Genomic DNA, 57,671 nt, shown 5'->3' on the forward strand with positions numbered 1-57,671 from the left:
TATTGGCGATACGATGGAAACGGACATACAGGGCGGCGTTCAAATGGGTTATAAAACCATTCTGGTACTCTCGGGCATATCAAGCAAAGATATTTTAGGGCATTATGCCTTTAAACCCGATATGATTGCAAGCTCTGTTGATGAAATAAAATTTCCGCTAAGCTGGTGGGAGAATAAATAATTTGGAGTTGGCCGTTAGGAGTCCTAAGTCGTTAGTCCAGAGTCATTAGTCCAGACTCTTTAAGTTAGTCTGGTTACTTGTTAATGTTAAAACATTGATTGGAATTTGAATGCAGGGGCTTAGCAAAACTTAAGTGATAATCAGTTGTGGCTATAAACGGTATCAAATTAAAATTAGCAGCCATTCCGCTTTGATTAAACCAGGCAGATGTAGCTGAATCATTTGCAGGCTCCTGACGTACTGGTGTAGCTGGTATTTTTTTATCCTTAAATTTATTCTCATTGGTTAAAAGCCCAATTGCTGGTATAACCATCAAAAGCGCCACGCAAGAAATCAGTCTCATATTATCGTGCTTAATCGTCTTATTATTTGGTCCGCCTCTCTAAACAAATATGAACCTATATTATTAGCAAGATAATTAGCCAGCATTATTAAATTGTTAAAATTATTCTACAGTTTTAATTCATTATTAAGCAGTTCCGATTTAAACATTCGCCAAAAGTTTGCAACCTTTTCCTGTAACCTGGGGTCTCGCCAAACTGCATTGATTAATCCAGCACAGAGAATCATATGATCTGCCAAATGGTAACACCTGACAGCACATTTTCTTATCGGTTGGTGTCTCACCGACCGAAATTAATTTTAATACGCAAAGCTTGATCATTCAACAGATGGCAATATCTAAAAGCACATTAAATCCTTTCGTTTGGTCATCCTAAACGGAGTCGGAGGAGCATACCCATCTAAACTATTATTTGCGAACACCTTAAGCATGGCATCTATTTCGGTCTTAAAAATAGAATGGTATTTCAACAGCAAAAAGCCCATTTGTAACAGCTATTTAGCATCCTTTAAAACTTTTAACATTTCAATATGTTTAATTAAAAAAAGAAACGAACATGGGAATTTTAAAAACAGCCATTATTGGCGCAGCAGTATATGCAGGCGTGAAATATATCACCAAGAAAGATCCAATTACCGGACAATCAATTGTTGACGAACTATTAGATCGTGCACCACAATGGGCCGATAAAGCAAAAGGTTATACCGAAGACTTGAAAAGCAGAGTGAGCAATGCTGCTGAAGATTTGGCCAGATGAATACCTGGAGAAAATAAGGAGCCTGAAGAGGCTAAATTTTTATTTCTCTGAACAAAAAGCGTCCTGATTAAAAATCCAGACGCTTTTTGTTTTAGTGTTAGATGGTAACATCCGACACCACAGATAAATTAGGGTGAAAGTTGGGCATTAAAAAGCGTCAAACCAAAGCTTAGTCGTTAACAAGTCTGCCCCCTGGTTGCCTACCGCATTTTTATAATTTTGTCCGTTTAACGATTGTTCGGTGCCAGGATAAATAAAACGCACCGGAATTTTACCATTCAACACGGTATTTACAGAGGCTGTTAACTGTGGATAATCTAATCTTCGCTGTTCCGCCCAGGCCTCTAAACCCTGTCCAAACAAGGCGATCCATTTTTGTTCACCGATTGATTTTTTATAATTGGCGGCATTATAAGCTACTCCAGATTGCTTGATGTAATCTTCCACTACAGTTCCACTAATATTATACTGCGAAAAAGATGCCCTGATGGCTTGCTTGTATAGATCTTCAGCATCTTCAGCCGTAAAACCTCTTGCAGCTGCCTCTGCCCTATCAAAAAGTAATTCTGCATAGCTAAAAATTACAGCCGGTGCCTTGGCGTCTAAAAAGTAAACACCTGGTTTTGAAGAATTTGCCAAACCTATAGCACTGGCCTCAGAGTTTGTTGAACCATTTGGGATACCCACATAACCGTTTGGCGCATTTTCAGTTTTACTGGCATAAACAGGCAACCTCGGATCACTTAAAGAAGTAAGTTTATCCACAATGGTTTTACTGATCCGGTAATCATTTCTGGTTTCAAATGAAGCCGCTACCGGGTTTTGCTGAGGCGATACATCATATTTGAATATGGCATTTTCTGAATTACTGCTAATGTAAGCACCACCTTCTGCCTGTATTTCGTCTATTACCTGTTTAGATTTAGCAGGATCTTTATCTGCAATGCGCAAAGCGATACGAAGCCTCAATGAGTTGACAAACTTCTTCCATCGCGCAATGTTATTGCCATAAATCACATCACCGGCAATCGTTTTTCCAGCGGGATCTAAAGCGGCCTGCGCTGATTTCAAATCGTTTAAAAGACCATAATAAACATCCTTTTGTTTATCGTAAACCGGCGTAACAAACTGTTTGATTTTTCCTGCCTGCGAATATGGAATATCGCCATAAGCATCAGTTAACAGTAAAAATATCCACGATCTGAGTACAAGCGCAACAGCTTTATAATTCGCATTGCCCTGCGCATCGCCCAGTTCGATAATTTTATTAAAACCAGCAATACTCTGGGCATAACCTGTCGACCATAATGCCGTAAAACTGCTGTTTGAATAAATAAAACGATCTTCTTCTGTATATTGTACTTTAGCCCAGTGCTGTGCAAACAGCAAACTTGAATTCATGTTATTGGTCACGCCCCAATAGCTGTCAGCAGTAACTTTCGTGGTCCCGGTAAGCAAATAATCTGGCTGTGCAACTTCAGGTGCATTGGGATTGATATTTACCTCGTTCAGCTCTTTTTTACATGATGTAATGGCAATGGCCAAAATAGCCACTATATATAGTTTTTTATTTTTCATGATGGAATATTTAAAATTTAACATTCAGGTTGATACCATAACTGCGGGTGCTTGGATTTGATAAACTTTCCAAACCCTGACCATTACCGGTATTAAAGGCCACTTCCGGATCAATATCAACCGTATTGCGGTGGATGATCCACAGGTTACGGCCAACCAGTGATACCGAAACACCTTGCAAACTTAATGGACGAAGCCACTTTGCCGGCAGGTTATAGCCTAATTTCACCTCACGGAGTTTTACATAAGATGCATCGAAAATATTTGCTTCATCTATATTTCTGAATGATTTGTAATACTGTTGAGCGGGCAATATCTTCTCGTTGCGTTTGCCATCAGCGGTTACGCCATCAAAAATAATCCCGTCATCGTACACCGTAGCTCCCGCCGGAGCAGCTCCACTTACCCTCACGGTTCCATTTGCCTTGTTGTTATCAGGGTAATAATAGGAGATTCCGCCATATTCAGCTGCTCTTCCGGGAAGTGTTGAAGCCAGAACACCGGTATAAGTTCCTGTAGCATAAGTTCCGTTATAGATAGAGCCACCAAAACTGGCATCAACCAGAACGCCCAAACTGATGCCCTTATAGGTAAAAGTATTGTAAACCCCACCAATCCAATCTGGCGTATATTTGCCCAATACCTGCTTGGTCGGATTTGTGGCTGGTGCACCCGTAGCATTAACAATGATGTTTCCGTTGCCATCTCTTAAAAAAGCGGTACCAAATAACGATCCGTAAGGCTGCCCCACTGTTGCAATTACCTGGGCCGAATTGGAAGCCACCACATAATTGGTTAATAGTTTTTCAGCATCAAGCTCAATTACCCTGCTTCTGTTTGCTGCGAAATTGAAATTTACATCCCAGGTAAAGGTTTTTCTGATTGGGGTAACGCCCAATTGGGCTTCAATCCCTTTGTTGTTGATTTTTCCGGCATTAAGCAATTTTGAGCTGAAACCAGTACTTTGGCTTACATCTGCTGCTAAAATCTGATTGTAACTATTGGTGTTATACGCGCTTAAATCGAAACGTAATCTTTTATTAAAGAAAACTGCTTCAAGACCAAGTTCCGTAGAAGAGGTCGCTTCAGGTTTTAAGTCAGGATTCAGATCTATAGTGCCAGTGGTAAGCTGAGGATTGCCATAAAATGGTGCACTGAAAACATAGGTATTGATTAAGCGGTAAGGATCTGCATCTTTACCCACTTTAGACCATCCACCACGTATTTTTAAATAGTTTAGGGCTTCACTTTTGATATCGAATGCTTCAGTTGCTACAAAACTTCCGTTAAATGAAGGGTAGAAATATGACCTGTTTTGTGCCGGTAAGGTAGACGACCAATCGTTACGTGCGGTAATGTTGGCGAAAAGATAATTTCTGAAACCGATCTGTCCGGATACATAAATACTATACGATTTTAAACGCGACAAATTATTGGACGAAACCAAGGGATCGCGTGAATTTTTAAGGTTGTACAATCCTGCAATAGCCAGTTTAGGTGCGCTCTGGTCATTTTGCTCAATATACTGTCTGCGGATGTTACCGCCACCCAGTAATTCCAGGCTAAAATCTTCACTCAACTGTTTGTTAAAATTTAAAGTTGCATCGGTATTATTTTCGTTTACGGTAAAGGCACTTTCGGTATACGAGCCAAACGGTGTGCCATTGGTACCGTAAGCGATTCTGATTTTACGCCTGTCGTTGTAATAATCCGTTCCCGACCTGAAATTGAAATTTAGTCCGTCAATAATTTTATAATTAATGGCTAAACTTCCAATAATCCGGTTACGGTTTTGCGATACAGTATTTTCGTAAGCTACCCAATATGGATTGCTGTAATAGCTATTGTTCCAGTTAAACGTTTTTCCATTTTCATCCAGATAGTTTTTTAACTGGTTAATATCTACCTGGCGGCCAAACCAGGTAAACTGCAACATGGTACTGGTTGATCTTGAACCACCTGTACCAGGTAAGTTATCAGAACTCAATTTACTGTAATTTGCATTAGCCGTTAAAGTTAGTTTTGGCGTTATTTTTAATGAAGTATTTAATACAAATGAATTTTTACCTTGTCCGGAGTTAGGCACAATTCCAACCTGTTTCAGGTTATTGTAAGAGATCCGATAATCATATTTTTCACCGGCATCTGCAACAGATACACCATTATTCAGGGAATATCCGGTTTGAAAGAAATCCCGGACGTTATCCGGATGAGCTACAAATGGAACCGCCACACCTTTTGAAAAAAACTGCGGAATTAATCTGCCATCCATTTTTGGTCCCCAGCTCTCATCTACCCCATCATTAAGGCCTTTACCAGCCCCATCCACATAACTGAACTTACCTTCCGACCCCTGTCCAAATGCATTTTGATAAACCGGCAGGGTAAGCAAAGTTTCCAGCACGGCATTGGAGTTAACCTCAATGCCCAATCCTTTTTTTGATTTACCGGTTTTGGTCTTAATTAAGATTACACCCGCCGCAGCCCTCGAGCCATATAATGCTGCCGCATTTGGTCCTTTTAAAACACTAATTGATTCTATATCTTCTGGATTGATATCTGAAATGGCATTCGCATAATCCCTTGCGCCTGCAGAATTTAACTGCGAGTTATCTACCGGAATTCCATCAACTACAAATAATGGCTGGTTATTTCCGGCTATGGAGGTTTCCCCTCTGATGACTACGCGGGAAGACCCCATGCTCCCCTGACTATTCGTTACCCTTACACCTGCAATTTTTCCCGCCAGTGCATTGACCAGATTCGATTCTTTAGCTTCAGACAAATCCTGCCCTTTTAATTCCTGAACAGCATAACCAAGCGATTTTTTCTGTCGCGAAATCCCCAATGCGGTAACGACCACCTCATCCAGTGCATTATCGCTCGATTGAAGAATCACAGAGATCGGGCCCTCATTTTTATTCACCGGTATTTCCTGTGTTTTGAAGCCGATATATGAAAATACCAGTGTTGCTTTTTCAGGTGCAGTTATCGAAAAAGCACCCTTACCATCAGAAATGGTGGTTTGTTTGGTTTCTTTGATTAAAATGGAAACACCGGGAAGTGTTTCTCCATCTGCCGACCTCACGGTTCCGGTAATGGTGGCATTTTGAGCGAATAAGTGCTGCGTAATAAACAGCAGCAAGCTAAACGCTATTGATTTAAAATTTGTGAACATGTGTGTGTAATTAATGATTAGATTAGGGATAAAAATTTGGCAAAACAATTCCACCACGGCCAAAAACCGTGTTTTCAGTTTAATAAAAAAAGGAAGCGTTAGCTTAAGAGCCTATTTAAATAACTTTACTTCAACAGGGCCTGCGCATTCGGAAATAGGCATCATCAAGGGATTTTAACTCGTCTGTTTTTTTCATTTCAATGGTTTTCTATAAAACATGTTACCTATCAAAAGCAGCATCGGGTAAAAAAAAGAGCACCCCCTTAAATCAGAAGTGCCCCGTATATTTTAGCTCAGGATCATGCAAACTACTGACTTAACTACCCCAGAGTCATCCGGGATGGAATTAGCACCATTTCTAAAAACTAGATGGTTGCTAAGGCTTCACAGGGCCATTCCCTCCGCCTTTCTTGATAAGTATTTAAAAATAACTGGGGCAAAGTTATAATTAATTCGATTTATCCTATAGTTTTTATAGATTTTTATTGAAATATTTTTTCTTTGGTGATTCCATCCGTATATTTGTCGACTAAATTAGTAGATTAACATACACCCCAATGAAACTGAAGTTCATTTTAATTGCCGTATTGGCCATATCAACATCTTTAAGTTATGCACAAAACAGCACCGTAGCCAGTAGTGTAAAACCAAAGGCTTTTGTCGCATTGGGCAACTGGCGTGGTGTAGCTAAAGTAAAAGAGGGACTCGAAATTCCTTTTAATTTCGAAATCCATGAAAAAAATGGTAAGCAAAAATTGTATTTCCGTAATGCTGAAGAAAGTTTCGAAGGTGGTTTGGTAAAACAAACGGGCGATTCACTTTTTGTTAAACTGGATCAGTTTGACAATGAGTTGGCATTTGCAATAGATGGCAATCGGTTAACAGGAACGCTACGTAAACAAGATAAAGGCGGAAAACCTCTAACCATTGATGCGGAACGCAAAAATTACCGTTTTAAAGCAAATAAACCTGCGTCGGCAGACTATTCCGGAAGTTATGATGTGATTTTTACATCGCCGAACGGCAAGGAAGAAAAAACAGTAGGTTTATTTAAGCAAACAGGGAACAGACTGACGGGAACTTTTCTCCGTGTAACCGGCGATTCCCGCTATCTCGAAGGTATTGTGGAAGGGAACGAATTTCAACTTTCGAGTTCCATTGGCTCCTCTCCTGCTTACTATAAAGGAACTTTCCAGGCAGACGGCACTTTAAAAGGTGAGGTTTTAAGCGCAAGAGGCAGTCAGCCTTTTACCGGAAACAAAAATAAAGATGCTGCCCTGCCAGATCCTTATCAGCTTACCTACTTAAAAAAAGGATACAAAACACTTGATTTTAGTTTTCCTGATATAAATGGTAAAAAGATTTCCTTAAAAGATGAAAAATACAAGAACAAGGTAGTGATTTTAACCATTACCGGAAGCTGGTGCCCTAATTGTGTAGACGAAGCCAGTTTTATGGCTCCATGGTATAAAAAGAATAAAAATCGCGGTGTAGAGATTATAGCCTTGCATTATGAACGTTCAACTGAGCCGGAATATGCAAAAAAAGTAATGACCCGTTTCCGTGAACGCTTTGGTATCGAATATGATCAGGTATTGGCAGGCACTGCCGATAAACAAGCGGTATCTGAATCATTACCCGCGCTTGATTCCTTTTTATCGTTCCCAACAACCATCATCATCGATAAACAAGGAAATGTGGCCCAAATCCATACGGGTTTTAACGGGCCGGCTACCGGTAAATTTTATGATGAATTTGTAAAAGAGTTTAATACAGAGATTGATACTTTGCTGAAGAAATAGTGTCATAATCATCCAGGATCTTTTTACATTGGTTGGTGTGACACACCGATAGAAGACATCGCTACTGGCACGAAAGATTTCTTTCTGCTTTTCACGCAGGAACGATTTTCCGTAATAGATCGGATCTTCTTTTTTTGGAAAGGTATTGCAGTGCACTTCGGGTTGGGCAGTCCTTCTTTAAGCTATTATCTTTTGTGAATGCTTAGCGGGAACTTTTTGGGTTGTGCGCCAAAAAGGATAGCCGCTGCAATAAGGTTTATTTAATTAGGGCCTGTATAAGAAACAAAATAGCGTTTCGAACGCTGATCCTGGCAGTAGCCGTGCATTTAGCCCTGGGGAAGCGGTATCCCTGAAGCGCAGCGTAAGGATATAGCGGAGAACAGGAACGACCTTTAATCATACTGATGACACTGCGCTTCAAAAAAAAGTTATATTTTTTCTTTTTTTGGAAAGGTATTGCGGTGCACTTCGGGTTGGGCAGCCCTTCTTTCCGCTATTATCTTTTTGTGAATGCTTAGCGGGAACGTTTTGGTTTGTATGCCAAAAAGGATAACCGCTGCAATAAGGTTTATTTAAAAAAGGGCTTCTGCAAGGAAAAAAATAGCCATCTGCACGCTGATCCTGGCAGTAACCGTGCATTTAGCCCTGGGCGAAGCGGCATCCCTGAAGCGCAGCGTAAGGATATAGCGGAGAACAGGAACGACCTTTAATCAAACTGATGACACTGCGCTTCAAAAAAAAGTTATATTTTTTCTTTTTTGGAAAGGTATTGCAGTGCACTTCGGGTTGGGCAGCCCTTCTTTCCGCTATTATCTTTTTGTGAACGTTTAGCGGGGACTTTTTGGGTTGTGCGCCAAAAAGGATAGCCGCTGCAATAAGGTTTATTTAATTAGGGCCTGTATAAGAAACAAAATAGCGTTTTGCACGCTGATCCTGGCAGTAACCGTGCATTTAGCCCTGGACGAAGCGGCATCCCTGAAGCGCAGCGTAAGGATATAGCGGAACTACCTTTAATCATACTGATGACACTGCGCTTCAAAAAAAGTTATATTTTTTCTTTTTTGGAAAGGTATTACAGTGCACTTCGGGTTGGGCAGCCCTTCTTTCCGCTATTATCTTTTTGTGAACGTTTAGCGGGGACTTTTCGGGTTGTGCGCCAAAAAGGATAGCCGCTGCAATAAGGTTTATTTAATTAGGGCCTGTATAAGAAACAAAATAGCGTTTCGAACGCTGATCCTGGCAGTAGCCGTGCATTTAGCTCTGGGCGAAGCGGCATCCCTGAAGCGCAGCGTAAGGATATAGCGGAGAACAGGAACTACCTTGTAATCATACTGATGACACTGCGCTTCAAAAAAAAGTTATATTTTTTCTTTTTTTGGAAAGGTATTGCAGTGCACTTCGGGTTGGGCAGCCCTTCTTTCCGCTATTATCTTTTTGTGAACGTTTAGCGGGGACTTTTTGGGTTGTGTACCAAAAAAGCATAGCCGCTGCAATAAGGTTTATTTAATTAGGGCCTGTATAAGAAACAAAATAGCGTTTTGCACGCTGATCATGGCAGTAACCGTGCATTTAGCCCTGGGCGAAGCGGCATCCCTGAAGCGCAGCGTAAGGATATAGCGGAGAACAGGAACTACCTTTAATCATACTGATGACACTGCGCTTCAAAAAAAAGTTATATTTTTTCTTTTTATATTTTTTCTTTTTTGGAAAGGTATTGCAGTGCACTTCGGGTTGGGCAGTCCTTCTTTAAGCTATTATCTTTTGTGAATGCTTAGCGGGAACGTTTTGGTTTGTATGCCAAAAAGGATAGCCGCTGCAATAAGGTTTATTTAAAAAAGGCTTGTACAAGGAAAAAACGGTCTGCTCCTTTTTTATTGTCTTTCTGAACGCTGAAGAATCTTTTTACACAAACGTAATTCATGGTCGGTGTCTCACCGACCATGAGAGCGTTTTCAGTTAATTCAACTCAGGTTGATTCAGGCTATCTCACATATTTTGAAACAAAATCAACGATTGTTTTCTTGGGAACCACAACCGTAGTTGTGCGGCTGAACCTGGCGATGTTGATTCCATAAAAATGTCCATCCCAATCAAAAACAGGCGATCCGCAGGCGTTTGCTTTAATGGCGGCATCATGTACAAAAATAGCATTGAAACCATCCCTTCGCTCCGATTTCCCACCTTCAAATTTATCTGCAGGGTGATTAGAGAGCGATTGTCCCCTTGCCCCGAGCTTGAGAGTTTTGTTCATTTTACCTGATGCATTTACCCACTCGAACATAACCTGGTCGTCTGCCCAATATTTTAATATTTCAGGAGCGAATTCACCTGCATTTTTGATGGATTTCCCATTAATGCTGATGAGCTCATCGCCGACTTTTATCCCTGCTTTTTCTGCCGGGCTACCTTCTTTGATTAACGAGAACTGAACCGGGCTGGAATGATACACCACCATTGCGCCTAAATAAGGCTGGCTATTTATTTTTGGTAAATTGAATTGAGTACTACCTAAAACACTGTGCATCACTTCACCAGTGGGGCTTATACTGTACAAGAATTTACCCATATCTATGTCAATGGTGTCGGTATCAACAATATTTAAGTCAATTCCTCCAATTATATCCTGTTCGAGCGCTAATAAAACCAGGTCATTTTCCTGGTCTTTTTCTACGAATTTAACCGGTACTTTCGTTCCGTTGATATCACATTGTACCTCTTCGCCAACCATGGTGTTTTTGCTTAGCAAAAATTGCTTTTTACCATTATTCAGCGTTTTAACATTTAACAAACAGGCGTTGATATGCTGCTTTTGTCCTTTTATGGTGCTTGTAATCGTGAAACAACTGTTTTTAATTTCAGGCGCATCAAAATCGGGGTGTAAAGCGTTCATTCTGCTTTCTTTCTGCAATTGCAAAAACAAAGGATCGATTTCGACACGATCCGTTTTTTCAGGGAAAGCCGTGTAAAGTCTTTCACTGTTCAGGGCTGTCCAATATTGGCGATAAAGATCAACAGGAATTTCAAAATTCATGTTTTCATCAACATCAATGGCACTGTGCAATCCGATTACGCGGCCATGATAATCGAATAAAGGCCCGCCAGAATCACCTGGTTCCATTTTGCAGGTGGAGCGGATAAAACCATATTCATTTTTTACTTCTGCAACATGGCCCAACCTTAAAGTGGGCAGGCTTTGGTTCAGCGTTTCAGGGTAAGAAATACTGATGCAAGGTTCATTTTTAAGCAAACTGGCTGAATACCCCATCTCTGCGAATGGGTAGGAACCTTTATCGGTAATTTTCATCATGCCCACATCCGGAATACCTGGGGTTTCTTTATTCTCTATTTTACCCAATGCCATTGCGATACATTCACGTCCATCAGGAAAAAAGACCTTGTAATTTTTACCCGGGAAAATGGTATGGGCAGCCGTTAAAATATAACCGTCTGCACTGACAACCACACCACTAAACTGGCCGCTGGTCCTTTGGTTCAGCTGTACATCGAAACCCCACATCCGCACACTTGCCGGGTATGCTTTTTTCACCGCCTGGGCAATGGTATGTTGAAATTTAGCTACCTGCTTTTTCTGTGCAGTAACATGTAGGCTAAACAGCAACGCGAAGGTTGCTGTTATGGCCTTTAGAAAGTTATTCATTTTTCTATGATTTTTCGGGCTGAAGCTTAACCGTCGCCACTCTCCATAATTAGTTGAAAATTTCAGCAAGCTTTTTATTTAACGGTTCACCTCGCAGGCCATTTCCGATAATTTTGCCCTGTGCATCTACCAGAAAACTGGCAGGAACTGCACGTACTCCATACAAACGGCCCACTTCGTTATTCCAGCCTTTCAGGTCAGACACATGGATCCAGTCTAAACCATCTTTTTCTATCGCTTCCAACCAATTCTCTTTGACGTGATCCAATGAAACTGAAATAATCTCAAAGCCTTTATCTTTATAAGTTTGGTATTGCTTTACCAGGTTTGGATTTTCAGCCCTACATGGACTGCACCAGCTTGCCCAAAACTCAACCAATACCACTTTTCCTCTTAAACTGGCCAATGAAACGGGCTTGCCAATCACATTGTTCTGGGTAAAAAGAGGGGCTGCATTTCCAACCGCAGTAATACCGCTCGCAGCGATACGTTGTGCAAGTTCTTTGCCCATATCGGTTTCCCGGTATTCTTTGTTCAAGGCATTAAAAATTGGCTGAACTTTGGCCACATCAACCTTGCTTCCTGCTGCTTCCGAGAGCGCAACCAGGGCGAAATAAGAACTTGGATTTTCTTTCGCAAATTGAAACTGTTTATCTGTTCTGTTCTGGATATTTTTTCTGAAGCGCAGATCTACCGCTTTTATATAAGCCGTATCTTTCTGTTGCTCTGGTGTTCCCTTGTTAAAATCGATGTTAACCGCTTTGGTAAGGGCCATAATGGTACCGCCAATGGCTTTGTTATAGGCATCGTATTCCTGATACACCTTTGAGCCTTTAAAAACTGCATTATCTAAAGAATCTTTTGAACTAATGGTAACCTGCTCTTTCCCAAAATAAAAGTAAATGACGTCACCGGTATAAACGGCCTTATTTTTACCAGCCCCCGTATGATCCAATGCCATGCGGGCATAGGCATTGCCGGAAATATGTCCGGTAAATTTGAAACTTCCGTTAACCAGTGCTACAGAATCTTCATGACTTGCACCATTATCCATGTAATCGATATAGGCTTTAGCAGGGGCGCCCAGTGTTCCTATTTTTCCAGTTAAACTAAAGTTTGGCGTTTGCGCCCAGCTTAAAGCCGGGAATAAAAGGGTCAATAAAACTAATTTTATATTTTTCATTTTGTATTTTTTTTATGATTATAATTTCTATTTACTGTATCATTAATTGTAATTAGTCGAATTGGTCACGTTGAGTCGAGCTTGTAAAGCGCTTGATGAAGTATATAAACGTCTTGTAACACATTTCAAACATTTCCTTCGACAAGATAACATTGACAGAAATCCAATAGAACAGCCATCATCTCGACCAGAGCAACGCGAAGTGCCCACCCGTACGGGCAGGGAGAGATCTTTGGAATAGATTATTGAATCAAATTTAAAAGATTTCTCCATTACGCTACCGATGAAAAATCGGTGAGCTTCAGTCGAAATGACGATACTATTCATTAAAATTTTTCTGTTATCATATTGATTTTTATACCATAAATTATTCAGAATGAGAATTCTATATTTATGAAATAGCCTTAAGCAGATCGTTATTTCCTAATTGCTATATCTACCGGACTACCTGGTATACCTTCAATCTTTTTAACAAATGCGCCGTTCATTCCTGTGGCTATATTCAAAAAAGTAACGGTTTCTTCTGTTCCTACCATTAGGGTTTCCTCATCTTCACTAAGTTTTAACATGGAAATTGTTTTTCCTGCAAAACTGGTCGCCAGTTCCCTTAATTCTTCGTTTACCGGATTATAACGATAAACTTTACCACCATTGGCCATGTAGATTACGCCATTTTTGGCACCGCTCCATTTGGTGTTTTCATTAATCAATTCCTGGCGCACAAATAAGCGTTTATGTTGCGGAGTGAAGGTGAACGGCCCGTTAAACTGGACGTTAAACTTGAGTTCATAAATTTTACCATCGGTTCCTTTGCAATAAGCAAAACAATCTGCATTGTTAAGCTGCTCGATATGAATAAGATCCATCCCCACATTTAACGGGTCAAAAACGTTGGACGTAACCGAATATTGGGTACCAAAATAAACAGGCGTGCCATACAGGTTAATCCGCACAAACTGTTTTCTGTTACGGTCAAATCCAATAAAATAAGTGGCCGATTGCGTGAAACTCATCACAAAAGATGGAGCCAGTTCATAATCACCATCAGCCGGTAAACCAAACATGCCATAAGTAGCTGCCTGATCCCAGGTGCTGGTTGTACCGCCATAAAATTTACCGTTTACAACGCCCATCATTACCCCTTGGGGATGGGAGATTAGTGAACCCACTTCCAAATTATCTGGTGTCGTAAAAAAATTATCCTTAAGTGTGTTCGGATATTTTGGATCCTCCTGCATGGTATTGGGCTCCAGCCTGATACCTCCATTTTTGGTTATGATCCAGTAGCCTAACAAAGTACCGCCGGTAAAGGTGTTCCTTAACAGGAACAAATTTGTAGGGTTTGGCGGCAAATCTTTCCCCTGCATGGCGCGGTATAAACGTGCCTGCACATTGCCATCTGGCTTCACAAACGAAAACTGCGTGATCCCATTTTCAACACTTAATACGGTTGTGCCTTTGGCAAATTCGGTTCCTCCATCAATGTAAAATTTATGGAAATACTTCATTCCATTTGCTTTATTGTAAACCGTAAGTCGGGCAGGATACCTTTTAGCCTGCAAACCGAAAATGATCCTTAATGCGGGGCCGGTATATAAAACATCATTGCCCTCAATTACGCTAATTCTCCACTGAAGCTCTACATTGGCGGCATCAGCACCTTCTATTTTCGGTTTAATGATCAAACTATCTCCCACATTGGCAGTGTAAACAGAATCGAGATTGGCCAATTTGGGTTCAACAGGCATATCGATATCATAATTGCCCAGGTCTTTATGACATGCGGCTAGAGCAACCACGCCAAGTATGAATATGATTAATTTTTTAATGTTCATGTTCTTCGAATTAAATAACCTCATTGCCATTTTCATCTATAAAATAATATTTACCATTCTGCATATTTTTTTTCAAAAGCGTTTTCTTAGCCGGATTGCTCTTGTTGTAGAAGTAATAGCTGTTGATATCGCCTGCGGTTACTTCTTCGATCACATAACCTTTTGTTGCATTTTTGGTTACCCAGTTAAATGGATTGTTTAACATCGTGGTCAATAAACCGATGTAATACAGGTTTTTTGGTGCGTCAAGTCCGTCAGTAGTGAGAGAAGTTTGCTCGGTTACCAAAATAAATAACTCATGTTTGGTTCTCGAATAAGGTGGTAGCGGCCAGGTATCCCACCAACCTGGTTTTTCCAATTTTGATGAGAATACCACTTTTGCCCTGATCAGGTAAGGGTTTTCGATGCCCAGATCCGGCGTTCCGGTTAATTTAATCAGTATCGAAACCGATCTGTTTTCCAATTGCCGGTCCTGATTATAAATCACTACCGGGATATAACCTATTCCTTTATTCGGAAGAATAGAATATTGTGGTTTCAAAGCTTCATAATGTAAGCCGGGTGTAGCGGTAGAAGAATCAGCATCTACTCGTGCACTGAATTTACGATCTGCATCGGTTCTGATGCCGGATAAACGTACCGGCAGCCACACGGTATCCTGGGCCAGTGTAGGGTTATAGGCAAAGGTTTTTACAATACTATCTTTATCTGCATTGTAAATATCGAAGTAAACATTTGCACGGTGATCAAAACGCATCTCTTCTGCTTTCTTGCAAGAAGCCAGACAAATGAGTGCGCATATAAATATGTATATTTTCATAATTTGCTATTAATAAATTTTAAATGGTTTTATCTGCCGCCATAAACCACCTCATCGTTAGGAAGAGGGAGTACGAAAATATTATCAGAAGGCGGGATGGTTACGCCGGTTTGACCTATAATCCCCCTGTTTAGCCTCTTATACATATAAAACAGCTGACCCTCTGCCAACCACTCTTTACGTGCATCTTTAAGTAACTCCTTTAAAAGATCTTCTTCGCTATTGATGGATAATGGGTCGCCTATCTGCCTCGCTTCCCGAACCTGTTTAAGATAATTTATAGCTTCGGTTGGACTGCCTGCATATGAACATTCAGCAGCGATATAATACATTTCACTAAGCCTGATGGCCGGGGCCATTAAATAATGCAGGTTTGCATTTGCCTCAGCGCTTAAGGGGTTTCGCCGGTATTTAACAATGTCGTAAGATCTCGATGATTGATTAGACGTTGCCGACAACCAATATTTATAACGTGAATCACTTGCCCCGGCTGTTGCCTTTTCATAAATATAATCCGCAGCATCTTCAATCAGGTAAAAGCCTCTGGTACCGCTTTGAAACCAGTTGTCTTTAATTTCTTTTGCAGCGCCAGGTATATACCAGCCAAAAACAAGCTCCTTGTAAAGAATGCGGTCTTTTTTTGAATCCTCGAAAGCTTCGAAGTCACTTTTTGCCGTCCAGGGGAATTTTTTGGAGTCGATTACCTCTTTAGCGTTTTGTAAAGCTTTCGCTTTATCATTTTTATATAGATATACGCGTGCCAGCGTACCACACACGGCATAATAATTTAAACGGTGTCTTCTGTTTTGTAAAAAGAGACTTGGGTTCCGTTCTTCCGTATTTTTGAGCGTATCGGTAACCAATGGATAGTTTACAATATAACCGGAACTGCGGATAGGATCGGCTGCTAATAATTGTTTTGCTTGCTCCAGATCTTTAATAATGAGATCGATCGTTTCTGATACATTGGACACAGGTGTGATCTCTTTAGTATATTTATTTGCATAAGGAATTCCTTTTGCAGTAGGATTTCTCAGATAAGAAGGAGCAAAAAGGCGCAACAGATCGAAATGTAAATAAGCTCTTAAGGCAAGCGCTTCTCCTTTCACAATTGCGTAATTGCTACCGCTAAAGATGTTCTGTTTCGCATCTACATTTTCCAGAATCAGGTTACAGTTAACAATTGCATTATATAAACCAGCCCAGATTTTATCTTTTCGTTTGATAAACTCTCCATGCTTATAATTATACAGGGAGGTTTGCCTGTAATCCTGACCATCATCCCGCATCGAAAAATTTTGCGCCAATACTTCTGTAGTACCAAACGTAAGTTCTTTGCCATACAGATCCGGTTCGGTGCTGCGGTTATACACACCATTTATGGCTTCCATAAAGCCACTTTCGGTACTGAATAAAATTGGCGCCGCTATTTCAGATTCCGGCTCAACTTCCAGCCATTTTTTGCAGGAACTCAGCAATCCTGTTATCACGATGAGGCAGATTAACAATCTAATCTTCATATTTTTATATTTTAAATCCGTTAATGAATATTGCTTAAAAAGCTGCTCTGATTGAAAAGGTTAAACTCCTGGTAAATGGATAGTTGATTCCCCTTTCTTCTTTTACTGATGACCAACGTACCACATCATTTGCCGTTACCTGAAACATGAGACTCGACATCGACAATTTTGACGCGATTTTTTTGTTCATATCATAAGACAGATTAACTGATTGCAGGTTGATCAGGTTATCAGGCTGTATAAATCTCGAGCTAACATCCGTTTCGCCATTATCCGCTATGTTCTTATAAAAAGATAAGTCGCCGGGTTGCTTCCATTTTTCCTCAAACACACGTTTATCCACATTATATCTTGGGTCGGCATTTTCAACCCGTTCTACGAGGGTGAGGTTGTATTTATCGCCTCCGAAAAAGGTTTGGAACTGGACATACAGGCTGAACCTTTTGTAATTAACGGTTCCGCCAAAGTAACCGCTCACTTTAGGGTTAGGATCGCCGATTACCACATAATCCCTTTTATCGTAGTCATAAGTAAGTGTACCGTCTTTTTTAAGGTATAACTCCCGTCCATTTTCCGGATCAATGCCTAACGAACGTACCCCATAAATGGCATTAAATGGTTGCCCTTCACTAAACCGAAGCAAGGGAATCCCCCGGTAACCTCCGTCACCCGGCTTTACAGATTGCAGTTCGTCTGCCCTATCGTTGTATTTCTTTAAAGCGTTTGAGATTCTTACCACCTTATTCTTATTGGTAACCATATTGGCGTTCAGGTTTACCGACCAGTCTTTGCTTCTTACGGCCTCAACGTTTATGCCCAGCTCAGCACCTTTATTTTCCATATCTCCAAGGTTTTCTTTATAGGACAAAAATCCTGTTGAGGGTGGTAGTGTAATATCAGCCAGAATATCTTTGGTAAACTTTTTATATATCCTTGGCAGAATCATTACGCGGTCTTTAAACAGACCAATGTCTACACCGATGTCCGTCATTCTGGTTTTTTGCCATCCCAGGTTTTCATTTCCATAACTGTTTACGTTCGCTCCAATGCCTGATGAATACCAGTTTCCGGTGTTATACTTATAAATGGTTTTTGATAAATAAGGATCAAACTCCACCGAACCCGTTAAGCCTGTAGAGGCTTTTATCCTCAGTTGGCTGATCACAGGATTATTTTTCAGAAATTCTTCCTGATGTACATTCCAACCTAATCCGAACGACCAGAACGGAGCCAGTTTATTGTTCACCCCAAATTTTGAAGAACCATCAATACGAACGGTTCCATCCATCAGGTACCGATTTTTGTACGAATAGTTTACCGTAAAAAACGAACCGAATAAACGGGCCTTTTCGAGTCTGCTTTGCGGTTTTCCATCTTCAGCATAACCTTTAGCAAAGCCAATGCTGGTAAAACGATCGTTCGCAAAGCCAATGGCAGTAAATTCTTTCTGATCGCGTAACTCTGTGCGGGCATTTACCCCCACTAAAGCATTAAAATAATTACCACCGATCTGCTTTAACCAGGTTAACCTGAGGTTACTGTCCCAATAGGTTTCTTTCATTTCCCTGTTGGTATACTCCCCTTTTTCATCAATTTTATCAGTGGTATACAGGTAATATTTATTGGCCTGTGGCGAAGTAAAAATATCATCTGAATTAGCTCGTGTGGTTAAACTCATCTGCGCCCTTAACCTCAAGTCTTTTGCTACTTCCAGATCGGCAGAAAGGTTATCGATGATTTCGGTATACTTCGATTTATTGAAACTGCTCAAATTGGCGTCGAAGAGCGGGTTAAATACATATTCTTTTGATCGGTCTTGTTTTTCATATACATCCGAAATCCTCATGGCCATTCCGTTGGCATCTTTTAAGGGATAATAAGGATTCATCCTTACATAATTGGAAAAATCGCCATATGGAGATTCGGTAGCCCCCACCTGTGTTACGGATAATTCATTTCTGAACTGAAGTTTCTTCACATTGTACTGAAAGCTCATTCCACCCGAATACTGATCTCTTTCAGAGCCTTTCATCGCTCCAGGCCTGTTTTGGTAGCGAAGATTTACATTATATCGAAATGCCTGCGAACCGCCATCCAGGTTTAGTGCATGTTTATGGCCTACCGTATTGCGCAGCGGTTGCGATAACCAATAACTGTTCACCCCACCAACAACATTGGCTTTTTTGTGATAATAAATTTCATCCAGCTGATCTTGAGGAACCTGTTGTTTTGCAGTACTATATAATCCTGCCAAAACTTCGTAATCCAATTTTTCGGCAGCGTCTAAAACCTGGTAATCGCTGAGATCAGCAGCGGTCAGATTCAGCTCGTAATTATATTCTATGCGTAATTTCCCTTCCAATGGTGTTTTAGTGGTAATTACAATTACACCATTGGCCGCTCGTGAACCGTAAATTGCCGTTGCAGCTGCATCTTTAAGTGAGGTTACCGATGCAATACGGTTTACATCCAGGTCAAATACTTTCTGCACGCTCACTTCGTATCCATCCAGCATAAAAACAGGCATGTTCGCCGTTCCAAGAATATCATCTCTTCTCAGCACCTGTCCATCGCCACTGGGCAGCGCTGAAGCTCCCCTAACGTTGATAGAGGGAATCCGGTTAGGGTTTGACCCTGCAAGGTTATTGTCAATCAGTTTAAAGGAAGGATCGAATGTACCGATACTTTGCAGTAGATTCTGTGGATTTACCCTTCTCAGCTGTTCTCCCGATATGGTAACTGCATTACCGGTATAATTGTCTTTTTTAATGGTTTGATAACCGGTAACCACCACATCATTCATTTGGGTCATTTTAGGACTCAGCTTAACGTTTAACGTTTTAGTACCTGAAACCTTGATTTCAAATAACTCGTAGCCCACATAACTGAACACCAAAATGCTTCCTTCGTCAATATTAACTTTGAATTCACCATTCTCATTGGTGATGCCTACGCTGGCACCATTTTTAATGGAAACATTAACACCGGGAAGGGTTTCACCCGTAGCTTTATCGGCAACTACACCCCTTACCTCTATTTTTACGGCCACAGGTGATGCAATAACCGGTAAATTTGCCTGAGGGCTAATGACGATGGTTTTGTTGACGATATGATAAGTCAGATTTTGGCCTTTTAAAGAAGTATTCAGCGCATCGGTCAGGGATGTGTTATTAAACTCAACTGTTACATCAGGTTTATCCTGTAGCAGTTGTCCTTTATAAAAGAAAAAATAGCCTGTTTGCTTTTTTATCTCTTTAAATACCTGTTTAAGCGATGTTTTTCTTCGAGAGAGCGTTACTGTCTGAGAAAAGGCAGCTGCCGATACATGTAAGGCACCAACCAATAGTAAGATCGTAGTCAATTTCATGACCAATAAAAATTTAATCTTTACCCTCCGCATGTCGCACACGGGGTTGTAAAGGGTAGTTAATTTCATACCTTTGTTACGAATGAGGTTAAAAAATAGCAGCTGGGTTTCGAAGCAAGCTGCTTGTCCAATTTCTACCGGAAGCGCTGCCGCGCTTTCGGTTTTTTCAAGGTATTCCGTTAAATTTCTGGTAGTTTTTTCATCATAAAGTTTAGTTAGTTTGTAAATTGGTTGGTTGATTTTTTGGCTGTTTAAAGAAAAGCCGTTCTTATTTTATTTAATTTCCTGTTACAGTTAACACCTTGCCTTTAGCATCGATATGAACGTGGTTGAGTTCTAATATTTTAAAAACTTCTGCCAGGTTGCTGTTTCTTGGTATTTCACCTACGTATTTTTCAGATGTAATTTTGCCCTGATAAACCACATCCACATCATACCAACGCGAAATCTGGCGCATAACGCTCTGCAAATCGTCGTTATCGAAAGCGAAAACATCATTTTTCCAGGCCATTTCCCTATCTACGTCTACCTGATGATTGAGCGACAACCTGGCACTGGCTGCGTTTAATAACGATTGTTCCCCTGGGTGCAGATTTACCGAACCGGATGATGTGCTTACTTTTACGGCACCTTCTAAAAGTGTAGTTTTAACAATAGCTTCATCCTTATAGGCATTAATATTGAAATGCGTACCTAAAACTTCAACGGTTTGTGACGCTGTTTTTACCCTAAAAGGGCGGTCACGATCTTTGGAAACTTCGAAATAGGCTTCGCCATCTAACTCCACCATTCTTTCATTTTTTGCAAAAGCATAAGGATATTTTAAGGTTGTAGCGGCATTCAGCCAAACTTTTGTTCCATCCGGAAGATTTACCTCATACTGCCCTCCGCGTGGCGTAGCAATTGTATTCGATCCTGTTATTAATGCATTCGGGTTTTCTTTAATGATATATTCGAGCTGTCCGTTTTTTGTCTTCCGGATCACGATGCCGCTCTGATCCGCAATCTGACCATTTTTAGCATCATCCAGGTTAACAACAGTTCCATCGGCCAGGGTAAGCACCGCCTTATTTCCACCTGGCAGAATGTTTTTTAATTCTCTTTTAGCAGTTAAAGGAGCGGCAAAACGCTGTGTAACAAAATACAACCCAAAGCCCAGGCATAAAACGATACTTGCCGCGATCGCGACCCATTTAACAGTAAGCAATTTTAATGATTTGCCGCCAAGGTTCAAGCGGTTCCAAACTTCTTGTTTGCTTGCTGTTATAACGGATTGCCGGGGCGCGTCTTGTTCAAAAGGCAACTGGCGATACCAATCTTCAACAACAGCCATCTCCTCGGGCGTACAATTACCGGCAATGTACTTGTCTAAGAGCTCTCTTGCATTTTTCTCCATTAAAAAAGATTTGTTTGGTTTGATTAATGTATATACGGCGAAGGTATAGGCTTGGGGGTATCAGGAATTATCTTTTTTTTAAAAATAATTTCGAAACAGGCTCAATCAAACAAAAAAAGCATGATTTAAATCACACTAACGATATATTAATAATAATTTCTGAATAGAAAAGCAACATAAACAACCAGGCCTAACCTCGATTTCAGAATTCGAAGTGCTTTTTTGACCTGTGTTTTAACCGTAAGTTCAGATAGCCCTAATTCTATAGCAATTTCTTTATGCGTTTTATTTGCCCTGCGACTTAAAATAAAAATTTCACGCATTTTTGGCGGCAAAGCATCAATTTCTTGTTCTATTAACCTTGCCATCTGTTTTTCACGCACCCTATAATCGGTCAGTACATGATCCTGATCAATATAATCCTGCAAAGAATCAACGTATTTGTTTTCTACTTTTTGATGTGCAAATACGTCCAGTATACGGTTACGTACGGCGGTATACAAATAGGCTGAAAGGTTACCATCAGGCGCTACCTGCACACGTTTAACCCAAAGCGATTCGAACAACTGGTGCAACACATCTTTCGCTTCTTCTTCATCATTTAAACGCTTGCTGGCATGGATGAAAAGTAATCCGTAAAAGCGGTTGTAAATTTCAGTAAAAGCGAGTTCATCACCTTGTGTTAACAAGTATGCCAATTCGCTATCAGAATATGAACGGTAAACACCCATAGAGATCAGCACAAAGATAGTACAATACAATCGGTTTCATTGTATCACGCTGGCTGTTATCTATCTAATTGCCTTATGTTTTCATTTTTTTACATAGCATCGTCTTATTTTGAAATATGCACCGGATGATATACTAATGTTAATATCATACTGATAAAATGCCATCTGATTTTTGACAACATCTACTTTTGCCAGAAATGTTAAACATCTTAACCAGGATGCACACAGTTAACCAAAGATTATGTATCTGTGTACCTCCTTTTCAGTTGTGGTTAAATTATGATTTGTACTAAACCGTATTTATCTTTTCTTTCTCGAAAACCTGGGCAAAATGTTCAAAAGTTTGATTTGCAGCATTGATCGCCTGTTTTTCTTCTTCTTCAGTTCTGGCCTGCGCATTTAAAACAGCAATAAAATTGCCCCACATTTTTCCCGTAGCCTCGCCATAGCCTGAAAAGAAAGAAATGCCTTGGTTAACGCCTCCTTTTTCGAGCATTTTTACAATGATGCTTCCGCCCATGATCGAACCTTCCAACACGTATAAGGCCCCCAATGCCTGTACCGCATTTTCGATTTTTGGTACCGTAGTATCAGGTAGGTCGGAGATTTCGCTCCCGAGTTCCAAAATATCAGCTTTGATATATGCCGAATTTCTGCGCTCCGCATAATCGGGCAATATAGATTCGGTAATGTATGGCTTGATCGTTTCTTCAATATGGCTGAAATAGGCATAAAAATGTTTCAGCAGATCTGCATAATCTGCATTGTTTCTAATGGACTTTAACTTTAAAACAACCTGTTTTTCGAGGTTTTGGTGCGCAACTTTTGTAGCCTCTTTAATATTTGTACTTAACATTTGCTGTAATTTATGGTAATTTGACTAATTAATCTTTATATAAACGATAGGTCAATCCGGCCAGTACAATTCGTCCGGGCTGCCCCGGCACAAGCGGATCGGTATAATTTAAAATGTTATCTACGGTAAGCCTGATGCTTAAGTGTTTTTTCATTAAGTTTTTTTCAAAAGCAGCATTGAGCATCAAAAATCCATTTACAAAGGTATCATAACGATCGATAAATTGGTTCCCGTTACGGTCGCCAAAAGGATATTTACCCCTATAATTGATACGGATATTAAAACCGGCATCCCATGGACGATAATTATAAAAAGCTTTGAAATTGGCCATATGCCTCGATCGGTTCTCAATGCCCCAATAATCAGCAGGTTTTGGTGCATAAGAATTTCCGGTTGCAGGATCGTGAATGTTCTGGTTAAAGGGGTAATGGCCTGCTTTAATGCTATCAAGTATGCTAAGGTCTTTGGCACTCAGGTATTGATAACCCGCACTCAGCTCCAGATTTTTAAGCGGATTAATGACGAAAGATAAATCTATTCCTTTATTTATAGCCTTTGGCAGGTTCTGATAGGTAAAGATGTTCCGGTTTCCGCTTCCTGTTGCTACCTGGATACTATTGATCTGATGATGTAAACTGTGATGAAAAATACCTGCCTCCACCTTTATATTGTCTTTAGGTCTCCACTCCAGACTTATATTCAAGGATGTACTTCTTTCTGCCTGCAGGTTCTGATCGAGCTGGTTCAGCAGAAAAGTCCTGATCTCACTAATCTGTCCCTGTTTATCTAACTGATTTAAGGTTTGCCTTAACACTTCATTGCCTATCACCAGATAATTGGCCGCAGGGTTATAAAACACCAGATATCTCGATTTAAAATCAGGTGCTTTAAATCCTGTACCAGCTCCCGCCTTAAAAGTTAATGCAGGTACAATTTTATACTGCAGCCCTAAACTGGGGTTGAGCTTGCTGCCATAAGCATTGGTTAAATCGTAACGCAGGCCTGCAACCAGCCCAATTGCCTTATTTAACTGCCAATCGCCCTGTAAAAAAGCAAAACCATTGTTTACCGAACCTGGATTGGTCAACGAAACATCATTCATCGTTTCGATGCTTCCCCCTAAACCACCTGTAAATTTAAGATCATTATTTACGCCATAGGCAAACTGCTGTTCGAAACGGTGGAGATTTTGGACAAAAATATCTTTGGTAATGGTACTGTTCGTTTGCTGCCAATCTACGCTTTGGTCTGATCGGAAATGGGTATAATAATAACGGCTCATGCTACGCAGACCAAAGTGGAAATGATGATCGAAAGTAGCCGAAAGATTTAAGTCCTGCTCGTCCTGACTGTCGCCGGAAATAATGCCCAAGCCAAAATCTTTAGACATAAAGGATTTCCTTAAGCCATACCTGCCACTGAAACCGAGGGTACTGCCGGGCGTTAAACGGTATCTAAGCCTCCCCTGTAACGCGTAATTATCATAAGGCGGTGCTGTGGTTCCCCGCTGGATGTATTTTGGGTTGGTATTAAAACCATCGGTACGGTAATAATTCGCAGACAGGTTGGCTGATCCCCTGTGGGAAGCAAATGGTGTTTCACCTTCAAGTGTAAGATCAGCAATATTCAAACTCCCATACTGGGCTGCAATTGATGCCTGAGACTGTAAAGCGCCGTATCGCGTAACTATATTAACTGCTCCTCCAAGTGCTTCGCTGCCAAACAGACAGGAAGATGCGCCTTTGATGATCTCAATCCTTTCGATATTGGAAACGCTGATTCTGGATAAATCAAAATTTCCGCTGTTGCGCCCAACCATAGGCTGTCCATCAATTAATATCATCACATATTCGCTACTGAAGCCCTGCATCTGTACCCCGACCGATCGGGCACCCCCACCAATGTTGTTGATAATGGCCATGCCTGTTTGCTCTTTTAATACCTCATCCAATCTTCGGCTGCCCATCAGTTCGATGGTACGCCTGCTGATTACCGTAACCGGCATGGCACTGCGCTCCAGTTTCAACAGATGATCTGGCGCAGCACGGTTTTCTGATACGGCCACTTCATTAAGTTTATGTTCCTCATCCGATAATTTAATCAGCAGGTTATTGGCCACTGTAGTAATTTTAATGTTAGCCTGGTAACCCGCTTTGCCAACCATGCTTACCGTCATATTATAATTACCGATAAATATTTTGGTAAAGATAAAATTTCCCTGCGCGTTTGTCTCAGTGCTATGTCCATCCGGTTCGAGGCGTACGGTTACTCCACTTAAAGCTTTGCCTTCATTGTCGGTAACGGTGCCTTTTAAACTTCCATAATCCTGTGCAGCCAATTTAAAGTGGTAAAACACGAGAAAAAATATAATGGTGGATAGTTTAAACATTTTTTATTTATTGTAGCTAAGCTGTTCTTCAGCCATGTCTTATTATTTTTTTAATCTTAATCTGTTTTCGACCATGATGCTTTCTGCTTCATTTTTCATCGATAGCTCAATGTTACAGGCCGTTATCCGGCTTGTTGTGGCCGTGTGATTTATTGATTGTTTTTTTGCGCCATTAATCAATTGTAAGGCAGCACTTAAGCAACTTTCGTTTGGATCACCCAAAACGGGATCAACTGTTCCTTTTACGGCAACATCCGGTTGCATGCCTGTAAAATAACCCGACCAGCCATTGGCATTTTGAATCAAAAAGCTGCTCAGGTAAACACTGTACTGATCGATGTTGATACCAAAAAAGCCTACAGGTTTTCCATAGGTTTTCTCTCCAATCAGTTTAACCTCAAAATAAGGTTTTAAACTACTGATCAGCATCTCGCTGGCCGATGCGGTATTGCCCGAAATGATGAAATAAACGGATTGAATAGTCTGTAAAGTTCCTTTTTTATGAAATGTATAAGTATTGCCACCTATGGTATAATCTACGTCAGCCATGGTAGCCATGCGGCCGTTGTAAATAACCGTTTTTCCATTGGCATCTAAATATGGTTGATGTTTCAATATTTTTGCGGTACCGTTCTGCATAGATGGGTTAAATACCTCGCGATACATTACTTTACCATTCAGGCTGGTAGGTACAATTAAATCGGCTACATATTCTGCAGTTTCCAGATAACCACCACCATTGCTTCGGAGATCGATTACCATAACTGTTGGTTTGGCTGCTGCGAATCCGGAAAAGGCCTGATCTAACGCCACTTTACTATTACTTATTGAAGGAAACGAAGCCAAAGCCAGGTAAGCAACTGGTATATTTCCGCTGATGATTACTTTATTGGCAAGCACAGCTGTGTTAGGGCTGGTAATACCAGCGGTACTCCCTGCGACACGCTTCCCCACCTGAAGATTGGAATATTTTGGATTTTCGAAATAAACCGGCAACTCATAAGGTGTGCCGGTAGCTGCGTTTATTTTAAGCTGCGAAATATCAAATAGCTCTTTCCTGAAAGTTGTAATATCAGAACCAACCCCTGCATATTTTTGCCTCGGATTAAATTCGGCATAGCTGGGCAGTACGTCGTTCCATAAGTATACCTGTTTGGCGTATAAAAAGATAGAATCAAGCGTAAACTCACTTCGCGTACCCGTAGTAGGCGAAATAATTTCGTCGCCCTCATCAACAGCAACCTGTGCTTTTTTACAGGCAGAGGTTGCCGTTAGAATCAGCGAGAGTAGCGTGATATATAACTTGATGTAACGTTGCACTGCGGGTTAGTTGGTAATGGTAATCGCGTCGTCGAAATAATCTGATATTCGCCCTGCTGCGTAATATTCTCCCGCAGGATAATTATAAATAAATAGATCATACTGACCAACAGGCAGGTTTTCAGGCACCTTTAATATTAATTGACCAGCCTTAACCTCTTTGATTGTAAGATCGTAAAACTGTTTGCTCGCTACATGTCGGATTGAAAATTTATTGATCAATTCGATCCTGTTTACCCCATTTAGCGTAAACTCTTCTCCAAGTTTTAAAGTGGTTTTTATAGTAGCCAGTTCCAGGAAGCTTATAGAAGGAGGGCCGGCAGTGATACCAAAGGTCCGTTCCATCACCACAGTTCTTTGCCCTGAAACAATCTTTAGTTTATAAATACCGTCCGGTATTGTTGTATCTAATGTTACATTAATCGCTATTGGGGTCAGTGTTCCTATTGTCAACGCTGTTTCAGTATTATTAGCTGTATTTACCAGGTAAACTTTGGTTTGATTTTTATCCGCTATGATATTATCACCACTTATGATAATATTTTTACCTTTTGTTGCAAAACTTTTGGAATTGTACACAAAAATGCCGCCAGTTACATCGACCTTAAGTAGTGGCTGATTGATCACCTTTTTGATCAGATACACTTTGGTTGTACCGTTTTGAGCCGTTACCACAAACTTAGTTGTTTCTTTAAAAACCACATGCTGGCCTGAAGCAGGACTTACACTTGCCCTTTCGGATACCACGATGGTTGGCGTAATGTAATCAGGTAAAACCTGCCCTGAAGGCCAGTATATAATCAGGTTCTTTTCATCTATTACTGCCTTAAGTGGCTCTCCATTGGCATCTTTTATCGTAAAACTTACAATGTCGGCATAAGGATAATCTTCATATTCCTTTTTGCAGGCACCGAATATGCTAAACAGGCATAAAATTAAAAGATAGTACGAACTGACAGAGAAGCGTTTATATATTGTATTCATAATCAATAATCATTAGATTTGCATTTTTAGACCCGCAAATACGGCCTTAGCTAAGGCTAATATTTTTAAAACGATTTGGGATTATTCCCTTATTTGGGTTTATTTATGATTTTTAGGGACGATAAGTCGTGTTTTCGTCCCTTTTTTCTGTTCTATCGAGTTATTGCCGCTGATAGAGCGATTCCTTACTTTAATCTCTTAGTATGGAAGTTTACCGTAGTATTGTAAGTACCAGATGTAGTTATACCATCAAGCTGAACCACATAAAGCCTTGTTGAGCCAGATATGGTAGATTGATTACCTACTATAGCATATCTTTGCGCTACCGGTGTAATGGTACGGTTAATCCTGTCGTAATTGTACCAGCCCACAGCTGTACTGGTATTGTTTCCCAAAGTGCTTATTGCACCTAATGTAACGGAAGAAACATCCGCTAAAGTAATGCCGCTAACATTGGTTACTGACGGAGAATCATAATAACCAAGGTTATTGGTACCTGCAATGGTAATGTTTCCGTTAAAGTTGCTGTCGAAATTAACCTGGTTGCCAGTACTTGCCACCACATTGTTAAGTAAATCGTATCCAACCGGAGTCCACGAAGTAGGTGAAGTTGATGAATTGGTTACCACGCCTGCTTCCGTATCGCCTACAGCAAGGGCCGCAGTTGTATTTTGTAAAGCAAGTTTGTTATCGGGTTGAACAGCATCTTTTTTACAGGCAGTTCCTAATATGGCTAAAGTTGCAATAGCGAACGTAAGTTTTAAAAATTTCATTTTCATTTTTTTTAGATTTATGATTTTTGTTATATAAATGGGAATAATCTCCCCAATCGTTTTTCAAATGGATAATGGTAACTGGATATTATTTGGCGGTAACGGTAACTGCCCAGTTTAGGGTGAGCAATGGCCATGTTCCAAATGCAGCCGTTGGTGTATATACCCCTGGCGGAACAGTATCAGGAACACGGATCGTGGCTTCGGTGCGGGTGTAAGAAACAATGGGTAAATTTGTTTTCTGTCCGTTTACCATGATATAAAATTCTTTAAAATCATGTAATACCGTCTGCGAAGAATTGATCTTGAACGTCTCCCCCTGTTTAACGGTAACCGGCCCATAATTAATTCCAGGCCTGCCATAAACCACTTTTACCGGATATTTCATTTCGGCAGTTAAGGCTTGTACTTTTACCCTTACCTTGTAAGTTCCGGTATCTAAACTTTGCGGAACCTGTAAATAACTATAAGTATAAGTTTTAACACCACCAATCATGGATACCGATACGCCTGGTGTACCCAGTGCCGAACTGGGCGCCAACTCATATTCTTTATCTGTTTTATCTACCAAGTAGGCCTTGATCTTTTTAACATCGGCAATATTAAAATTACCTTGCACCCGCACATCGTACGTGCCAATTGCCATTGTAGAGGTATTGGTGGCTGTGGATAGTTCGGTGAGTGCCAAAGGTGAGATCTGATTGAGTTTAATTATCAGCTTATAAGTGGAAGTGCTTTGATCGGCTGCAATAACGGTATAAGTTTTGTTGGTATCCAAAACCTCAACCGGGGTAGGCATTTCAATCAACCTGGCCCCTGCAGATAGTTTAATAACAGGCTCTATCACATCCAGTTCGTAGTAATATGGTAAATAAAGCGTTATGGTCTTGTCGGTTTCATCAATGGCACCAAAAATATCTCCATCGGATACGGCAACTTTAAATTCGGTGATTTTATTTGCCGGAACAGGTTCCAGACCGATTGTTTTTTTGCAGGCAGCAAGCGTAGCAACTGTGAATAGTATACCAAGCAGTTGCGTTAATTTATTCTTCATTTTAATATCAGGTTATTTATGTTATGGTACATTTATTTAATCTCGAATTTTGTACTTCCCTTTGGCACAATTACAAATTCAAAAGTGAAATACATATGTGGAGTGGTTCTGAACCATTTGTCAGCAGTATAGGCATCCTTGTAACAGCTGATCATTTTGATCTTCGCATAATCGCCTTTGGCTGTACGGACAACAATGGTTCGTTTTTCGGGCATCGCATAGGCCACGTGCTGTTTGTTGTAACTTCCATCCCCTCTCCTGGTACCGCCAAAATCATATAGGTACCATCCTGTTCCTTCACCAAAATCACCCTCATCATCAGTACCGATTGTTTTACTAATACTTAATGAAGCATCTGCCGGCACATTGGTAACCTCATCAAAAGGCTTTTGTAATATGGCAATTGCCCCCGTACCTGTACTCCCAGCGCCTAAACTGGTTGAAGATTGACCATTATTGCTACTTAAAAAACTATTGTAAAGTCCGCTGAAGCAAATATCCCAGTGATTGGTTTTGGCGTACAATAAAGGAACAATGGTCCTGGTTTCCAGACTGAACAGAACAGCCGTTGGCGGTACCGTAGGGTTTGCATCATCCGTTTCTACCGCTAAATTTTCTATACGCTGTATTTTATAATATGGTGTACCACCTTCGGTATGGGTTGGCACCTCTTTTTCAGCTTCAGGCGAAATGATATCGTCTTTCTTGCAACTGGTAAAAAGTAAGCCCAATATTAAACAGGCTGACACCCATTGAAGCCTGTTTTTGTTTATGGCAATCATTATATTCATCTTGTTTTATTTGGTCTGTAAATTTTTGCTTCCATCCTGTTGCACATAATATCTGAAGGTATAATAAGGTGCAGGCCAGTTTAAATCGCTTACACTTGGCGGATTGCCCTTGTAGGCATTAATCAACTGCAGTTTGGCATATTTGCCATCGGGCAACTTAATGGCGTAGGTACGGTTGGGAATGGCCTGCATAATATGTGTATTGAGGCTGTAAAAAAACCATCCATTGGAGCTGGACGAAGATGCCCAACCGATTTTAGTTACTTCGCTGGCATTAAAAACCTCATCAGATGGCGCCTCGTTAATGGTATCATAGTTTTGTTCCAACATAACCACTGCACTTTTTGCCGTTCCACCGAAACCGGGGTTATACTGATAATCTTTATCATTTACATAAACCTCGCTGTTATACGGTCCGGTAAAAGCCAAATCCCAGTCTTTTGTTGTTAGCCATTGTGCCGAGTCTGCTGCATTGCGGATCCAGATCTGTTTCTGATCCCTTAAGCGGAAAAGAAAGATATAAAAAGGCCGAACTTCTTTGCCGGGGGTTCCACTACCCATGGCGGCCTGTGTATCGCCGGCTAAATCGGTAATCACTATACTTTTACCATCTTGTAAAATCTTATTCTGATCTATTTCTTCTTTCTTGCATGAAGCAAAAGCACCCGTTAAAAGTAGCAGACCTATAGCTAACGTCTTTTGATTGAAGCAATTGATAAATCTCCGGTAGTTCATTCTTCAGTTATTTTTAATCATTCTAAATAAGAATACTGCAAACATCCAAATTAAGCGTCAGAAATGGTTTGTTTAATCCGTATTTTAATTTGTGCTATCCGTATTTTATTTTGTTCAAAGCGTATTTTTTCAATCTTCATTTTGCACAAATCAGTATATAAGCCATATGTGATATCAATAATAATTAACTTATTATCAATCATTTAACAAAAATAAAGCTACTTGCCTGTATAAGAAAATTTGATTATGCTCATGTTCAAGCATCCCTAATATGTTTGTATTTAGATTAATTAAATACTTTTTTTGCGCTACCAAAGAAGTTTAAATCAGCATGAAAAAGTATTGCATCACACTCCTGATATTTTGTTTTTTACCTGGATTCCACGAAGCTTCAGCACAGGCCAAGCGGATTGTTACTTTAGGTAGCGCCATTAGCGAGACGGTACATGCTTTAGGTTATGGTAAACAGATGGTGGCTACAGATGTCACCAGCGTATGGCCTGAAGAGATTAACAGGTTACCTAAAGTAAGCCGGAACAGGTCGTTTTCTGTTGAAGCCATTACCGCCTTTCGGCCGGATCTTGTGCTGGTTCCTGAAGGCGATTTTTCTAAAGAAAACCTTTATCAGTTTAAATCATTAGGTATCCGGGTGATTCCCATCCGCCAGGAGTTTTCAGTTGAAGGTGCTTCCAGATTCATCAGGAAGATTGCAACAGCCATTGGTGATAAGGCTCGTGGTGAACAACTTGCGCAGCAAACCGAAAAGCGAATCAATAACACCTTAAGCCAACTAAGAAAAGGCAACAAGATACCAAAAGTCCTATTTATTTACGCCCGTGGTGTAGGTACTATGCATGTGGCAGGCAAAGGGAGCAGTATCGATGCCATTATAAAATTGGCAGGTGGCAAAAATGCCATACAGGAATTTAGTGATTTTAAACCTTATACCACTGAGGCACTGATTAAAAGCAACCCGGATATCATCCTGATGTTCGATTTTGGCCTGAAGAGCTTAGGTGGTAAAGACGCCTTTTTAAACCTGCCAGGTGTAGCCTATACCAATGCCGGAAAGAATAAAAGGATTGTAGAGATGAATGGTCCATTGCTTATCAATTTCAGTAACCGTTTACCTGAAGCCATTAAAGCCTTAAATAACCAGATTTTATAATGAGAAGGGTATTCATATATACTTTATTCGGTGCAGGCTTATTGGTTGCGATCTGTTTTTCACTCGCTTTAGGGGCTATGCGCATTCCATTAAAAGAGGTAATTGACACATTGACCCATACCATGGGCTTTACCCTGTTCGGCAGTACGGATCATGGTATAAATGAAAGTGTAATTATGATGATCAGGTTACCTCGTACCTTAATGGGCGTACTGGTTGGTGCTGCGCTGGGCATTTCAGGGGCTGCCATACAAGGTATATTTAAAAATCCCCTGGCCGAACCTGGCCTGGTAGGCATATCAGCAGGTGCATCATTGATGGCGGTACTAATTATTGCTTTTGAAACCTTTTTGTTTTCTGGTTTGATCCAGTTGTTAGGTTATTATCTATTGGCCTTTGGCGCTTTTGCCGGAGCAGGGATCACTGCTATGTTGGTATATAACCTTTCGAAGGTAAACGGACAGGCCAATGTTTCGACCATGTTGCTGGCTGGTATTGCGATTAATGCCATGGCAGGTGCATTAACCGGATTGGTTACCTACCTGGCCGATGAGCAGAAACTGAGGAGCATCACTTTCTGGATGATGGGCAGCCTGGGCGGCGCCACCTGGCAAAATGTAAGCTGTTTATTTCCTTTTGTGGGTATTGCCGTAGTTGGACTCCCATTTTTAGCACGAGGTTTAAACTTATTTGCCATAGGCGAAAATCAGGTTGAACTGATTGGATTAAACCCGAACCAAATCAAAATACTCGTGATAGTATTGGCCACCATGGCCGTGGGGGCCTCGGTTGCTGTTTCAGGCATTATTGGTTTTATCGGCCTGCTCATCCCCCACCTTACGCGTTTACTTGGAGGTGTAGACCACCGTTTTGTACTTCCGGTTTCGGCATTAATGGGCGCTTTGGTACTCACCCTTGCTGATATGGTTTCGAGATTGATTGTACAGCCAATTGAATTGCCAATAGGTGTGGTTACAGCCTTGATGGGCAGTCCCGTTTTTTTATATATCCTCATTAAAGACAAAAAGAAATTAGCTCATTAACAACCGGTTTATGCTTAGAGTAGAATCCATCAACTATAAATTAAATAACAGGCCACTTTTAAAAGACATCTCGTTCAGTATCAGACCGGGCGAAATGGTTGCACTTTTAGGATCGAACGGGGCTGGAAAGTCTACCCTTATGCGTTTACTTTCCGGTGAGCGAAAGCCCGATAATGGGCGTATTATATTATATGGTGAGGATCTTCAGGATTATAACCGAAAAATACTGGCCACCAAAAGGGCTTATTTGCAACAGCATAATCCCATTAGCATGGCTTTTACCGTAAAAGAAGTAGTGATGATGGGCAGGTACGGTTTTAAAAGCCTTCCCTCGGCAAAAAACGACCAAACTGCGATACTTGAAACGATGGAACTTTGTGGCTTAACAGATTTTGCCGACCGGTCCATGCTTAGTCTTTCGGGCGGCGAACAGCAAAGAGTGCACCTGGCAAGGGTTTTGACCCAAATTTGGGATAACAAAAATGCCGTATTGCTTTTGGACGAACCTACCAACAACATGGACCTGCAGTTTCAGCACCAAACCCTGGCTATTGGTGCTGCGATGGCAAAAAAAGGCTATATGATTATTATGGTGCTGCACGATGTTAATCTTGCCGCACAATATGCCAACAGGATCATTGTTCTAAAAGATGGACGAAAATGGTGGGATGGTACTCCGGCTCAGGTACTTACGCCACAGCATATCTATACGGCATTTGGCATTCACGCCCAGGCATATACCGACCAAAGTACTTTAAAAACAGTTATTGTACCCAAGGAAATTAAGCTTGATGCGGCAAAATTCAATTCTAACTTACAGACTGGAAACCCCTCCGTTTACAAATTAAAAACGGCCAAAACAGATGAATCCGTAACACTCCGATCTGTTCAGATTTAAATCTCCGCTACCGATGAAAAACATTCAAAAAACTATTTCATACTGCCCTAAGCATCAGCCAAATGCCTCATCCGGCCTATCATGAAGCTTTTAAAGAGAACATTTTAAATACGATAAATGATTACTGCCGTTTAAAGCGGTTATTGTTCTCCGAAAAAAGATTATGGATTGCGTTCAAACTGTTGGAAGTAAGCGATTTTATCCATCCTGAGTCGCTCTGGCTAATGCTTAAAGAAGATAAAAACCGATCAGCATCGGTTGTGTGTACACCAACTTAAAACTGATGGAAGCTGCCGGCATTGCCGAAGCACAAAATACAGGGTCCAGGTTAATTTTATATAAAATCAGATCCGCAGATCACTAGGTAAAATCCCATAATATTTTTTAAAGGCATTGGTAAAACTGGCCTGGTGTTTAAATCCGATGTTTACACCTACTTCATACATGTTTTTCCCCTCCTCTAAAATTAACCTTTTGGCCTCTTCCATTCTTAAGCGCGTTACAAAGTCGTAAATGGTACTGCCGAAATATTTTTTAAAACCCGTTCTCAATTTAAACTCATTCAGCAATATCATTTTTGATAGCTGCTTATGGGTTGGGGGATCGATATAACCCCGCTCCAGAATCTCCCTGGCTTCTTCAAGTTTTGGAATATCGCGATCGAGCAAAGGCTCCCTCCCTCCCTGCAGGTGCTGACTGAATTGTTCCAGTTGATACATGATCAGCTCGGTAATACGCGCATCAGTAAATAGTCGCTTCAATTCTCCGTCTTGCCTGCAGGTAATAATGGCATTTATTGCCCGGTGCATTTCGGGAGTCATAAACAGATCCTGCGCTGCAAAAGAGGTTGATACTCCTTTTTCCATTTCCTGTACAAACTGTTCATGCAGGGGAGAATACAGATCAACCAACCGGAGATAATAATCTTTAGAAAGTACAATCAAAAAATATACAAATTCTGCATCAGGTTTTACATCATAAGCTTCTTTTGCCGAGGGGATATACCTGATGTTGTGCCTGCTCAATCCATATTTAGCCGATGGATTACCGATTGTTGCAGCATTTTTATGGCTAAAAATAAACTGACAGGTGATGGCCTCTCCTTCTACTTCGGTGAGGATCCGTGCCGGCCCGTCAAATTTCATTTCTGCATGCACCAAAAAAAGGCCATTGGTAGAAAGCTGATAGTTTTTGAGGGCTACCGGGGTGTCCTTAATGGCTATTGATTTTTCTGACAATCGATGATCGGGTACATATTGGTCTGGAATTTCTTCCATAAACAGAAAATCTTTCTGATGCTCTATTTTTGCCTTGACAATCATTTCCGGTTAGTTATTGTTTAATCTCAGATAGAACAAATATACAATATTATTTATATTAATTCTAAATAAGGAGATTTATTCCCTAATAAGCTCCTTTGGGAAAAATGGCGCTTATTAAAAACCGGATTTTGATCAAGGTATCATCCTGAGTCTAGTGGAAATTAATCGAAGGATCTTTTTCAAATGTGTTAAAGGCGTTTAGATAAGATAAGAAAATTCCTATCTAAAAGAGAACGCTAATTTAGATAGGAAAAGAGCGATAATTTAGATTTGATGAGTGAATAGGTAGATGTTAATATGTTATTAAGCTCAAATGAAATCGCACCTGCATTAAAACTTAAACCATTTCTTGATGGTAAACAAAGATCGCATTCTATCTTTGTTTTCAGCGCCAGCTTACACAGATCGGTGCGTTTCCGTTACAGATAGGTACAAATGGCATTCCACTCTAAAATCAATCACAAAATATTTAGTGGGCACATCCATAATCAACTTTCTAAAGCTAAGATTTGTTAAATGTGCAAAAAAGCATGCCAGATCTTTCAAATATTAAACTGTAATCCCCTTGCTTTTGGTCAGGAGCAATAAACCACGGCACTATTAGCCAATCAGATCAGTTAATGGTTCATAATGAGCTATTCAATGCATTTTTTAATTTAAAAAACTGCTGTAAAAAGAAAATAAAAGGGAATGCAGGATATATTTTCTATTTTCAGTGCAAAAAGGTGTAAATTCGTTATATATGCAAAGAAGATTAATAAATGATTAGGTGTATAGCCATTGATGACCAGCAAAACTCAATCCTGGGTCTTGAAAAATATATAGCGGATACTCCGAATATGGAACTACTGGCTAGTTACACCGATCCGATGGCAGCTTTGAAAGAACTGAAAAATATTGATTCGGTAGATGTGATATTTATGGACATTCAAATGCCACAGCTTTCAGGCATTGAACTTTCAAAAGCAGTTCGCTCCAAGACCCGGAAACTGATTTTTACTACTTCGCACGAGGAATATGCCTATGAAGCTTTCGAAGCCGAGGCAGATGCCTATTTACTTAAACCTTACGGTTATGCCAAATTTGCCTTAACGCTTAACCGGGTTTTTGGGGACGAAATAGAAGGTATTGAACCGGAGGCCTACTTCTTTGTTAAAAATAAATCCGAAGCACACAAAGCTGTTTTAGTAAGATATGCAGACATCATCGCGTTTGAAAGTTTTCACAACTACATCAAAATACATACAACAGAGAAGGTTATTATTGCCTATTTAAGTCTGAAAGATGTAAAAGAGCAGCTAAAGATAGAAAAGGGGTTTATCCAGCTGCATAGAGGCTATATTGTCTCCATCAATCATATTTTACATGTTGAAGGTACCAGGGTAACACTTTCTAACCAGACCAGCTTTACAGTAGGCGATCTTTATTACAATGATTTTCGCGACTTTTTTACTGATAAACTGGTAACCAGCAAACGCAGTAAATAAAGGTTAAGGTTGGCTTAAGCACAAGGCTGAAAAAAAAGGAGGCCAAAAAAAGAGGTCATATCATAAAGATAATAATTGTCATCCTAAAGCTGTAGAACCTGCCATAGTATTTTGCAGGGCATTTAGATACCTGGCCTAGCTGAGTAGAAGCTCAGTTCAGTGTAACAAATTATCGATGTTTTTTATGATACAACCTCTTTTACCAACCCAAAAAATTATTTTGCGCTGTTTTTTTTATCCGTTACTTCAGTTCTGATTTCCTGCGCTAAAACTTTTAGGTCTTGCATGGCTTTACGTACGCGTGTACCTGCGGCAGCATTACCACCATCATAAAATTTAGTTACGTCTGCTTCAACAGAAGAGATTAGATCTTGCACTTTTTTAAATTTGTCCATAATTTTTCTTTTATAAGGATGTTATACATCCGTTAATTAACTAATATCCTTTCCGCTAACAATAAACGGGCCGCAAAACTATTGCTTTTTATAATTTAAACAAACGTTTATGCCAAATCATTATTGCAAATCATACAAAAGCCAATTAAAATATAGGCGTCTACAGGCTATCCGGCCAGGTTTGAATTAAAGCCTTCTCATTTAAACCATGTGGATTTCATCATTAAAGATTTTAAAATCCATGAGTTTAACTTTTGTAATTATGTCTTATCTTGGCTGGAAATATGCAGTCGTTAAACCTTCTCGTTAGTACCACTTGTTTGTTCCTGCTTTTATTCTCCATGCATCTTTTTTTTGCCAAAAGAGGGAATAGACTATTAAACATATTACTGTCGGTTATATTTTTTGCGCGGTTTGGACAGATTCTCACCTCGTTGCTCTTTAAAGCTGGTCAACCCCATGCTTTAGCTATCTTTCATCAAACCTTTACACCGTTTTATTATGCTGCACCGGCCTGTTTTTATCTATACATTACCGGTTTTCTTCGGGATCGTAAACATTTACAGTACATAGAATGGCTTCATTTTGTGCCAGTTTTACTGGCCGTTATCCATGTTATTCCCTGGCATATCTCTCCGCCCGATTGGAATGTAGTGGGGACTCAATTGGCCCAAAACGGTTACTTTTCCTTAAAAGCGAAAACCGGCCTTTTTCCACCATATTTCCATTATGTATTTCGTCCGCTGCTGGTAACTGGCTATTTATGCGCCACCTGGATTGTGGTACTGCGCCTTAACAAAAAACCGCAACAGCTACTGGACAGCGAAGGCAGAACATGGATTATCTTTTTCCTTCGGATTGCTACTTTTTTTCAACTGTTGGGTTTGATCCCATTTATATTAAGGTCCTTACACATCCCATATGTCAATACCTGTTTCATCGTACTTAACTGCCTCGTCCTGCTGCTTGTTTTATTGTATACACTACATAAGCCATATATTTTTTATGGTTATTTGCTAGTAGCGGTTGACTGGACTAAAAAACCGGCAAACAGGCAAACCGGTACTGATTCCATTTTGGTTCCCTTAGAGACAGAAAATCCAATACGGAACCTGGCAACAGCTAAAAAAACAAACCTCATAGATGCGCAGCTGGTTGATTATGCCCTCGCCATGAAAGAAATAATGGAAAGGGAACAGCTTTACCTCCATCACGATTTTCAGATCATCGATCTTGCCGCAAAACTTAACCTGCCGGTACACCACTGTTCTTTCGTGATCAACAAACAGATCGGCAAAAATTTCCGGGATTGGATAAATGGTTACCGGATCAGTCATTTTTTGGAGCAGTACCCGCTAAAATCAGATAGATTTACTATTGAAGCCATTGCTTCAGAAGCTGGCTTTAAAAGCCATGCCACATTTTATAATGCATTCAGAAAAGAAACAGGTTTAATGCCAACTGCTTATTTTGCAATGGGAATAAGCCATTAGCCTTTTTTAAAGTCATTTTTGGTCTAACTATCGTATCGTTAGAGAATGCGAACACCCTATTATTCTACGTGAAGTAAAAAGCAAGATACCTTTGCTTTCAGATCAACATGTGTGTATAGCGTTTTAAACGAATAGGCCATACATCGTTTTAGCAATCTCAACAGGCTTCAATTATGTCCGATACAGCATCATTTTTACGCCCGCTTTTCAATTATCTTGAACAGTTCTATCCTTTGTCCGGGGCCCTTAAAACAGAACTTGAAAAATACTGTGAACTCATCCACATCAAAAAAAATAAATACATACTTTCTCCCATAGATCTTAACGCTTCACTATATTTTTTGGTAAACGGTCTTGTACGTGGTTTCGTGCGCGATGGCAGAAAAGACATCAGTACCTGGTTTAGCACCGGAAATGAAATAATCGGCGCCATACGCCACCCCGGTCAACGACCTAACCATTCTATAGAATACCTTCAGGCCCTCGAACAATGCCAGCTGATCTGTATTCCATACACCTTAATCGATTTCGTGTATACCCATTATCCGGAAGCCAACTGAATCGGTAGAAAGCTGTTGGCCCTCCATCATTATAAAGCATCAGAAAGAGCTATCCTCGCCCGCATTCCAAAAGCCGTGAGCAGGTACCGGAAACTTCAGGAAAGCGGACTGGACATCAACAGAATACCACAGCGCTATCTGGCCAGCTACCTTGGCATGCGTTTAGAAACCCTCAGCAGAATCAGGCATAAAGTTTTAATACCCGATTGCAGCCTATGCTCTTATTTGTTGGCAAACTGAGATTTAACAACCAAGGTTGCTAACCTATATTCTTAAGCCATCAGTAGCCGGCTGTACAAATACCATCTTTTATCATGGCATACCTATAGCAAAATACCACCGGTAGCATTGTGGTCAGGTTTGATTAATTATTTTACACCACATTTTTTTACGCTTTCTTCCTTTTGGCTTCTTTTGTTAAATTTGCGACAATGATTTTATATAAAACCAACGAAGAAGTAGAACTAATGCAAATTAGCGCACTACTGGTGAGCGATACCCTTGCAGAAGTAGCTAAAATATTAAAACCAGGCATTACCACCATTGAAATAGACCGTGTAGCAAACGAATTTATACTGGATAATGGTGCTATACCTTCCTTTTACAACTATAATGGATTTCCTTTTCATATCATTACCTCGGTAAACGATGTGGTTGTACATGGTTTTCCTACCAAAGACGAATTGAAGGATGGCGATATTATCTCGGTAGACGTAGGTACAATTAAAAATGGTTTCCATGGCGATCATGCTTATACCTTTATCATAGGCGAAGTATCACCGGAAATATTAAATCTGGTTAAAACAACTAAAGAATCGCTTTTTCTTGGAATTAAGGAAGCTGTTGTGGGCAAACGCATCGGCGATATTGGTGCCGCCATCCAAATTCATAACGAAAAACAGGGTTTTGGGGTAGTGAGAGACCTTGTTGGCCATGGTTTGGGTAGAGACATGCACGAAGATCCGCAGGTACCCAATTACGGCAGAAAAGGCAATGGTTTACTTTTGAAAGAAAACCTGGTCATGGCTATCGAACCGATGATCAACATGGGCAAAAAAGATGTATTTCTGGACGAAGATGGCTGGACAATCAGGACGGCAGACGGAAGTCCATCAGTACATTTTGAACACGATGTATGTGTTAAAAAGGGCGAAGCGCTGATCCTTTCTAATTATGCTCCGATTGAGGCTGCAGAAAAGCAGAACAGTAACCTCAATACATCTTATTATTAGATAGTATAGAAACGCAAGGAAATCTGATTAATTAGCTTCCTTGCGTTTTAAAGTTTAGTACAAACCGAAGTATTAAAACAACTACCCTTTTTCAATTCCCGATTTTGTGGCCACTGGTTTTTTCCTTCTGAAAACAGGGAAAGTCATCGGGCTTCTTGCCGGGCGCTCATCTCCCAATAACACGCCCCACTGTTTAAAGGATTCTGTACGATCGAAGATAATCTTCAATACCGCCACAATTGGCAACGCCAGGAACATCCCGGAAATGCCCGCTATGCTGCCACCAATAAATACGCCCAGGATTGCAAACAAAGCATTTATTTTCACCTTAGAGCCTACAATACGCGGCATCAGGATGTTATTATCTAAAAATTGAACAAAAGCAATCACCCCTAGAACGGTTAGTACCGGCCATAACTCCTGTGAGGAAGTAAGCGTTAACAACACTCCGATTACGTTGCCGATTAAGGCCCCCACGTAAGGGATCAGGTTTAAGATGGCAAAAATTACTCCAATCAACAGGGCATGCTTGATACCGATCAACATCAATATCCCCCCCAATAAAATGGTCATATATGTAATCTGAATTAACAATCCGATCAGATAACTTTTAATGATCGATTCGGTTTCATAAATAGCCTCCTTAACTTTCGGATGATCGTCTGCTTTAAACCACATAAAGATAAAACGCAAGATGATATCTTTATAAAAGAGCATCAGGTAAATATAAATGGGCAGCAAACCGATAAATACAAAAATACCGCTTAAAGTAACCGCAGCTCCACCAGCCATTGAGGTCCCCATGTTCATCAAATCATCGCTTTTGGCCTGGATAAATGCTTTTTGCTGTTTATCGTTATAATGGGTAATGCGACTGATCCAATCGCTCAACGAATTAATATGTTGTGTTACATTGGCCTTGATCTGTGGAAAATCTTTGACTAAAATCCCAATCTGGTTTGAGAAAAACCAAATAATCAAAGCCACAAAAAGGGCCACCAATAAAATGGGTAAAATAATGGCCAACGATTCAGGTACTTTTTTCTTTTTTAAAAAGCGATATACGGGTAACAGCATAATGCTGATGAAAAATGCCATCAATATCGGCATGATAATATCTCGTCCGATCACCATCACGGCTGCAACGGCCATCAGTCCCAACAATTCTATTGATCGTTTTACGGTTAGGGGTAAATTGTTCGTCATAAAAGCTTATTCTGATTTGAGATTTAAACACAGGCAGGTGTAAAATGTTTTAAATAGTTAGTTTGAAGTGAAGTATGGGGAGTTTGGAGCCGACGTTTGGAGTCAATTTTAACTGTAAACAAATAACCGCTACCAAAAAAATTTACTTCATTTACACCATATCCCCATAGATTAGACTTATTTTTGCAGCTTCAATACCACATATGAACAATCAAGATACCATTATTGCTTTGTCTACTCCTTCTGGCGCCGGTGCTATTGGCGTAATCCGCTTATCTGGCCCGGAGGCTATTTCGCTTACCAATGCCGTATTTACAGGAAAGGATTTAGAAAAGCAGGCCTCGCATACTTTACATTTTGGCCTGATCAAAGACGGCGATCATATTGTGGATGAGGTGGTAGCAGGCTTATTTGTGGCCCCAAAATCGTATACCAAAGAAAATGTGGTAGAAATTTCCTGCCATGGTTCTAATTATATCATTCAACAGATTATTAACTTGTTAATCAGCAAAGGTGCACGTGCGGCCAAACCTGGCGAATTTACTTTGCGTGCCTTTTTGAACGGCGCTTTCGATCTGAGTCAGGCAGAGGCAGTTGCCGATTTAATTGCTTCCAATTCCAGGGCTTCGCATGATGTGGCCATGCAGCAGATGCGCGGAGGCTTTGCCAATGAATTAAAAGGTTTGCGCGAACAGTTGATCCATTTTGCTTCGATGATTGAGCTTGAACTCGATTTCGCCGAAGAAGATGTAGAATTTGCCAACCGCGAACAGCTTAAAAACCTCGTTAACAAAATCAATTACGTTTTACAGCGATTGATCTCCTCTTTTGAAATGGGAAATGTAATTAAAAATGGTGTACCTATTGTAATTGCAGGTAAACCAAATGTGGGTAAATCGACCCTATTAAATGCCCTACTTAACGAAGAACGCGCCATCGTTTCGGATATTGCCGGCACCACACGAGATACCATTGAGGATGAACTGACCATTGGCGGTATTGTTTTCCGTTTTATTGATACAGCCGGAATCCGCGATACTGCCGATATTATTGAAGCTTTAGGTGTAGAACGCACCTTAGAGAAAATGAAACAGGCCAAACTGATCATTTACATGGCCGATGCTGCTCAAAGCACCGCAGAAATTGAAGAGCAGATCCGCGGTTTAGACCAATTGCATATTCCCTATTTAATTTTGGTCAACAAAGCCGAACTGCTGAATGATATGCAACGCAAAACTTTAGAAGCGCTAAATATGGTATTTATTTCTGCTAAAGAAAAACAGGGTATAGACGAACTAAAAAACACGCTACTGGAGCAGGTTAACCTGCACCATATTAATACCAGCGAAACTTTGGTGACCAATATCCGCCATGTAGAGGCCTTAAAACAAACAGAACATGCGCTGCAAAGGGTTTTGGCCAATGTCGATAATCCGGTAACCTCCGATTTTTTAGCCATGGATATTAAACAGGCACTGCATTATCTCGGTGAAATTACCGGTACGGTAACTACCGATGATTTGTTGGAGAATATTTTCACGAAGTTTTGTATCGGAAAGTAAATTCTCAAACCGAAACCAAGCAAAACAACACATATTACTGATTATCAGATATTTGTAATTTGGATGAATTATTTTTTTAAATACATCTCTTTAAATTTCAAACAGATGGTATATACGAGTTGAAGCAAGGAAAAGATAAAAAATAGTAAGGCCGGCAAATCATAACTTTTTTTGCCAATCAATTATCGTCATCAGTTATAGTTCTGATTAAGTCATTATGATTAAGGGTCAATAAATGGGCAACCCCTACATTCAAAATTACTGCGATCTCAAACAAACGTTCAACAGTCAATTTAGTATAACCCAGTTCGATTTTACTGTAGGCATTTTGCGAAATGTTTAGTTTTACCGCCAGATACTCCTGGGTGTAATATCTGTATTCTCTAATTTTCCTAATGTTCAGGGCAACATCCTTAGCCCTTACAACTAATAAATCTTCCATAAAGCGCTAATTTTTATGACTTGTAAAACCTTACCTCAAAATAATTAAGCAAGTAAATTCTAATGCAAATGACTCATAAACTGTATGAGGATTTATACATTTAAACGAAAAAGTGTATAAAATGTTTAGAGATTAGCATATACAGTTGCTTAATTTTTTCGTTGGTAGTGCGCTAAATGGTGAGTTGGATAGCGACGCAACGCGGTTCAAAATCTGTTGTCTGAGTAAAGGATATTATTATTAAATTAGTAGAAAAATAATGAGATTATAAGTAATGATCATAACCGTCAAATTATTACGTGACATGCAGCAATGAAAGTATGAAATACAGGAATGTTATCGAACGGTGTTGCACCTATTTTTCGCAAAGGGATTTATGGGTGCAGAACGTAATTGCGAGCAGACATGGTCAACAGCAGAGCAACAATGTCTATTTGCTATCAATCTAGTGCCGGGATAGGCCAAAGATTGTAGAAAACATAAAAAAAAAGGCTTCCGAACGAATAAAAATCAACGTGTAGGTCTGGAAATTTGTGAAAGCGCTTACCGGTGACCATTAACTATTCAGGGATAGCATTGTTAAGGACATTCTTTTGTCATTGAAAGAGGATATGAAGAAAAGCAGAATCAGCCAAATGAAAAGGCTGTCAGGGTCTGCTAATTTTTAATAGCAAGTACTTGATCCAATAGTGGGGTGGTTTTAAAAATTGCCAGGTTTTCTATTCGAATACAATCATGTTTCTGCAAAGTCAATAAACGAAACTTGTTGCTTGTTCTCCTTTATTGGATAAGCTATAGTCTACACCTCAGGCACAAGACTAAGGACACATGGCTAACTAATGTTGCGGCTATTCCAAACCAATCAGCGGAAATTTTGTCTTACAATAGCAGCTGCATAAACGCAGACCAACAATTAATACGATGGAAAACTTAACATTATCCGAAAATGCAAAAGGGTTTATGGACTATGCCATAGACACGATAAATGCCATGGATGGTGCTCCGGAGCACAGTTCAGCGCAAAAAGATGAAGTGATCGCTAAGATCAGTAAACTTAAAACCTTACTGGGCAAACTTGAACAGTCGTATCTTGATAATACGCCGAGCGATACGGCCTCGCCTGTGGATCCCAAGTATATTGCAGCTGCCGGACACAGCTAAACATTAAAATGATAGTCAAAACCTTTGTATAAAAAATGTAATGAGCAGCGGCGGGAACGCTTAATTTTTTGATACTTGCGCTACAAAATACACAGCCATAAGCTTAAAGTTTTTAACTCGTTGAGCAGCACAAATATTTTTTTCATCAGTCACAATAAAAATCAGAAAAAAACGCTTATATAAATGAGAGCGTTAATTTAGATTAAACGGGAAGCTATCTTAGGATGGTTTCCCGTTTTTCATTTCTCAACAAATGAATTCTCCGATTCACCGCACTTACCCTGTATAGTAGTTCGCAAGAATTTGGTAATCAAGAACCTAACCAAATCATACAATGTTAGCGTAACAGCAATCGTCTCAAGGGCTCCTTGTTTTCCAATTTGCAAACCAGGTTTGAGCATAGGGAACTGGTGTGTAACCTTTTTTTAATCGTAATCGTACAATTTGAATAATTGATGCCTGAATCACATCCTTTTTAAACCAATTTAAACCTTTGCTGTTGTATCAATATGAATCTGCAGCACCGAAATCAGCACTCCACCCAATTCCCTGTTATCAATGGTTAAGATTTCCGGAAAACAAGAATTTTCACGCAGTATTCGGGAACCTCATCTCTTGATTATATTCTTCGGAATCTTAAAATTATCGATCCATTTAATTGCCTTAAATGGATATGGCTATCATGCTGATGAAATTTATTATGTTGAACTTGGAAAGGAATGGCAATGGGGGTTTCCTGATATATCGCCCTTTGTAACCTGGATTGCACATCTATCAAAGCTGTTTTTTGGTTCCTCTCTAATCGGCTATCGGGTACTGCCCTGCCTTTTCTCCGCTGCAACTGTCGTAATGACGGGTTACATCACCTACTTTTTAGGCGGAAGACGTTTAGCCATTGCGATCGCTTGCTCAGCAATCATTTGTTCGCCTGCATTTTTAGCTACTTCCTACCTCTTGCAACCGGCCGTATTCGATGAGTTTTTCTGGACCCTCTTTTCCTTCGCCCTCATCGCTTATCATAAAAGCCGTAACCCGTCTTTTTTATGGCTTATGGCAATAGCACTGGCGGCTGGTGTACTGAACAAATACAGCATCCTGTTATTTGGTTTTACGGTACTCATCGCCTGGTTAATCTGTGGAAAGAAGGCAACTATACCTCGTTGGAAGGAGCTGTTACCTCCTGCCCTCGTTTTTTTGCTTATTTTGGCACCACATATCGCCTGGCAAATCGAACAAAACTTTCCTATTTTCAAATTCACAAGCCACGTGGCGAAAATGAACTTCAACATTGAGTTCGGCGATTACTTCCTGCAACTATTTTTCTTTCATGGGGCGGCGGTAGCCGTTTGGTCTGCGGGACTGATTTTCCTGATGACAAACCGGAAAAGCAAAACATTGTTTTTTTTAAGCATAGCATCTTTGATGGTAATTGCGATACTATCTGTATTAAAGGGCAAGCTGTATTACGGGCTTGGCCTCTTCCCGCTGCTATTCGCTAACGGTGGGTATTGTTGGGAGCTTATGTTAAACCAGTTTAAAACTGTTTATAAGGCCATATTCGTCGGAATGCTGTATGTTTTCGCACTCTTCAGTCTTCCTGTAGTCATTCCTGTATTTTCCGTTGCCAATAATCAGTTTTATATGTCTGAAATGGTTAGACTAACCGGTTTTTCCCGACCGCTTCGCTACGAGGATGGATCTTACGGTAAACTGCCACAGTTTTTCGCCGACATGACCGATTGGGAATACCTGACTACTAAAGTAGAAGAAGCCAGTAGACAGCCAGGCCCATCGGGTAAAGCCAAAGTGATTTTAACAGGTGATTATGCCATCGCCGGAGCCTTAAAACATTACGGCAGTAAAGAGTTACCCTTTGTAATATCGGCAAAAAACAGCTTTCTTAACCAGTCGCCAAAAAGCCTGGATCAGCACACGATCATCTACCTCACTAAATCAACTGAACTGGCCATACAAGGTCTTGCCGGTAAAGTAACCCTTATCGATACCATACGTTCAAAAAATTCACACCTCAATGGCCTGTGTATTTATAGGCTATCTTTTCTTAGCAACGCATTTAAACAACAATATGCCAGCGACCGGTTGATCTTCGTAGAAAACTAGGCCATAATTAGCCCTTTATCTTATTTCAGAGATCCGTTCAATCCGCTACTAATCATCCAGCCGAATTTTCATTTTCTAAGTATGAATGACTTAGGAGGATACCAACAGATAAATGCCTCGGGATCAGTATTCCATGCAAAGGCCAGGGCTGCTAAATCATCGTTCAGCGTAACTATATGCGTAAAGTTCCTTCATAAGTTATCTTGATGGTATACAGAACAAATACATAGCCCACAACTTTTGGCATAAAAAAAAGCCATCAATTTAATTTTGATGGCTTTTCTTAGAAAGAATCGGATAACCTAAGCATGAGCATCTCTCAACGCTTTGATCGCATCATGGCTGGCATTAATGCCTTCCTGTTGTTTTAATAATACTGTTCTAACATTTTCACCAAGCTCATTTTCTGCCAGTGCATCACGGTATGCCTTTTTTATTGCATCTTCACCACGTTCACACTCAGCCAGGATACTGTGTCTGTCATCGCCGCCAAAGGTTGCTTTAATATCGATCCACGCTCTGTGCAATGTTCCTAAAATTGTATTTCCGGTATCAGGAGTCTCCGCATTTCTGCCAACCAACCCGGCCAGTTCTATCACGTTGTCACGGCTGTCAGTTGATAGTTTTTCAAAAGTTGCCTTTAAATCAATGTTTTCTTCTTTTAGATCAGCTGCTGCTTTATCAAAACCATCTGCTCTATCATTGTTGATCTGAATTAGATCATTTAAGATTTCAACTGTTTTTTCTGTATTTTCCATAGTTTAATATAATTTATAAATACAACAGGGCGAGGATAAATATGTTTGGATCAAGCAAAATAAATTGTACAATCTCGCTACCGTACAGATCTGCAGCAGCAGCCAGGTGTTGAGATGATAAACGCCAAAACCGGCAATGCATCCTTTCAGATAACCAAAATGTTAGATAGCCAATTTTGAATAAACATAGGATAATTAGAATTGGGTATCGCAATACCGGTATCAATGCCTTAATTCATGCAAAAGACCGGTGCATTGTACTTATAGCGTCACGATTTCGCTATTGGCCTGGCTTTTTCTCTTAAAAAAGCTATATTACTGATATGTTAAGTTAACGCTCACTTAATAGAATTATTTACTAAAACTTTTCAAATTTGGCATTAAAAAAAGCAGGATTTTACAGGGGACCACGCTTACCCTTCAGGAAAAAAGAAGCAGAACATAAAATTAATGAGTTTATAACCGCACCAGAGGTCCGATTGACGGGAGATAACGTTGAAACCAATATTTATCCGCTCGCGGAAGCACTCAAAATAGCTCAACAGCTGGATCTCGATCTGGTTGAAATTTCACCGAACGCCGTGCCGCCCGTTTGCCGGATCATCGACTACAGCAAATTTCTTTACGAACAGAAAAAAAAGCAAAAGGAGATTAAAAGTAAGGCCAAGCAGACCATTATCAAAGATATCCGTTTCGGCCCAAACACTGACGATCACGATTTTCAATTTAAAGTTAAACACGCAGTTTCGTTTTTGGAAAGCGGTGAAAAGGTACGCGCCTTTGTTCATTTTAAAGGCCGATCTATAGTATATAAAGACCAGGGAGAAATTCTACTCTTGAGATTTGCACAAAGCCTGGAAGAGGTCGGTAAAGTAGAACTACTGCCAAAACTCGAGGGCAAGAGAATGTTTCTTACCCTGGCACCAAAAACGGGTAGGAAATAAAATTTTCAGATCTAAATCTTAGGTTTAACGGCTGGCTCACTTCTTTTCAGCACAAGTGTTGAAATCGGGAGGCTTATCGGTAAACCTTTTGTTAAAGGGCAGGAAAAACAGCATGCAAACCATAAACCTGAGGCTGCCGGTAAACCATGAGCAGTTGATGATTTTATATCAAAATTGGTAGCGGAATGTACCGCTACCAGCTTTGATCAATCAGTTGATTCAGCATCTCTACAACCATGATAAACATTTTTAATTTACGCCGCTTTCTCCGCTATCACTATAGGTGATCAGTGTTCATACTTAAGGAAGAACGGTTTAGCGTTTTTTAAATTCCAGTTCCAATGTTTCTCTTCTGATATTGCCCTCTGTTGATTTACGTTCTGAAAAAAATTTCATACCGCTCCCACCAACAAAATAGACATCAAGGTCATAAACCTTGTCAATGTATAATTTTGCGTTACCATTGGCATCAACAGATACCTGGTAGTTGAACATCTTTTCCCTATAGCCATCATTGAGATAAAGGATATCATTATCCCGAAAATCCCAAACCGGAGCGGGTTTGTTTCCTGATTGATCTTGCTGACTGATCACTTCCCCGTTTGCACCATAGTATGTTGTTAATTCCTTAGTTAATTCCCATCTGCCAAGTAATTTAAATTTTACTGAGGCAGCAGTTTCGGGCTTTTCCTCCCCCACACCATTTTTCTTACAAGATGAAATGATTAATGTAGTTGTGACCAACAGCATTAAAAGAAGCCATGGTTTTTGTAAACCTTTTTTCATAACCTGATTTTTGTAACCAAAACGTTCGGGTTGGGCGAAATGTTTGCTCATACGATTTTCGAAAGCATAAAAGGGATTTAAAAATGTATTTATGGTCAAACGCTTCTGACGACGATCTATTTTTTTGGGGAAAATTTTTAATAACATCTGCTACATTCGAAAGCAAAAGCTCTTCAGGTAAATTGGTTTAATTGCAGTATTTTTTTCTAATGGTATTTAGGTATTTTTCATTATTGATGGAAGATATTGATGTGAATTGGGAATCATGTCCAATTTTTACAACTAAATTCGTTACAGCATTTTGGTCAAATCGGGAATTTAAACCCCCTAAAGATTGAAGAACTAAAAAGGCAAATTTATGAATAGACTAATCGTTTTATCCCTGACTGAAATTCATATACCTATGAAAAAAATTGCATTTTTATTTGCCTTAGCAACCATTGTGATTTCCTGTAAACAAAAGCCAAAAGAGAATACTGAGAAATCCGCTCAACCGCATGAAATGGCAGCTCAGCAACAAGTAACAGCAGATTCCACACAGGATTTTAGCTTCGAAACCATACCTTACACCAAGGCAGATCTCGGCATATTTCCTTTTTTCACATTGCCAAAAGGGCTTGCCGAATTGAACAAACCCCTGTTGAAGGATTTTGACATCTGCTTTTTCCCAATTAACGGGATCATGAAAGGCTTCGAGGGCAAATTATACAAGGCTTATATCACGGGCCGGGAGGGAACACCATTTTCTCAGCATTATTTTGAAAGTAGCGTAGATCATTACCTTAAATCCATCGGAGCCGTCAAAGTCTATTCCGGAACCATTACGAAGGAGGAATATCAGCGATATAATACAAAAGATCCGAATAAAGGTGGTGAAGGAGACATTGGCTATGATGGTGAGCAAATTAATGTTTACGCCATCCGAAGTAAAGGGCAAGGAAATATTCTCGTGCAGTATTCATCTACAAATGCAGGCGCCAAGCTGAATATTTTGCAACAAAAAGTACTCACCCAAACCATTGGGAAGATCACTGCCGACTCGATTATAAAGGATCTTGCTAACAGTGGAAAGTCTATCCTATATATAAATTTCGACACAAATCAATCGAGCATCACCGCAGAAGGTAAAGAAACCGTAAATCAAATTGCTGAGGCCTTAAACAAAGATACAAGCCTGAAAATTAGCATAGAAGGTCATACCGATAATTCCGGTGAAGCAGCCCACAATAAAAAATTGTCGGCCGAGCGGGCGAATGCCGTGATGGCCGCCCTGATTAGCCATAGCATAGCAAAATCACGCCTATCAACCAGAGGCTTCGGTGCTGAACGTCCGCTGGTTGCAAATGATTCTGAAGAAAACAAAGCAAAAAACAGACGGGTTGAATTGATTAAGGTAAACTAGCAGGATTACTTTTAATTGATCAGAATTCGTGGCAGGGCGCATTGCTATACACGACAGTTGATTGCAGCTTATCATTCAATAACCCAAAACATATAGCTGATATGCTATTCAGGCCTTTTAAACCTGAATGTTATTTACGCACGCACCAGGTCGTCATGGCCCTCCTATTTTGTACGTTGGTAGTCTTGATCGGCTCATGAAGCTCTGCACCGAGCTTTTTGGTAAGCCTTACCAGCATTTCCTGGTTCACTAAAAAGCGCTCTGATCCGTCTGGAAGAATGTACCTGCCATTTCCGATAAAATGGACCAGCGATTCAATACCGATCTCTGACGCCAGGCGACAGAAGAAATATCCTCCGGGTTTAATTACACGCCATATGGAGGTCAACATGGCTTCAAAATGTTCCTGGTTTGCCGCAAAGTGGAGTACGGCCGAACTGACAACCAGATCAAAACTTTCATTTGCAAACGGTAATTGTTCTACCGACGCTACGCTGAAGTTTTCTTCCGGATTAAGGTGGGGAAAGGCAATAGCGAGCTTTTTAAGCTGTGCGATCGCTTCAGGATCTTGATCTACTCCATAAACCTGAACACCGTTTTTTAAAAAGTAAAGCAGGTTTCTACCTGTTCCGCATCCGGCATCCAAAACGGTTTTGCACCCGTCATAAGTACCTTTCAGCAACTGGTCGAATAAATAAATGTCAATGTTCCCAAAGGTTTCCTGTATCTGCTTGCTGTTCATCTGTAGTGCAAAGATAATTACAAATTGCCGGGGTCGGAATTATTCCAGATGTATTTTGCGGGAGGCTGATCTATTGTTATCCGAAATTTTTCAGGCAGGACAATTCGTTTCCTGCCTGATTTTTGGAAGCTTATTTACGTATAAAATCAATCAGATCTGCATTCAACCGGTCTTTTGCGGTAATGAAGAGGCCATGCGGCTCGCCCTCATAAACGATATATTCTGCCTGCGGTATAAGCTGTGCGGCCTGCTCGCCAGTGGCTTTTATCGGCACAGTTTGGTCTTCATCGCCATGAATAATAAGTGTAGGTACCTTTATAGACGACATTTCGGCCCTCAGATCTGTTGAAGAAAATGCGGCTGCACAGCCAAGAGTCGATTTTAAAGTGGCCTGCATCGCAATGGTCAGGTCAGTTGCCAGTCTTTCGCTGCTTACCGGTTTGTTAAGCAATCCCTGCCCGTAAAACTGTTTCGTAAAGGTGCCTAAAAACCCGGGGCGGTCATCAATAAGCCCCGCGGTGATCTCATCTATTTTTTCTTGAGGTACCCCATCCGGATTGTCGGATGTTTGTAGCATAAAAGGCGCTATCGAACTGATTAAAATTGCTTTCGAAATACCTTTGCCACCATGCCTGCTAAAGTAGCGCACTACTTCCCCACCTCCCATTGAAAAGCCAGCCAGTACCGCGTTCTCCAATCCAAGCTCATCAATGAGTGCTTTTAAATCATCTGCCAACGTATCGTAATTATAGCCCGTTAAAGGTTTGTCTGATTTACCAAATCCCCTTCTGTCATAACTGATTACCCTAAATCCTGCATCGGTAAGAGCGGCGGACTGGTAATCCCACATTTGATGATCGAGCGGCCAGCCATGGATCAGGATCACGGGTACACCAGTACCCAGGTCCTGGTAATAAAGGTTAATTTCTCCACCATCTGCGGATGTTGTTTTTACGAATTTCATAGGTTTATATGTTTTAATCTATTATTGTTTTTTTAGATACAGATTTAGAACAACCACTTGCAGGCAATGTTTTTGTTTTTCAGTCCGCTAATCTGAAATTCACAAAACCAATGGTTGTTTGGGGCAATGTATTGCATTTAGATTATTAAATGTTAGCCAGAAAAATTTATTCTGTAAGGCCGTTGGTTTAGCCAGATCTGTTTGAAGGTCTCCGTAAAAATAATGGTTGTGTATCATCAGCCCGGATTATGGATTTATCCAATTATTTATACACGAGTGATGCAGAGGACCTTTTTGGTTTATTTTTAAAGTTTTGATTGTAGCAAAGAATGAAAATAAAGATATCGGTATTCAAAATATTTAAAGGTTAAATGATCTTGATAAAAAAATACTTTGACCAACTACAACTGAAGTATTGATATGGTATCTTAGCAAGCTCGTCCATCATAACCTTTATATTTGCTTTAATTAATAGTTTGACGTCAGCAGATTCTTTAGTGAACAAATTATAAATAGACCGCCTGCAGAAATATGGAGAAAAATCTGTTGAAAACCACTATTTTAAAACCTGAAAACCTGGTATTGAAACAGTACATAGAGTATTTTCTTTTCCTGCGGAAAAAAGACGCCGCACCGATTCAATATACTACTTTCCCGAATAACAATTTATGTCTGGCTGTTTATCGGCATAATCATATCAACTATCAAAATGATGGGAAAGTTAACCGATGTATCATTAAAGCGGGCAGTCATACGTTTAGCAGTCGAATTTACGGCTTCCATAACAGGCCTTTTCAGGTGGATGTTCAGCAGGAACTGGATCAGATTTGTATAATCTTCTATCCTGCTGCGTTAAAAGCTTTTACCCGCATGAATTTTGATGAAATGCATGGTAATGACCAGGTATTCGAACAACTTTTTCTGCCGAAAGATGAGTATTTTCTGGAACAACTGTTCGAAGAGCCTGATCCCGCCCGGCAAGCCAGGCAGCTTGAAGGATTGCTGTTGAGTCAACTGGAGGAATGCCGGGTATTAAAAATCCGGGAGGCACTTTACCATTTGTCTGTCGCTCAACCGAATAACCAAAATGTAGGTATGGAAATGCTTTGCCAAAAACTTGGGGTTAGCGATACCACGCTCTTCAGGCTCTTTAAAAACAGTTTGGGTCAAAACCCGCAAAAGTACCTCAAAACCATTCGGTTTAGACAGGCACTAAAAGACCTTACCACTACACAAGATCTGCTTACAACAGTTGCATTACGACATTGCTACTATGATCAGGCTCATTTTATTAAAGATTTTAAAACCTTTACAGGTTATTCTCCCAAAAAGCTTCTTCATAAAGTGTCCATACAGCAACAATCCCTAGCTTGGATTTACCAGGAAAACTAAGATGAATGATTTTTACAATTTCTTTTGTCTGTTATGCTTTTCCTTTGCGGAAATTCTTATTTCATGCGACATCTATTTATGCTTTTAGCCATTTGTTTGGCAACCTCCTGTGTTCTTAACCAAAAACAATACGCATCTAACCCTGCTCCATCGGCTGATCGTTTTCCAAAGTTAACTTACCATCAAATGAGGGCCGAGCATGATACTCTGGTTTCCTATATCAAACAGGTAAGCCCGGTCATTTATTTTAATAAAGAATTACGGGGTATCGATTTCGACAGGCATGCCGCCCGGTTGAGAAAACAGATTAGTCGGAAAACCACCATGAAATCATATTTGCACATCATCAAAAAAACGCTTAATGCTGCGCAAGATGGACATACCAGTCAGCTCAATACGGTTTTATTGGATATTGCCAGGAAATACTGGATCCCAACAGGTTTTGTTTCCTTTGATAGCGCATCTACTGAAAATATGTACGAATATGTAAAATATTTAAAAGAAAGTTTCTATTCCAAGGCTGAACTCAATCTCATTTATACCTCCGGATCGTACTATAATTTAATGCCGTTCAGTTATAAGGGCATAACATACCCTGCAGCCATGAAACTGATCGGATGCAATGGTAAAGATATCCATGCGTTTGTTGCTACGCTTACCGAACTCTATTCTCCATTGCGCTGGGATAGGGAAAATAACCGGGTTTACGATGAAAATTTCTATTGGCCGGCTGAAATTTATAAGCAGGATACTTTGAGGCTGACTTTTGCTGATCAAAAAAATATCAGGCATCAGCTCAATATCAACAAAAATGATTCCGTAACCTATCTCGAAAAAAAAGTAAACGATTATAGCTATTTCAGCCAAACCGACACTGTGGTAACGCATTTCGTTTAAAAACGAGGGCATATTTTATGCTAAACTCCCTGCCATGCGGACGGAGTTGGGTGATACGATTAAACGCCGGATGGAAGCCATTTTTGCTCAGCATCAAGTAAACAGCATTGTCATCGACATCAGGGGAAATGGCGGAGGATCAGATAATACCTATAACATTTTTTTGAAGAAACTGGTAAGCGATACCTTGAAAAAGAATGTTGTGGTGGCCAGAAATTTCAGCCCTGAAATCCAGAAAAAAAACCGTATTAACCGCGATTCTATCCTAAAAAGCGATAACAAAACCTTTAATCCGGGAGTACCTCGATTAAAGTCGCAGGAAATGTATTTCATTAAACAATCATTTAATTTTGTGGTACCAGACAGTGCCAGATTTCCATTTAAGGGAAAAATTTATATCCTTCAGGATAAGTTTATCTACTCCTCGGCCAGTAATCTGTCCAGTTTAGCGCAAAATACAGACCAATTGATCAGCATTGGAGAAACGCCGGATTTGTTAAGCGGACTTCAGGCCGATGTATTCATTAAAATGTTGCCTTACAGTAAATTCATTTTCAGGGTAGAGCCGCAGATTGATTTCACCGGTATTAAAAAGCTTGAGGATATTTTCCAAAATCATGTGGAATACCCCGTTTCCTATCCTATCGAAAATCTGCATCTCCGGACAACAACAAAGGATGATATCTTCGGAAAAACATTTCTTTTCAAAAATGATCCCATGTTCAGAAAGGTGCTGGAATTGGAACAGAAACTAAATTAACCGTTTGGGCTGCATACAGATATTCGTATTTTATCCGGGAAGTTGCTAAGGCTAATTAACCAAAATCCGGTTCAACGAACATGCTGAATGTTAGTGTACCACTGCATTTACCCTGGAAACAAAATCGTCGATACTAAATGGTTTTGCAATAAAATCATCCGGATGGCATTTTCTGTTAACCTCCGTTGGAGAGCAATGTGCAGACATCATCAGCACTGGAATATCCAGGGTACGTTGGTCGTTTTTCACCTCCCGGCAAAGGTCATGGCCATTTCCATCCGGCAGGCGAACATCTAAAATCATCAAATTTGGAGAAGTAAAAAGCAGATCTTTTCTAAAACTTCTTATATCGGGATATAATTTAACCTCATAATTCTCCTCATCTAATAGCAATCCTATGATTTCCCTGATATCACGATCGTCTTCTAAAACCATTATTTTCTTTTTCATCATCCTTCCAAGTGTAATGATATAACCATTTGGACCCCATTTAGTTTTAACAAAATAAAAAGAGTTTAATCATTTATTTAAGAAGCTGATCAAAATGAACATTTCTTAAGCTATTAAGTAGATCAGTCCATTGGTTGCTTAATCCGAACTGGCCCTTTAATCTTTTCCACATCAACCGCCTTGCCTTTCTGAGTGATGGAAATCTTGCCATCAACACAAAGGCCAATGGCCACTTCCATAACAGTTTCCATGTGGTTACGCCAATGATCAGGAAAAAGCATTCTGGCAATTTCTGATGGGCAGGTGCTTTTATCGGCACCCCGCTGCCCGGTCACCATTAATATACGTTCCGCTATTTTTTGCTTCTCTTGCATCAACATTAAAACGTAATCGTTTAGCAATTGGTTTGATATTATCATACTCTTATAAGTAATTGAGGCTAATACAATCAATCCGAGCAGCTCAACAATAAAGCTTCTGAGGAGTGTCGTCATGGCTGAATTCCTTCAGTGTAAGTACAGAAAATCATACAAAAAGGTTCGGCATCAGAATTACTCAAAACTTTCGCCGATTTATCAAGTTGTTTATGGTAACACCTTTAAAAATCCTAATGAATATCGGAATAATAGCACATCTAAAACATCCCATCCGTAAGCCATATATGGGCGGACTGGAGGCTTTCACTTATGAAGTGACCAAAAGACTTATTGCAAGGGGACATACTGTTACCTTGTATGCGAGTGAACTGAGCGATCCTGACCTCAATGTTAATGTTATACTCACTGATGTGGATTACGATAGGGAAACGCTAAGCAGATTCAGGTCGCATGAACTGAGCGAAGATTTTATATCCACACACCACGCGTATTTAGAGCTGATGCAGGATATTGATGGCCGCGAACATGATGTCATCTTCAATAATAGCCTGAATTATGTGCCGCTTACCATGTCTACCGTTACAGCAACGCCAATGGTCACCGTACTACATACGCCACCTATTTTCGAAATGAAGCGGGCGATGTTACAGGAGCGTAAAACAGGACGTATACGCTATGTAAGTGTTTCAAAACCCAATGCGCTTGCCTGGCAGCCTTTCCTTAACCATTGTGAGGTAATCTGTAATGGTGTGGATATTTCATTATGGAAGTTTTATGCCGAACCTGCCGGTGATTACCTGGTCTGGTTTGGACGGATTCATCCGGATAAAGGAACACACATTGCCATACAGGCCGCTA

General features: G+C 40.2%; 48 protein-coding genes and 1 riboswitch (2 of these 49 only partly in view). Of the genes, 19 read left to right on the forward strand and 29 right to left on the reverse strand.

Annotation, left to right across the window (positions count from 1 at the left end; all coding sequences use genetic code 11):
- Positions 1 to 181: the 3' portion of an HAD-IIA family hydrolase gene (locus tag ACK1I8_RS09640; RefSeq protein WP_412469115.1), read on the forward strand. Its footprint begins 602 nt before the window's first position; 181 of the gene's 783 nt are visible here — the last part of the coding sequence; its start codon lies beyond the left edge, outside the window; it ends in the stop codon at positions 179 to 181.
- Positions 182 to 254: 73 nt separating this feature from the next.
- On the opposite strand, the gene ACK1I8_RS09645 is transcribed toward ACK1I8_RS09640, so the two are convergent.
- The gene (locus ACK1I8_RS09645; RefSeq protein ID WP_412469116.1) at positions 255 to 524 is read right to left on the reverse strand and encodes a hypothetical protein; all 270 of its coding nucleotides are present in this window, start codon (positions 522 to 524) and stop codon (positions 255 to 257) included.
- 556 nt (positions 525 to 1,080) lie between these two features.
- Here ACK1I8_RS09645 and ACK1I8_RS09650 point away from each other — a divergent pair.
- Positions 1,081 to 1,281, forward strand: coding sequence for a YtxH domain-containing protein (locus tag ACK1I8_RS09650; RefSeq protein WP_412469117.1), 201 nt, complete (start codon positions 1,081 to 1,083; stop codon positions 1,279 to 1,281).
- A gap of 147 nt (positions 1,282 to 1,428) precedes the next feature.
- Here ACK1I8_RS09650 and ACK1I8_RS09655 read toward each other — a convergent pair whose 3' ends face one another.
- Together ACK1I8_RS09655 and ACK1I8_RS09660 are read right to left on the reverse strand one after the other, a co-directional pair.
- A complete protein-coding gene (locus ACK1I8_RS09655; RefSeq protein WP_412469118.1) occupies positions 1,429 to 2,859 on the reverse strand; it encodes a SusD/RagB family nutrient-binding outer membrane lipoprotein in 1,431 nt (476 codons plus the stop codon).
- A 10-nt stretch (positions 2,860 to 2,869) separates the two neighbouring features.
- A complete protein-coding gene (locus ACK1I8_RS09660; protein WP_412469119.1) occupies positions 2,870 to 6,037 on the reverse strand; it encodes a SusC/RagA family TonB-linked outer membrane protein in 3,168 nt (1,055 codons plus the stop codon).
- 313 nt (positions 6,038 to 6,350) lie between these two features.
- A riboswitch (SAM riboswitch) is annotated at positions 6,351 to 6,457 on the reverse strand.
- 137 nt (positions 6,458 to 6,594) lie between these two features.
- Here ACK1I8_RS09660 and ACK1I8_RS09665 point away from each other — a divergent pair.
- Positions 6,595 to 7,839: a peroxiredoxin family protein gene (locus ACK1I8_RS09665; protein WP_412469120.1), complete on the forward strand. Its 1,245-nt coding sequence runs from the start codon at positions 6,595 to 6,597 to the stop codon at positions 7,837 to 7,839.
- Between the two features lie 1,981 nt (positions 7,840 to 9,820).
- Here ACK1I8_RS09665 and ACK1I8_RS09670 read toward each other — a convergent pair.
- The 16 genes from ACK1I8_RS09670 to ACK1I8_RS09745 all read right to left on the reverse strand — a co-directional run bounded on the left by ACK1I8_RS09670 (position 9,821) and on the right by ACK1I8_RS09745 (position 31,251).
- Positions 9,821 to 11,497 carry a trypsin-like peptidase domain-containing protein gene (locus ACK1I8_RS09670; protein WP_412469121.1) on the reverse strand — a complete coding sequence of 559 codons (1,677 nt, stop codon included), beginning with the start codon at positions 11,495 to 11,497 and terminating at the stop codon, positions 9,821 to 9,823.
- Between the two features lie 49 nt (positions 11,498 to 11,546).
- Entirely contained in the window at positions 11,547 to 12,680 is a 1,134-nt protein-coding gene (locus ACK1I8_RS09675; protein WP_412469122.1) for a redoxin domain-containing protein, read from the reverse strand.
- Positions 12,681 to 13,096: 416 nt separating this feature from the next.
- Positions 13,097 to 14,515 (reverse strand): PKD-like family lipoprotein, encoded by a 1,419-nt coding sequence (locus ACK1I8_RS09680; protein ID WP_412469123.1) that lies wholly within the window; start codon positions 14,513 to 14,515, stop codon positions 13,097 to 13,099.
- Positions 14,516 to 14,525: 10 nt separating this feature from the next.
- On the reverse strand, positions 14,526 to 15,335 hold the full coding sequence (locus tag ACK1I8_RS09685; RefSeq protein ID WP_412469124.1) for a DUF4843 domain-containing protein: 810 nt from the start codon (positions 15,333 to 15,335) through the stop codon (positions 14,526 to 14,528).
- Positions 15,336 to 15,364: 29 nt separating this feature from the next.
- Complete coding sequence (locus tag ACK1I8_RS09690; RefSeq protein ID WP_412469125.1) at positions 15,365 to 16,855, reverse strand: RagB/SusD family nutrient uptake outer membrane protein; 1,491 nt, start codon at positions 16,853 to 16,855, stop codon at positions 15,365 to 15,367.
- Positions 16,856 to 16,889: 34 nt separating this feature from the next.
- The gene (locus ACK1I8_RS09695) at positions 16,890 to 20,222 is read right to left on the reverse strand and encodes a SusC/RagA family TonB-linked outer membrane protein (RefSeq protein WP_412469126.1); all 3,333 of its coding nucleotides are present in this window, start codon (positions 20,220 to 20,222) and stop codon (positions 16,890 to 16,892) included.
- A gap of 277 nt (positions 20,223 to 20,499) precedes the next feature.
- Positions 20,500 to 21,618 carry a FecR family protein gene (locus tag ACK1I8_RS09700; protein ID WP_412469127.1) on the reverse strand — a complete coding sequence of 373 codons (1,119 nt, stop codon included), beginning with the start codon at positions 21,616 to 21,618 and terminating at the stop codon, positions 20,500 to 20,502.
- A 146-nt stretch (positions 21,619 to 21,764) separates the two neighbouring features.
- Positions 21,765 to 22,379 carry an RNA polymerase sigma factor gene (locus ACK1I8_RS09705; protein ID WP_412469128.1) on the reverse strand — a complete coding sequence of 205 codons (615 nt, stop codon included), beginning with the start codon at positions 22,377 to 22,379 and terminating at the stop codon, positions 21,765 to 21,767.
- A 259-nt stretch (positions 22,380 to 22,638) separates the two neighbouring features.
- Entirely contained in the window at positions 22,639 to 23,205 is a 567-nt protein-coding gene (locus ACK1I8_RS09710; RefSeq protein WP_412469129.1) for a biliverdin-producing heme oxygenase, read from the reverse strand.
- Positions 23,206 to 23,233: 28 nt separating this feature from the next.
- The gene (locus ACK1I8_RS09715; protein ID WP_412469130.1) at positions 23,234 to 25,594 is read right to left on the reverse strand and encodes a TonB-dependent receptor domain-containing protein; all 2,361 of its coding nucleotides are present in this window, start codon (positions 25,592 to 25,594) and stop codon (positions 23,234 to 23,236) included.
- A gap of 42 nt (positions 25,595 to 25,636) precedes the next feature.
- Entirely contained in the window at positions 25,637 to 26,914 is a 1,278-nt protein-coding gene (locus ACK1I8_RS09720) for a S41 family peptidase (RefSeq protein ID WP_412469131.1), read from the reverse strand.
- Between the two features lie 6 nt (positions 26,915 to 26,920).
- Positions 26,921 to 27,898 (reverse strand): hypothetical protein, encoded by a 978-nt coding sequence (locus ACK1I8_RS09725; RefSeq protein WP_412469132.1) that lies wholly within the window; start codon positions 27,896 to 27,898, stop codon positions 26,921 to 26,923.
- A 185-nt stretch (positions 27,899 to 28,083) separates the two neighbouring features.
- Positions 28,084 to 28,671 carry a hypothetical protein gene (locus ACK1I8_RS09730; protein WP_412469133.1) on the reverse strand — a complete coding sequence of 196 codons (588 nt, stop codon included), beginning with the start codon at positions 28,669 to 28,671 and terminating at the stop codon, positions 28,084 to 28,086.
- Between the two features lie 88 nt (positions 28,672 to 28,759).
- Positions 28,760 to 29,725, reverse strand: coding sequence for a hypothetical protein (locus ACK1I8_RS09735; RefSeq protein WP_412469134.1), 966 nt, complete (start codon positions 29,723 to 29,725; stop codon positions 28,760 to 28,762).
- A gap of 32 nt (positions 29,726 to 29,757) precedes the next feature.
- Positions 29,758 to 30,516: an HmuY family protein gene (locus ACK1I8_RS09740; protein ID WP_412469135.1), complete on the reverse strand. Its 759-nt coding sequence runs from the start codon at positions 30,514 to 30,516 to the stop codon at positions 29,758 to 29,760.
- Positions 30,517 to 30,522: 6 nt separating this feature from the next.
- Positions 30,523 to 31,251, reverse strand: a complete 729-nt coding sequence (locus tag ACK1I8_RS09745) for an HmuY family protein (protein WP_412469136.1) — start codon at positions 31,249 to 31,251, stop codon at positions 30,523 to 30,525.
- A gap of 331 nt (positions 31,252 to 31,582) precedes the next feature.
- Between ACK1I8_RS09745 and ACK1I8_RS09750 the strand changes: the two genes are divergently transcribed.
- The 3 genes from ACK1I8_RS09750 to ACK1I8_RS09760 are packed head-to-tail and all read left to right on the forward strand — an operon-like array spanning position 31,583 to position 34,360.
- A complete protein-coding gene (locus ACK1I8_RS09750; protein WP_412469137.1) occupies positions 31,583 to 32,419 on the forward strand; it encodes a heme/hemin ABC transporter substrate-binding protein in 837 nt (278 codons plus the stop codon).
- Complete coding sequence (locus ACK1I8_RS09755) at positions 32,419 to 33,462, forward strand: FecCD family ABC transporter permease (protein WP_412469138.1); 1,044 nt, start codon at positions 32,419 to 32,421, stop codon at positions 33,460 to 33,462. Before ACK1I8_RS09750 ends, ACK1I8_RS09755 begins: the two co-directional genes overlap by 1 nt.
- On the forward strand, positions 33,458 to 34,360 hold the full coding sequence (locus tag ACK1I8_RS09760; protein WP_412469366.1) for a heme ABC transporter ATP-binding protein: 903 nt from the start codon (positions 33,458 to 33,460) through the stop codon (positions 34,358 to 34,360). The genes ACK1I8_RS09755 and ACK1I8_RS09760 overlap by 5 nt, the downstream gene beginning before the upstream one ends.
- 344 nt (positions 34,361 to 34,704) lie before the next feature.
- On the opposite strand, the gene ACK1I8_RS09765 is transcribed toward ACK1I8_RS09760, so the two are convergent.
- On the reverse strand, positions 34,705 to 35,682 hold the full coding sequence (locus ACK1I8_RS09765) for a helix-turn-helix transcriptional regulator (RefSeq protein ID WP_412469139.1): 978 nt from the start codon (positions 35,680 to 35,682) through the stop codon (positions 34,705 to 34,707).
- A gap of 761 nt (positions 35,683 to 36,443) precedes the next feature.
- Between ACK1I8_RS09765 and ACK1I8_RS09770 the strand changes: the two genes are divergently transcribed.
- Positions 36,444 to 37,169 carry a LytR/AlgR family response regulator transcription factor gene (locus ACK1I8_RS09770; protein WP_412469140.1) on the forward strand — a complete coding sequence of 242 codons (726 nt, stop codon included), beginning with the start codon at positions 36,444 to 36,446 and terminating at the stop codon, positions 37,167 to 37,169.
- Between the two features lie 215 nt (positions 37,170 to 37,384).
- On the opposite strand, the gene ACK1I8_RS09775 is transcribed toward ACK1I8_RS09770, so the two are convergent.
- The gene (locus ACK1I8_RS09775) at positions 37,385 to 37,564 is read right to left on the reverse strand and encodes a histone H1 (protein ID WP_293787871.1); all 180 of its coding nucleotides are present in this window, start codon (positions 37,562 to 37,564) and stop codon (positions 37,385 to 37,387) included.
- Positions 37,565 to 37,905: 341 nt separating this feature from the next.
- On the opposite strand from ACK1I8_RS09775, the gene ACK1I8_RS09780 reads away from it, so the two are divergent.
- The 3 genes from ACK1I8_RS09780 to map all read left to right on the forward strand — a co-directional run bounded on the left by ACK1I8_RS09780 (position 37,906) and on the right by map (position 40,849).
- On the forward strand, positions 37,906 to 39,057 hold the full coding sequence (locus ACK1I8_RS09780; protein ID WP_412469141.1) for a helix-turn-helix domain-containing protein: 1,152 nt from the start codon (positions 37,906 to 37,908) through the stop codon (positions 39,055 to 39,057).
- Between the two features lie 173 nt (positions 39,058 to 39,230).
- Positions 39,231 to 39,617 (forward strand): Crp/Fnr family transcriptional regulator, encoded by a 387-nt coding sequence (locus ACK1I8_RS09785; protein WP_412469142.1) that lies wholly within the window; start codon positions 39,231 to 39,233, stop codon positions 39,615 to 39,617.
- Between the two features lie 431 nt (positions 39,618 to 40,048).
- The gene (gene map / locus ACK1I8_RS09790) at positions 40,049 to 40,849 is read left to right on the forward strand and encodes a type I methionyl aminopeptidase (protein WP_412469143.1); all 801 of its coding nucleotides are present in this window, start codon (positions 40,049 to 40,051) and stop codon (positions 40,847 to 40,849) included.
- Between the two features lie 81 nt (positions 40,850 to 40,930).
- Here map and ACK1I8_RS09795 read toward each other — a convergent pair whose 3' ends face one another.
- The gene (locus ACK1I8_RS09795) at positions 40,931 to 42,055 is read right to left on the reverse strand and encodes an AI-2E family transporter (RefSeq protein ID WP_412469144.1); all 1,125 of its coding nucleotides are present in this window, start codon (positions 42,053 to 42,055) and stop codon (positions 40,931 to 40,933) included.
- Between the two features lie 203 nt (positions 42,056 to 42,258).
- On the opposite strand from ACK1I8_RS09795, the gene mnmE reads away from it, so the two are divergent.
- Positions 42,259 to 43,617, forward strand: coding sequence for a tRNA uridine-5-carboxymethylaminomethyl(34) synthesis GTPase MnmE (gene mnmE / locus ACK1I8_RS09800; RefSeq protein WP_412469145.1), 1,359 nt, complete (start codon positions 42,259 to 42,261; stop codon positions 43,615 to 43,617).
- A gap of 178 nt (positions 43,618 to 43,795) precedes the next feature.
- Here the strand turns inward: mnmE and ACK1I8_RS09805 are convergent, their stop codons facing one another.
- A complete protein-coding gene (locus ACK1I8_RS09805; protein WP_412469146.1) occupies positions 43,796 to 44,059 on the reverse strand; it encodes a helix-turn-helix domain-containing protein in 264 nt (87 codons plus the stop codon).
- 921 nt (positions 44,060 to 44,980) lie between these two features.
- Here ACK1I8_RS09805 and ACK1I8_RS09810 point away from each other — a divergent pair.
- Positions 44,981 to 45,220 (forward strand): hypothetical protein, encoded by a 240-nt coding sequence (locus ACK1I8_RS09810; RefSeq protein WP_412469147.1) that lies wholly within the window; start codon positions 44,981 to 44,983, stop codon positions 45,218 to 45,220.
- Positions 45,221 to 45,835: 615 nt separating this feature from the next.
- Complete coding sequence (locus ACK1I8_RS09815; protein WP_412469148.1) at positions 45,836 to 47,341, forward strand: ArnT family glycosyltransferase; 1,506 nt, start codon at positions 45,836 to 45,838, stop codon at positions 47,339 to 47,341.
- A 302-nt stretch (positions 47,342 to 47,643) separates the two neighbouring features.
- On the opposite strand, the gene ACK1I8_RS09820 is transcribed toward ACK1I8_RS09815, so the two are convergent.
- Entirely contained in the window at positions 47,644 to 48,099 is a 456-nt protein-coding gene (locus ACK1I8_RS09820) for a PA2169 family four-helix-bundle protein (RefSeq protein ID WP_412469149.1), read from the reverse strand.
- Positions 48,100 to 48,473: 374 nt separating this feature from the next.
- Between ACK1I8_RS09820 and infC the strand changes: the two genes are divergently transcribed.
- On the forward strand, positions 48,474 to 49,043 hold the full coding sequence (gene infC, locus ACK1I8_RS09825; RefSeq protein WP_412469150.1) for a translation initiation factor IF-3: 570 nt from the start codon (positions 48,474 to 48,476) through the stop codon (positions 49,041 to 49,043).
- A 315-nt stretch (positions 49,044 to 49,358) separates the two neighbouring features.
- On the opposite strand, the gene ACK1I8_RS09830 is transcribed toward infC, so the two are convergent.
- Positions 49,359 to 49,880 carry a hypothetical protein gene (locus ACK1I8_RS09830; RefSeq protein ID WP_412469151.1) on the reverse strand — a complete coding sequence of 174 codons (522 nt, stop codon included), beginning with the start codon at positions 49,878 to 49,880 and terminating at the stop codon, positions 49,359 to 49,361.
- Between the two features lie 352 nt (positions 49,881 to 50,232).
- On the opposite strand from ACK1I8_RS09830, the gene ACK1I8_RS09835 reads away from it, so the two are divergent.
- Positions 50,233 to 51,231 carry an OmpA family protein gene (locus ACK1I8_RS09835; protein WP_412469152.1) on the forward strand — a complete coding sequence of 333 codons (999 nt, stop codon included), beginning with the start codon at positions 50,233 to 50,235 and terminating at the stop codon, positions 51,229 to 51,231.
- A gap of 130 nt (positions 51,232 to 51,361) precedes the next feature.
- Here the strand turns inward: ACK1I8_RS09835 and ACK1I8_RS09840 are convergent, their stop codons facing one another.
- Both ACK1I8_RS09840 and ACK1I8_RS09845 read right to left on the reverse strand, forming a co-directional pair.
- Positions 51,362 to 51,973 (reverse strand): class I SAM-dependent methyltransferase, encoded by a 612-nt coding sequence (locus ACK1I8_RS09840; RefSeq protein WP_412469153.1) that lies wholly within the window; start codon positions 51,971 to 51,973, stop codon positions 51,362 to 51,364.
- 130 nt (positions 51,974 to 52,103) lie between these two features.
- Positions 52,104 to 52,937 (reverse strand): alpha/beta fold hydrolase, encoded by an 834-nt coding sequence (locus ACK1I8_RS09845; RefSeq protein ID WP_412469154.1) that lies wholly within the window; start codon positions 52,935 to 52,937, stop codon positions 52,104 to 52,106.
- A gap of 531 nt (positions 52,938 to 53,468) precedes the next feature.
- On the opposite strand from ACK1I8_RS09845, the gene ACK1I8_RS09850 reads away from it, so the two are divergent.
- The 3 genes from ACK1I8_RS09850 (at position 53,469) to ACK1I8_RS09860 (ending at position 55,986) form a co-directional block, all read left to right on the forward strand.
- Complete coding sequence (locus ACK1I8_RS09850) at positions 53,469 to 54,329, forward strand: helix-turn-helix domain-containing protein (RefSeq protein ID WP_412469155.1); 861 nt, start codon at positions 53,469 to 53,471, stop codon at positions 54,327 to 54,329.
- Between the two features lie 63 nt (positions 54,330 to 54,392).
- Positions 54,393 to 55,226 (forward strand): hypothetical protein, encoded by an 834-nt coding sequence (locus tag ACK1I8_RS09855; RefSeq protein WP_412469156.1) that lies wholly within the window; start codon positions 54,393 to 54,395, stop codon positions 55,224 to 55,226.
- 10 nt (positions 55,227 to 55,236) lie between these two features.
- Positions 55,237 to 55,986 (forward strand): S41 family peptidase, encoded by a 750-nt coding sequence (locus ACK1I8_RS09860; RefSeq protein WP_412469367.1) that lies wholly within the window; start codon positions 55,237 to 55,239, stop codon positions 55,984 to 55,986.
- Positions 55,987 to 56,076: 90 nt separating this feature from the next.
- Here the strand turns inward: ACK1I8_RS09860 and ACK1I8_RS09865 are convergent, their stop codons facing one another.
- Together ACK1I8_RS09865 and ACK1I8_RS09870 are read right to left on the reverse strand one after the other, a co-directional pair.
- Complete coding sequence (locus ACK1I8_RS09865) at positions 56,077 to 56,439, reverse strand: response regulator transcription factor (RefSeq protein WP_412469157.1); 363 nt, start codon at positions 56,437 to 56,439, stop codon at positions 56,077 to 56,079.
- A gap of 119 nt (positions 56,440 to 56,558) precedes the next feature.
- Positions 56,559 to 56,855 (reverse strand): DUF3253 domain-containing protein, encoded by a 297-nt coding sequence (locus ACK1I8_RS09870; protein WP_412469158.1) that lies wholly within the window; start codon positions 56,853 to 56,855, stop codon positions 56,559 to 56,561.
- A 191-nt stretch (positions 56,856 to 57,046) separates the two neighbouring features.
- Here ACK1I8_RS09870 and ACK1I8_RS09875 point away from each other — a divergent pair, with 191 nt between their 5' ends.
- Positions 57,047 to 57,671, forward strand: partial view of a glycosyltransferase family 4 protein gene (locus ACK1I8_RS09875; RefSeq protein ID WP_412469159.1) — the 5' portion only. It continues 446 nt past the right edge of the window; only the first 625 of its 1,071 coding nucleotides appear in the window; the start codon lies at positions 57,047 to 57,049; its stop codon lies off the right edge, out of view.

The sequence above is a fragment of the Pedobacter sp. KLB.chiD genome, from assembly GCF_047040275.1.
Taxonomy (GTDB): domain Bacteria; phylum Bacteroidota; class Bacteroidia; order Sphingobacteriales; family Sphingobacteriaceae; genus Pedobacter.

Coding starts and splice junctions, on each gene's coding strand:
- ACK1I8_RS09770 (WP_412469140.1), top strand. CDS start 36,444: ATGATTAGGTGTATAGCCATTGATGACCAGCAAAACTCAATCCTGGGT.
- map (WP_412469143.1), top strand. CDS start 40,049: ATGATTTTATATAAAACCAACGAAGAAGTAGAACTAATGCAAATTAGC.
- ACK1I8_RS09745 (WP_412469136.1), bottom strand. CDS start 31,251: ATGAACTACCGGAGATTTATCAATTGCTTCAATCAAAAGACGTTAGCT.
- ACK1I8_RS09845 (WP_412469154.1), bottom strand. CDS start 52,937: ATGAAATTCGTAAAAACAACATCCGCAGATGGTGGAGAAATTAACCTT.
- ACK1I8_RS09835 (WP_412469152.1), top strand. CDS start 50,233: ATGAAAAAAATTGCATTTTTATTTGCCTTAGCAACCATTGTGATTTCC.
- ACK1I8_RS09675 (WP_412469122.1), bottom strand. CDS start 12,680: ATGAAAAATATAAAATTAGTTTTATTGACCCTTTTATTCCCGGCTTTA.
- ACK1I8_RS09670 (WP_412469121.1), bottom strand. CDS start 11,497: ATGAATAACTTTCTAAAGGCCATAACAGCAACCTTCGCGTTGCTGTTT.
- ACK1I8_RS09840 (WP_412469153.1), bottom strand. CDS start 51,973: ATGAACAGCAAGCAGATACAGGAAACCTTTGGGAACATTGACATTTAT.
- ACK1I8_RS09765 (WP_412469139.1), bottom strand. CDS start 35,682: ATGATTGTCAAGGCAAAAATAGAGCATCAGAAAGATTTTCTGTTTATG.
- ACK1I8_RS09785 (WP_412469142.1), top strand. CDS start 39,231: ATGTCCGATACAGCATCATTTTTACGCCCGCTTTTCAATTATCTTGAA.
- ACK1I8_RS09645 (WP_412469116.1), bottom strand. CDS start 524: ATGAGACTGATTTCTTGCGTGGCGCTTTTGATGGTTATACCAGCAATT.
- ACK1I8_RS09715 (WP_412469130.1), bottom strand. CDS start 25,594: ATGTTTAAACTATCCACCATTATATTTTTTCTCGTGTTTTACCACTTT.
- ACK1I8_RS09855 (WP_412469156.1), top strand. CDS start 54,393: ATGCGACATCTATTTATGCTTTTAGCCATTTGTTTGGCAACCTCCTGT.
- ACK1I8_RS09805 (WP_412469146.1), bottom strand. CDS start 44,059: ATGGAAGATTTATTAGTTGTAAGGGCTAAGGATGTTGCCCTGAACATT.
- ACK1I8_RS09795 (WP_412469144.1), bottom strand. CDS start 42,055: ATGACGAACAATTTACCCCTAACCGTAAAACGATCAATAGAATTGTTG.
- ACK1I8_RS09665 (WP_412469120.1), top strand. CDS start 6,595: ATGAAACTGAAGTTCATTTTAATTGCCGTATTGGCCATATCAACATCT.
- ACK1I8_RS09755 (WP_412469138.1), top strand. CDS start 32,419: ATGAGAAGGGTATTCATATATACTTTATTCGGTGCAGGCTTATTGGTT.
- ACK1I8_RS09750 (WP_412469137.1), top strand. CDS start 31,583: ATGAAAAAGTATTGCATCACACTCCTGATATTTTGTTTTTTACCTGGA.
- ACK1I8_RS09870 (WP_412469158.1), bottom strand. CDS start 56,855: ATGATAATATCAAACCAATTGCTAAACGATTACGTTTTAATGTTGATG.
- ACK1I8_RS09725 (WP_412469132.1), bottom strand. CDS start 27,898: ATGAATACAATATATAAACGCTTCTCTGTCAGTTCGTACTATCTTTTA.
- ACK1I8_RS09685 (WP_412469124.1), bottom strand. CDS start 15,335: ATGAAAATATACATATTTATATGCGCACTCATTTGTCTGGCTTCTTGC.
- ACK1I8_RS09830 (WP_412469151.1), bottom strand. CDS start 49,880: ATGAGCAAACATTTCGCCCAACCCGAACGTTTTGGTTACAAAAATCAG.
- ACK1I8_RS09700 (WP_412469127.1), bottom strand. CDS start 21,618: ATGGAGAAAAATGCAAGAGAGCTCTTAGACAAGTACATTGCCGGTAAT.
- ACK1I8_RS09850 (WP_412469155.1), top strand. CDS start 53,469: ATGGAGAAAAATCTGTTGAAAACCACTATTTTAAAACCTGAAAACCTG.
- ACK1I8_RS09695 (WP_412469126.1), bottom strand. CDS start 20,222: ATGAAATTGACTACGATCTTACTATTGGTTGGTGCCTTACATGTATCG.
- ACK1I8_RS09740 (WP_412469135.1), bottom strand. CDS start 30,516: ATGAATATAATGATTGCCATAAACAAAAACAGGCTTCAATGGGTGTCA.
- ACK1I8_RS09690 (WP_412469125.1), bottom strand. CDS start 16,855: ATGAAGATTAGATTGTTAATCTGCCTCATCGTGATAACAGGATTGCTG.
- ACK1I8_RS09660 (WP_412469119.1), bottom strand. CDS start 6,037: ATGTTCACAAATTTTAAATCAATAGCGTTTAGCTTGCTGCTGTTTATT.
- ACK1I8_RS09710 (WP_412469129.1), bottom strand. CDS start 23,205: ATGTTAAGTACAAATATTAAAGAGGCTACAAAAGTTGCGCACCAAAAC.
- ACK1I8_RS09650 (WP_412469117.1), top strand. CDS start 1,081: ATGGGAATTTTAAAAACAGCCATTATTGGCGCAGCAGTATATGCAGGC.
- ACK1I8_RS09865 (WP_412469157.1), bottom strand. CDS start 56,439: ATGATGAAAAAGAAAATAATGGTTTTAGAAGACGATCGTGATATCAGG.
- ACK1I8_RS09810 (WP_412469147.1), top strand. CDS start 44,981: ATGGAAAACTTAACATTATCCGAAAATGCAAAAGGGTTTATGGACTAT.
- ACK1I8_RS09730 (WP_412469133.1), bottom strand. CDS start 28,671: ATGAAATTTTTAAAACTTACGTTCGCTATTGCAACTTTAGCCATATTA.
- ACK1I8_RS09775 (WP_293787871.1), bottom strand. CDS start 37,564: ATGGACAAATTTAAAAAAGTGCAAGATCTAATCTCTTCTGTTGAAGCA.
- ACK1I8_RS09780 (WP_412469141.1), top strand. CDS start 37,906: ATGCATCTTTTTTTTGCCAAAAGAGGGAATAGACTATTAAACATATTA.
- ACK1I8_RS09820 (WP_412469149.1), bottom strand. CDS start 48,099: ATGGAAAATACAGAAAAAACAGTTGAAATCTTAAATGATCTAATTCAG.
- mnmE (WP_412469145.1), top strand. CDS start 42,259: ATGAACAATCAAGATACCATTATTGCTTTGTCTACTCCTTCTGGCGCC.
- ACK1I8_RS09735 (WP_412469134.1), bottom strand. CDS start 29,725: ATGAAGAATAAATTAACGCAACTGCTTGGTATACTATTCACAGTTGCT.
- ACK1I8_RS09680 (WP_412469123.1), bottom strand. CDS start 14,515: ATGAACATTAAAAAATTAATCATATTCATACTTGGCGTGGTTGCTCTA.
- ACK1I8_RS09655 (WP_412469118.1), bottom strand. CDS start 2,859: ATGAAAAATAAAAAACTATATATAGTGGCTATTTTGGCCATTGCCATT.